This window comes from Aminobacter sp. DSM 101952, assembly GCF_001424795.1.
In the GTDB taxonomy this organism is placed as follows: domain Bacteria; phylum Pseudomonadota; class Alphaproteobacteria; order Rhizobiales; family Rhizobiaceae; genus Aminobacter; species Aminobacter aganoensis.
Genome location: NZ_LMCL01000033.1, coordinates 108,742 through 164,483 on the forward strand (window position 1 = coordinate 108,742; position 55,742 = coordinate 164,483).

Annotated in this window: 56 protein-coding genes and 1 other RNA gene (2 of these 57 only partly in view); 33 read left to right on the top strand and 24 right to left on the bottom strand. The window is 64.9% G+C overall.

All coding sequences use genetic code 11. The features are described 5' to 3' along the window. Positions 1-1,265: the 3' portion of a DNA recombination protein RmuC gene (locus ASC75_RS22315; RefSeq protein WP_055981027.1), read on the top strand. 1 nt of this gene lie to the left of the window's left edge; the window shows 1,265 of its 1,266 coding nt (coding positions 2-1,266); only part of the start codon is in view: it crosses the left edge, with 2 bases visible at positions 1-2; it ends in the stop codon at positions 1,263-1,265. A gap of 6 nt (positions 1,266-1,271) precedes the next feature. Here the strand turns inward: ASC75_RS22315 and ASC75_RS22320 are convergent, their stop codons facing one another. Together ASC75_RS22320 and ASC75_RS22325 are read right to left on the bottom strand one after the other, a co-directional pair. Then, positions 1,272-1,676: a GFA family protein gene (locus ASC75_RS22320; RefSeq protein WP_055980648.1), complete on the bottom strand. Its 405-nt coding sequence runs from the start codon at positions 1,674-1,676 to the stop codon at positions 1,272-1,274. A 39-nt stretch (positions 1,677-1,715) separates the two neighbouring features. Then, entirely contained in the window at positions 1,716-2,684 is a 969-nt protein-coding gene (locus ASC75_RS22325) for a cation diffusion facilitator family transporter (protein WP_055980652.1), read from the bottom strand. A gap of 156 nt (positions 2,685-2,840) precedes the next feature. Here ASC75_RS22325 and ASC75_RS26900 point away from each other — a divergent pair, with 156 nt between their 5' ends. Together ASC75_RS26900 and sugE are read left to right on the top strand one after the other, a co-directional pair. Then, entirely contained in the window at positions 2,841-2,966 is a 126-nt protein-coding gene (locus ASC75_RS26900; protein WP_018426265.1) for a hypothetical protein, read from the top strand. A gap of 158 nt (positions 2,967-3,124) precedes the next feature. Further along, positions 3,125-3,439, top strand: a complete 315-nt coding sequence (gene sugE / locus ASC75_RS22330; protein WP_055981029.1) for a quaternary ammonium compound efflux SMR transporter SugE — start codon at positions 3,125-3,127, stop codon at positions 3,437-3,439. Positions 3,440-3,635: 196 nt separating this feature from the next. On the opposite strand, the gene ASC75_RS22335 is transcribed toward sugE, so the two are convergent. Then, a complete protein-coding gene (locus tag ASC75_RS22335) occupies positions 3,636-4,064 on the bottom strand; it encodes a DUF6481 family protein (RefSeq protein ID WP_055980656.1) in 429 nt (142 codons plus the stop codon). A gap of 218 nt (positions 4,065-4,282) precedes the next feature. Between ASC75_RS22335 and ASC75_RS22340 the strand changes: the two genes are divergently transcribed. Both ASC75_RS22340 and ASC75_RS22345 read left to right on the top strand, forming a co-directional pair. Beyond that, complete coding sequence (locus ASC75_RS22340; protein ID WP_055980658.1) at positions 4,283-5,335, top strand: LLM class flavin-dependent oxidoreductase; 1,053 nt, start codon at positions 4,283-4,285, stop codon at positions 5,333-5,335. 95 nt (positions 5,336-5,430) lie between these two features. Continuing rightward, positions 5,431-6,432 (top strand): LLM class flavin-dependent oxidoreductase, encoded by a 1,002-nt coding sequence (locus ASC75_RS22345; RefSeq protein WP_055980661.1) that lies wholly within the window; start codon positions 5,431-5,433, stop codon positions 6,430-6,432. 183 nt (positions 6,433-6,615) lie between these two features. On the opposite strand, the gene ASC75_RS22350 is transcribed toward ASC75_RS22345, so the two are convergent. The 3 genes from ASC75_RS22350 to ASC75_RS22360 all read right to left on the bottom strand — a co-directional run bounded on the left by ASC75_RS22350 (position 6,616) and on the right by ASC75_RS22360 (position 9,509). Further along, positions 6,616-7,887 carry a lytic murein transglycosylase gene (locus tag ASC75_RS22350; protein ID WP_055980664.1) on the bottom strand — a complete coding sequence of 424 codons (1,272 nt, stop codon included), beginning with the start codon at positions 7,885-7,887 and terminating at the stop codon, positions 6,616-6,618. Positions 7,888-8,079: 192 nt separating this feature from the next. Further along, entirely contained in the window at positions 8,080-8,685 is a 606-nt protein-coding gene (recR, locus tag ASC75_RS22355) for a recombination mediator RecR (RefSeq protein WP_055980667.1), read from the bottom strand. Positions 8,686-8,792: 107 nt separating this feature from the next. Next, positions 8,793-9,509 (bottom strand): cell wall hydrolase, encoded by a 717-nt coding sequence (locus ASC75_RS22360; protein ID WP_055980674.1) that lies wholly within the window; start codon positions 9,507-9,509, stop codon positions 8,793-8,795. A gap of 181 nt (positions 9,510-9,690) precedes the next feature. Between ASC75_RS22360 and ASC75_RS22365 the strand changes: the two genes are divergently transcribed. Further along, positions 9,691-10,731 (top strand): zinc-dependent alcohol dehydrogenase family protein, encoded by a 1,041-nt coding sequence (locus tag ASC75_RS22365; protein ID WP_055980677.1) that lies wholly within the window; start codon positions 9,691-9,693, stop codon positions 10,729-10,731. 187 nt (positions 10,732-10,918) lie between these two features. Here the strand turns inward: ASC75_RS22365 and ASC75_RS22370 are convergent, their stop codons facing one another. The 3 genes from ASC75_RS22370 to ffs form a co-directional block, all read right to left on the bottom strand. Next, positions 10,919-11,242: a YbaB/EbfC family nucleoid-associated protein gene (locus ASC75_RS22370; protein ID WP_055980680.1), complete on the bottom strand. Its 324-nt coding sequence runs from the start codon at positions 11,240-11,242 to the stop codon at positions 10,919-10,921. A gap of 18 nt (positions 11,243-11,260) precedes the next feature. Beyond that, on the bottom strand, positions 11,261-13,084 hold the full coding sequence (locus tag ASC75_RS22375; RefSeq protein ID WP_055980683.1) for a DNA polymerase III subunit gamma/tau: 1,824 nt from the start codon (positions 13,082-13,084) through the stop codon (positions 11,261-11,263). A 123-nt stretch (positions 13,085-13,207) separates the two neighbouring features. Then, positions 13,208-13,304, bottom strand: an RNA gene (gene ffs, locus ASC75_RS25730) — signal recognition particle sRNA small type. 252 nt (positions 13,305-13,556) lie between these two features. Here ffs and ASC75_RS22380 point away from each other — a divergent pair. The 4 genes from ASC75_RS22380 (at position 13,557) to ASC75_RS25735 (ending at position 16,341) form a co-directional block, all read left to right on the top strand. Next, the gene (locus ASC75_RS22380; protein ID WP_244487919.1) at positions 13,557-13,910 is read left to right on the top strand and encodes an HIT family protein; all 354 of its coding nucleotides are present in this window, start codon (positions 13,557-13,559) and stop codon (positions 13,908-13,910) included. 34 nt (positions 13,911-13,944) lie between these two features. Further along, positions 13,945-14,886: an NAD(+) diphosphatase gene (nudC, locus tag ASC75_RS22385; RefSeq protein WP_055980690.1), complete on the top strand. Its 942-nt coding sequence runs from the start codon at positions 13,945-13,947 to the stop codon at positions 14,884-14,886. A gap of 87 nt (positions 14,887-14,973) precedes the next feature. Continuing rightward, positions 14,974-15,831 carry a helix-turn-helix domain-containing GNAT family N-acetyltransferase gene (locus tag ASC75_RS22390; protein WP_244487913.1) on the top strand — a complete coding sequence of 286 codons (858 nt, stop codon included), beginning with the start codon at positions 14,974-14,976 and terminating at the stop codon, positions 15,829-15,831. A gap of 72 nt (positions 15,832-15,903) precedes the next feature. Next, a complete protein-coding gene (locus tag ASC75_RS25735; protein ID WP_082496712.1) occupies positions 15,904-16,341 on the top strand; it encodes an acetyltransferase in 438 nt (145 codons plus the stop codon). 55 nt (positions 16,342-16,396) lie between these two features. Here ASC75_RS25735 and ASC75_RS22400 read toward each other — a convergent pair whose 3' ends face one another. Next, the gene (locus ASC75_RS22400) at positions 16,397-17,266 is read right to left on the bottom strand and encodes a prephenate dehydratase (protein WP_055980698.1); all 870 of its coding nucleotides are present in this window, start codon (positions 17,264-17,266) and stop codon (positions 16,397-16,399) included. Between the two features lie 17 nt (positions 17,267-17,283). Continuing rightward, positions 17,284-18,012, bottom strand: coding sequence for a 3-deoxy-manno-octulosonate cytidylyltransferase (locus tag ASC75_RS22405; protein WP_055980701.1), 729 nt, complete (start codon positions 18,010-18,012; stop codon positions 17,284-17,286). Between the two features lie 201 nt (positions 18,013-18,213). Between ASC75_RS22405 and ASC75_RS22410 the strand changes: the two genes are divergently transcribed. The 7 genes from ASC75_RS22410 (at position 18,214) to ASC75_RS22440 (ending at position 27,732) form a co-directional block, all read left to right on the top strand. After that, positions 18,214-18,948, top strand: a complete 735-nt coding sequence (locus ASC75_RS22410) for a cytochrome c family protein (protein WP_055980704.1) — start codon at positions 18,214-18,216, stop codon at positions 18,946-18,948. A gap of 153 nt (positions 18,949-19,101) precedes the next feature. Next, a complete protein-coding gene (locus ASC75_RS22415) occupies positions 19,102-20,985 on the top strand; it encodes an extracellular solute-binding protein (protein WP_055980708.1) in 1,884 nt (627 codons plus the stop codon). Continuing rightward, complete coding sequence (locus ASC75_RS22420; RefSeq protein WP_055980711.1) at positions 20,982-22,853, top strand: extracellular solute-binding protein; 1,872 nt, start codon at positions 20,982-20,984, stop codon at positions 22,851-22,853. The genes ASC75_RS22415 and ASC75_RS22420 overlap by 4 nt, the downstream gene beginning before the upstream one ends. 45 nt (positions 22,854-22,898) lie before the next feature. Then, the gene (locus tag ASC75_RS22425; RefSeq protein ID WP_055980714.1) at positions 22,899-24,002 is read left to right on the top strand and encodes a microcin C ABC transporter permease YejB; all 1,104 of its coding nucleotides are present in this window, start codon (positions 22,899-22,901) and stop codon (positions 24,000-24,002) included. Further along, complete coding sequence (locus ASC75_RS22430; protein WP_055980717.1) at positions 24,002-25,144, top strand: ABC transporter permease; 1,143 nt, start codon at positions 24,002-24,004, stop codon at positions 25,142-25,144. Before ASC75_RS22425 ends, ASC75_RS22430 begins: the two co-directional genes overlap by 1 nt. After that, the gene (locus ASC75_RS22435) at positions 25,141-26,772 is read left to right on the top strand and encodes an ABC transporter ATP-binding protein (protein WP_055980720.1); all 1,632 of its coding nucleotides are present in this window, start codon (positions 25,141-25,143) and stop codon (positions 26,770-26,772) included. Before ASC75_RS22430 ends, ASC75_RS22435 begins: the two co-directional genes overlap by 4 nt. Positions 26,773-26,787: 15 nt before the next feature. Continuing rightward, positions 26,788-27,732, top strand: coding sequence for a glyoxylate/hydroxypyruvate reductase A (locus ASC75_RS22440; RefSeq protein WP_055980723.1), 945 nt, complete (start codon positions 26,788-26,790; stop codon positions 27,730-27,732). 13 nt (positions 27,733-27,745) lie between these two features. Here ASC75_RS22440 and ASC75_RS22445 read toward each other — a convergent pair whose 3' ends face one another. The 3 genes from ASC75_RS22445 to ASC75_RS22455 form a co-directional block, all read right to left on the bottom strand. Further along, on the bottom strand, positions 27,746-28,606 hold the full coding sequence (locus ASC75_RS22445; protein ID WP_055980727.1) for an NlpC/P60 family protein: 861 nt from the start codon (positions 28,604-28,606) through the stop codon (positions 27,746-27,748). Then, positions 28,603-28,953, bottom strand: a complete 351-nt coding sequence (locus tag ASC75_RS22450; protein ID WP_055981032.1) for a MarR family transcriptional regulator — start codon at positions 28,951-28,953, stop codon at positions 28,603-28,605. Before ASC75_RS22450 ends, ASC75_RS22445 begins: the two co-directional genes overlap by 4 nt. Before the next feature lie 117 nt (positions 28,954-29,070). Continuing rightward, a complete protein-coding gene (locus tag ASC75_RS22455; protein ID WP_055980730.1) occupies positions 29,071-30,435 on the bottom strand; it encodes a leucyl aminopeptidase family protein in 1,365 nt (454 codons plus the stop codon). A gap of 134 nt (positions 30,436-30,569) precedes the next feature. Between ASC75_RS22455 and ASC75_RS22460 the strand changes: the two genes are divergently transcribed. Continuing rightward, the gene (locus ASC75_RS22460; protein ID WP_055980733.1) at positions 30,570-31,379 is read left to right on the top strand and encodes a tetratricopeptide repeat protein; all 810 of its coding nucleotides are present in this window, start codon (positions 30,570-30,572) and stop codon (positions 31,377-31,379) included. A 74-nt stretch (positions 31,380-31,453) separates the two neighbouring features. Here ASC75_RS22460 and ASC75_RS22465 read toward each other — a convergent pair whose 3' ends face one another. From ASC75_RS22465 to ASC75_RS22505, 9 genes are all read right to left on the bottom strand, one after another. Beyond that, complete coding sequence (locus ASC75_RS22465; RefSeq protein ID WP_055980740.1) at positions 31,454-32,470, bottom strand: type II secretion system F family protein; 1,017 nt, start codon at positions 32,468-32,470, stop codon at positions 31,454-31,456. Positions 32,471-32,477: 7 nt separating this feature from the next. Beyond that, on the bottom strand, positions 32,478-33,491 hold the full coding sequence (locus ASC75_RS22470; RefSeq protein WP_055980743.1) for a type II secretion system F family protein: 1,014 nt from the start codon (positions 33,489-33,491) through the stop codon (positions 32,478-32,480). A 43-nt stretch (positions 33,492-33,534) separates the two neighbouring features. Beyond that, positions 33,535-35,040: a CpaF family protein gene (locus tag ASC75_RS22475; RefSeq protein ID WP_055980745.1), complete on the bottom strand. Its 1,506-nt coding sequence runs from the start codon at positions 35,038-35,040 to the stop codon at positions 33,535-33,537. A gap of 29 nt (positions 35,041-35,069) precedes the next feature. Continuing rightward, a complete protein-coding gene (locus ASC75_RS22480; protein ID WP_055980748.1) occupies positions 35,070-36,353 on the bottom strand; it encodes a CpaE family protein in 1,284 nt (427 codons plus the stop codon). Between the two features lie 26 nt (positions 36,354-36,379). After that, positions 36,380-37,111, bottom strand: coding sequence for a CpaD family pilus assembly lipoprotein (locus ASC75_RS22485; RefSeq protein WP_055980751.1), 732 nt, complete (start codon positions 37,109-37,111; stop codon positions 36,380-36,382). Between the two features lie 14 nt (positions 37,112-37,125). After that, a complete protein-coding gene (locus ASC75_RS22490; protein ID WP_055980754.1) occupies positions 37,126-38,640 on the bottom strand; it encodes a type II and III secretion system protein family protein in 1,515 nt (504 codons plus the stop codon). After that, positions 38,637-39,452: a Flp pilus assembly protein CpaB gene (gene cpaB / locus ASC75_RS22495; protein WP_055980757.1), complete on the bottom strand. Its 816-nt coding sequence runs from the start codon at positions 39,450-39,452 to the stop codon at positions 38,637-38,639. Before cpaB ends, ASC75_RS22490 begins: the two co-directional genes overlap by 4 nt. Positions 39,453-39,578: 126 nt before the next feature. Further along, entirely contained in the window at positions 39,579-40,100 is a 522-nt protein-coding gene (locus ASC75_RS22500; RefSeq protein ID WP_055980760.1) for a prepilin peptidase, read from the bottom strand. A 157-nt stretch (positions 40,101-40,257) separates the two neighbouring features. Further along, on the bottom strand, positions 40,258-40,434 hold the full coding sequence (locus ASC75_RS22505) for a Flp family type IVb pilin (protein WP_055980763.1): 177 nt from the start codon (positions 40,432-40,434) through the stop codon (positions 40,258-40,260). Between the two features lie 401 nt (positions 40,435-40,835). On the opposite strand from ASC75_RS22505, the gene ASC75_RS22510 reads away from it, so the two are divergent. The 14 genes from ASC75_RS22510 to ASC75_RS22575 all read left to right on the top strand — a co-directional run bounded on the left by ASC75_RS22510 (position 40,836) and on the right by ASC75_RS22575 (position 53,860). Beyond that, positions 40,836-41,210 (top strand): pilus assembly protein N-terminal domain-containing protein, encoded by a 375-nt coding sequence (locus ASC75_RS22510; protein WP_156381361.1) that lies wholly within the window; start codon positions 40,836-40,838, stop codon positions 41,208-41,210. A 132-nt stretch (positions 41,211-41,342) separates the two neighbouring features. Then, positions 41,343-41,915, top strand: a complete 573-nt coding sequence (locus ASC75_RS22515; RefSeq protein WP_055980769.1) for a TadE/TadG family type IV pilus assembly protein — start codon at positions 41,343-41,345, stop codon at positions 41,913-41,915. Positions 41,916-42,028: 113 nt separating this feature from the next. Beyond that, on the top strand, positions 42,029-42,595 hold the full coding sequence (locus ASC75_RS22520; protein WP_244487914.1) for a TadE/TadG family type IV pilus assembly protein: 567 nt from the start codon (positions 42,029-42,031) through the stop codon (positions 42,593-42,595). A gap of 116 nt (positions 42,596-42,711) precedes the next feature. Beyond that, positions 42,712-43,950, top strand: a complete 1,239-nt coding sequence (locus ASC75_RS22525; RefSeq protein ID WP_055980775.1) for a phosphopentomutase — start codon at positions 42,712-42,714, stop codon at positions 43,948-43,950. Then, positions 43,943-44,833 carry a bifunctional DNA-formamidopyrimidine glycosylase/DNA-(apurinic or apyrimidinic site) lyase gene (gene mutM, locus ASC75_RS22530; RefSeq protein ID WP_055980778.1) on the top strand — a complete coding sequence of 297 codons (891 nt, stop codon included), beginning with the start codon at positions 43,943-43,945 and terminating at the stop codon, positions 44,831-44,833. Before ASC75_RS22525 ends, mutM begins: the two co-directional genes overlap by 8 nt. A 45-nt stretch (positions 44,834-44,878) precedes the next feature. Next, positions 44,879-45,652, top strand: coding sequence for an enoyl-CoA hydratase (locus ASC75_RS22535; RefSeq protein ID WP_055980781.1), 774 nt, complete (start codon positions 44,879-44,881; stop codon positions 45,650-45,652). Positions 45,653-45,785: 133 nt separating this feature from the next. Then, positions 45,786-46,052 (top strand): 30S ribosomal protein S20, encoded by a 267-nt coding sequence (gene rpsT / locus ASC75_RS22540; RefSeq protein ID WP_055980783.1) that lies wholly within the window; start codon positions 45,786-45,788, stop codon positions 46,050-46,052. An 830-nt stretch (positions 46,053-46,882) separates the two neighbouring features. Then, positions 46,883-48,415: a chromosomal replication initiator protein DnaA gene (gene dnaA / locus ASC75_RS22545; protein ID WP_055980786.1), complete on the top strand. Its 1,533-nt coding sequence runs from the start codon at positions 46,883-46,885 to the stop codon at positions 48,413-48,415. Between the two features lie 202 nt (positions 48,416-48,617). Beyond that, the gene (gene dnaN / locus ASC75_RS22550) at positions 48,618-49,736 is read left to right on the top strand and encodes a DNA polymerase III subunit beta (protein ID WP_055980788.1); all 1,119 of its coding nucleotides are present in this window, start codon (positions 48,618-48,620) and stop codon (positions 49,734-49,736) included. A 13-nt stretch (positions 49,737-49,749) separates the two neighbouring features. After that, entirely contained in the window at positions 49,750-50,925 is a 1,176-nt protein-coding gene (recF, locus tag ASC75_RS22555; protein ID WP_082496714.1) for a DNA replication/repair protein RecF, read from the top strand. Between the two features lie 31 nt (positions 50,926-50,956). Next, entirely contained in the window at positions 50,957-51,715 is a 759-nt protein-coding gene (locus ASC75_RS22560; RefSeq protein WP_055980793.1) for a molybdopterin-synthase adenylyltransferase MoeB, read from the top strand. 2 nt (positions 51,716-51,717) lie between these two features. Beyond that, positions 51,718-52,197, top strand: coding sequence for a GNAT family N-acetyltransferase (locus ASC75_RS22565; protein WP_055980796.1), 480 nt, complete (start codon positions 51,718-51,720; stop codon positions 52,195-52,197). Continuing rightward, on the top strand, positions 52,194-53,447 hold the full coding sequence (locus ASC75_RS22570; protein WP_082496715.1) for an aconitase X catalytic domain-containing protein: 1,254 nt from the start codon (positions 52,194-52,196) through the stop codon (positions 53,445-53,447). Before ASC75_RS22565 ends, ASC75_RS22570 begins: the two co-directional genes overlap by 4 nt. Further along, positions 53,444-53,860: a DUF126 domain-containing protein gene (locus ASC75_RS22575; RefSeq protein ID WP_055980799.1), complete on the top strand. Its 417-nt coding sequence runs from the start codon at positions 53,444-53,446 to the stop codon at positions 53,858-53,860. The genes ASC75_RS22570 and ASC75_RS22575 overlap by 4 nt, the downstream gene beginning before the upstream one ends. 205 nt (positions 53,861-54,065) lie before the next feature. Here the strand turns inward: ASC75_RS22575 and ASC75_RS22580 are convergent, their stop codons facing one another. Then, positions 54,066-55,067, bottom strand: a complete 1,002-nt coding sequence (locus ASC75_RS22580) for a D-glycerate dehydrogenase (RefSeq protein WP_055980803.1) — start codon at positions 55,065-55,067, stop codon at positions 54,066-54,068. Between the two features lie 159 nt (positions 55,068-55,226). Between ASC75_RS22580 and ASC75_RS22585 the strand changes: the two genes are divergently transcribed. Beyond that, on the top strand, positions 55,227-55,742 hold the 5' portion of the coding sequence (locus ASC75_RS22585; RefSeq protein WP_055980806.1) for an SH3 domain-containing protein. Its footprint extends 42 nt past the window's final position; the window shows 516 of its 558 coding nt (coding positions 1-516); its start codon is at positions 55,227-55,229; its stop codon lies beyond the right edge, outside the window.

Below are 55,742 nucleotides of genomic sequence, written 5' to 3' on the forward strand. Positions count from 1 at the left end.
TGAACGAGCTTTCCAGCATCTTGTCCGCCCCCATCGCCCAGCTTGGCGCGACCATCGTCACGCTCGGCCAGTTGCTCGGCTTTGCCGCGCTGCTGTTCGTGATCCTGCTCGCCATCCTCATGATCGCCCTGTGGCGCTCGGCCAAGGCGCGTGCGGTTGCCGCCGCCGAAGCCGCCGACCACGCCCGCGATGCCGAGGCGCGCATGGCCGGCATCCTGCAGGCCCAGGCCGAGATGCAGGGGCGGCTCGGCACCGTCGCCGACATTTTTGGCGCACGCCAGGCGGAACTCACCCAGTCGCTGGGACAGCGCCTCGATGCCATGACCGGGCGCATCGGCCAGACCATGGCCGAGCAGACCAAGTCGACGCATGACAGCCTTGCCAAGCTGCAGGAGCGGCTTGCCGTCATCGACACCGCCCAGGGCAACATCCAGTCGCTTGCCGGCCAGGTGGTGCAGCTTCAGGCGATCCTGTCGAACAAGCAGACCCGCGGCGCCTTCGGCCAGTCGCGGATGGAGGCGATCGTCGCCGACGGGCTGCCGCTCGGCGCCTACGAGTTCCAGGCGACGCTGTCGAACAACAACCGGCCCGACTGCCTCGTGAAAATGCCCAACGGCGCACCGTCGCTGGTGATCGACGCCAAATTTCCGCTCGAAGCCTGGAACGCCATCCGTGCGGCTGCCGATGTCGAGGCTGCGGCGGAGGCGCAGAAATATGCCGCCCAGGCCTTCCGGCGCGACCTCGAGGTGCACATCAAGGCGATTGCCGACAAATACCTGATCTCCGGCGAGACGCAGGACACGGCGTTCATGTTCGTGCCCTCGGAATCGATCTTCGCCGAGATCCACGAAAATTTCGAATCGCTGGTGCAGCGTGCCCACCGCGCCCGCGTGGTGATCGTCTCGCCGTCGCTGCTGATGCTGTCGATCCAGGTCATCCAGGCGATCCTCAAGGACGCGCGGATGCGCGAACAGGCGCACCTGATCCAGGGCGAGGTCATCCGCCTGATGGAGGATGTCGGCCGTCTCGACGAGCGCGTGCGCAAGCTGCAGACCCATTTCGGCCAGGCCAGCAAGGATATCGACGACATTCTGGTGTCGTCGTCCAAGGTCACCAAGCGCGGTGAAAAGATCGAGGCGCTGGAATTCGGCGCCTCGCATGCCGGCGAAACGGACGAGGCCGCGAAGCCTCAAGCAACCAACGCCCGCGCCGCCGACTCCAAGACCGGCCAGCTCAGGTTGCGGGTGGTCGAGGAAAGCGATTAGGCGCCGCTAGGACTGCTTCTCGACCGTTTCCATGCCGTCGAATGCGGGCAGCCAGTGCAGCGCCGAACGGTGCCAGACCTGCCTGCGTGGAACCAGTTCGTCGCGCTGGTTCGCAGTGCCCGTCCTCAGGCCGTAGACCTTGGGCCCGTCGCCGACCGAGGTGGCGAAGAGATGCGAACCGCAGTCGCCGCAGAAGCCCTGGGCCCGCTTGTTCCCGCTCTCGCCGGTCTTCACATAGATCCTGGGCGTGCCCGAAAACGCGATCTTGTCCTCGGCGACCGGCACGGTCACGCGAAAGGCGGTTCCGGTCAGCTTCTGGCAATCGGTGCAATGGCAGATCGCCGTCTTCTCCGGATCGACCTCGGCCGTGTAGGTGATGGCGCCGCAATGGCAGCCGCCTTCGATCTTCATTGAAATTCCTCCCTTTCCAGTACGCTCGACGCCGGCATCCTATTCCATATCCGGCGCCGCCAAATCCCCGGGCACAAGCCGTTCCCGCCGCTCGCGCCAGCGTTCGGACGTCTGCGGCTTGACGAAGACCACGCTGACCTCGGGAACCTCGGTCTTGAGCCTGGCCTCCAGCCGCTCGACGCAGGTTTCGATGTCGGCTGCCGATATGTGATCGACGAAATCGAGGCTGAGACCGGCGACGACCTGCTCGGGGCCCATATGCACGGTCAGCACGCCGTTGGCATTTTCGACCGCCGGATCGGCCTGGGCGATCTCGAGTATCTTCGCCTGCACGTCGGGCAAGGCAGGCTCCCCCATCAGCAGTCCCTTGCTCTCGACGGCCAGGAAGACAGCCGTGGCAGCGAGGATCAGGCTGATGCCGATCGAGGCCGCGCCGTCCATCCAGGGCTGCTCGAAATAGTGTGCCGCCGAAATGCCCACCAGCGCGATGACCAGGCCGAGCAGGGCCGCGCTATCCTCGAACAGCACGGTGTAGACGCTCGGATCCTTGCTGCGCCGCACGGCGCGAATATAGCCCATGTTGCCCTTGCTGCGCCGGAACTCCTTGAGCGCGACCAGCCAGGAGCCGCCTTCGAAGATCATGCACAGGCCAAGCACCACATAGTTGACGCGCGGGTTTTCGATCGGCTCGGGATCGAGCATGTGGATGACGCCTTCATAGAAGGCGACGCCGGCACCGAGCGCAAAGACCAGAAGCGCAACGATGAAGCTCCAGAAATAGAGTTCGCGGCCGTGACCGAACGGATGCAGGCGGTCGGGCGGCCGGGCGGCGCGTCGGAGCCCATAGAGCAGCAGCAGCCCGTTGCCGGTATCGACCAGCGAGTGCACGCCCTCGGACAGCATCGCCGAACTGCCGGTGAAGGCAGCGGCGACAAACTTGGTGACGGCGATCAGGAGGTTGCCGGCGATTGCCGCAAAGATCACAAATCTCGAGCCGGAATGTGCCACCGTCGATTCCTCGCGAGAGACAACTGTAGCGGGCGGCGGGCTGTGCTCAAGCCATTTCGTGGGCTGCGAAACAGGCGATGGGTGGCTCAACAGCCCTCTTGCAAGCGAGACGACTTCGCGTTTCACTTCGTGTCTCAGCAGCGGGAGATACGAATCATGGCCAAGGGTGCGATGAAAGCCGGAAAAGAAGCCCGGAAACCCAAGAAGGATGCCAAGAAGCCGGCGCCAGCGCCAGCATTCAAGGCCCCGCCGGTGCAAGCCACCAAGCTTAAGGACAAGTAGTCCTTGGTCTCGGCTTGATGCCAATCTCCAGCGCCCGGTCTCGGCCGGGCGTTTGGTTGACTGTTCCTCCGAAAACCCCAATCTGTTCTGGCGCAGGAACGATCTTGCGCCTTTCCGAAAAACCGGCCGGGACGACCCGCCATCCAATGGAGCGTTCCATGGCTTGGACTTATCTGTTTTTTGCTGGACTGTTCGAGATCGGCTGGGCCATCGGCCTGAAATACACGGATGGCTTCTCGAAGCCGATGCCGACCGTCCTCACCATTGTTTCGATGATCATCAGCCTTGGCCTGCTCGGCCTGGCGCTGAAGACGCTGCCCGTCGGCACGGCCTATGCCATCTGGACCGGCATCGGTACGGTCGGGACGGCGATGCTCGGCATCTGGCTGCTGGGCGAGCCGGCGACCGCACTTCGCCTCGCCTGCATCGGCCTGATCGTGTCCGGCATCGTCGGCCTCAAGCTGGTCGCCTGATCGAGCGGTCGTCTACTGGCCTGCCCCACCGGCGGGCCACTGAAGCCTCGATGGCGCGCCTGACGTGCAGGCATGCCAAAGCGGCCCGCGCCCGGGGCTTGGCAAAACCCCGATCGCGAACCGCCAGCAATGAGAATGTGCGCAATCGAACCTTGCTAACGGGCCGTTGCGTCTTTCAGGCGAACGTGTCCTGCAATCAGCCGAAGTTGGCCGAAGGCGGCATGCGCTTGCCGCGCGCCTTGCGCGCTGCGTAACGCGCGTCACGCTTGGCCTTGCGTTCGGCCTCGTCGGACAGCACGCGGCTGATACGGTCGGCCTCTTCGGCCTCGCGTGCCTTTGCCTCGGCCTGTGCCGCTTCTTCGGCAGCCAGACGTTCGGCTTCGGCCTTGGCTTCGCGCTCGGCCTTTTCAATGGCTTCGCGAGCCAGGCGTTCCTGCCGCAGCTTTTCCTTTTCGGCTTCGCGAATGGCGCGCGCCTCTAGGATAGCCTTGCGTTCGGCCTGGCGTGCCAGAACCGCTGGATCGTCAGCTGCCGGGCGTGCCTTGTACTTTTCGAGGAGAGCTTTCTTTGCGTCATTGGCGGCGCTACGCCGTTCGAAGACGTCTTTTTCCCTGTAGATTGCCAATTTGATTTCCCTGGAGTCACTTCGCGCCGCTTACATACGCGCGCGAAGGCAGAGTTCAAGCGCCAAAAAGGCATGTCTCCCATGAATTCGCGTGATGTTGCGGATAGGAAACGCTCTTTGGCGCCAATCTCGATATGGATTGTTCACTAGTCCGCATCTGGCGGCTTCGTGGAGCGATGGCTACCTGTAGCACGAATGACAGCGACAGGACCAGCGATATGGAACTTGGCCTCTACACTTTTGCCGACGTCAGCCCGGAAGCAGGTCCGGGAGCCATCGGACCGCACCAGCGGCTGCGCAATCTCATCGAAGAAATCGAACTGGCCGACCAGGTCGGGCTCGACGTCTTCGGCCTCGGCGAGCATCACCGCCCCGACTATGCAGCCTCTGCGCCGGTCGTGGCACTTGCGGCTGCCGCCGAGCGCACCAAGCGCATCCGGCTGACCAGCGCGGTCACGGTGCTGTCGTCCGACGATCCGGTGCGCGTGTTCCAGCAGTTCGCCACGCTCGACCAGCTTTCCGGCGGCCGCGCCGAGATCATGGCCGGCCGCGGCTCGTTCATCGAATCGTTCCCGCTTTTCGGCTACAACCTCGAAGACTATGACGAGCTGTTCGCCGAGAAGCTCGACCTGCTGCTGGCGCTGCGCGACAGCGAGCGCGTCACCTGGACCGGCACGCAGCGCGCGCCGATCAACGACCGCGGCGTCTATCCCCGGCCCTACCAGGACAGGCTGCCGATCTGGATCGCCATCGGCGGGACGCCGCAGTCTGCGGCGCGCGCCGGCGTGCTCGGCCTGCCGCTGGCGCTTGCCATCATCGGCGGCGAGCCGGCACGGTTCGCACCGCTGTTCGACCTCTATCGCGAGGCGGCACGGCGCGGCGGCCAGGATCCGGCCAAGCTCGCCACCAGCATCAACGTCCACGGCTTCGTCGCCGAAACCACCGAACAGGCGGCCGACGACTTCTACCAGCCGCAAGCAGAGGTGATGAACCGCATCGGCCGCGAACGCGGCTGGGGTCCGACATCAAGGGCGCATTTCGATCAATCGCGTTCGCCGCAAGGCGCGCTGTTCGTCGGCAACCCCGAAGTGGTGGCCGAAAAGATCGTGGCACAGCACAAGCTGTTCAAGAACGACCGCTTCATGCTGCAGATGGCGATCGGCATCATGCCGCACGACAAGGTGATGAAGGCGATCGAGCTCTACGGCACCAAGGTAGCGCCGCTGGTGCGCAAGGAACTGGGCGTCTCGGCCGCCGGGACGCCAGCCTGAAACGGCTGGACCAAAATTTACCCTGAGCGGGAAGGTTTGTTTGCGAAGATAGCGGTTCCTATATCCGGCGGGTCCCACCCCGCCGGAGCTGCACCATGACCACCCTTTCCGTCCTCGACCTTTCGCCGGTCACCGAAGGCAGCACTGCCGCGCAATCGCTCCAGAATACGCTCGATCTCGCCCGCCATGCCGAGGCGCTCGGCTTCCACCGCTACTGGCTGGCCGAGCACCACAACATGGCCGGCATCGCCAGTGCCGCGACCTCGGTCGTCATCGCCCATGTCGCGGCCGGCACCAGCACCATCCGCGTCGGCGCCGGCGGCATCATGCTGCCCAATCACGCGCCGCTGGTGATCGCCGAGCAGTTCGGCACGCTTGCCGCCCTGCATCCCGGCCGGATCGACCTCGGCATCGGCCGCGCGCCCGGCACCGACATGCTGACCGCCCGCGCCCTGCGCCGCAATCTCGAGGCCGGCGTCGACAATTTTCCGCAGGATGTGGTCGAGCTGATGGGCTATTTCGAGCCAGCGACGCCGGAGCAGCGCATCCGCGCCGTGCCCGGCGAAGGCGAGCAGGTCGAGGTCTGGGTGCTCGGCTCCAGCCTCTACGGCGCGCAACTCGCCGCCATGCTCGGCCTGCCCTACGCGTTCGCCTCGCATTTCGCCCCGGCCGAGCTCGACCATGCAATCGAGATCTACCGCTCGCGCTTCCAGCCGTCGGAGCGCCTGGCCAAGCCCTATGTCATGGCCGGCATCAACATCGTTGCCGCCGACAGCGACGCCGAGGCAAAGCTGCTGTTCAGCTCGGTCCAGCAGGCCTTCGTCAACCTGCGCAGCGGCCGCCCCGGGCGCCTGCCCGCGCCGCTCGACGGCTACGAGCGCGACCTCGACCCGGTCGCCCGCCAGATGCTGTCGCAGACGCTTTCCTGCGCCGTCGTCGGTTCGCCTGACACCGTTCGTCGCGGCGTCGAGGCGTTCATCGCCCGCACCGGTGCCGACGAGCTGATGGTGACGGCCCAGGTGTTCGACCATCAGGCACGCAAGCGCTCATATGAGATTTTGGCGGAAGTCGGCGCCGGGCTGGCGAAGGCGGCGTAGCCGCCCCTTCCTTCCCCCTGTGTGGGAGAAGGTGGATCGGCGCGAAGCGCCGAGACGGATGAGAGGTGTTGGACGGATCACGAGGCTCCAAGAGCGAATTCGGGACGACCGCGCTCCGGCCAGCACCCCTCATCCGTCGCCTGTGACGACACCTTCTCCCACAAGGGGAGAAGGAAGAATGCGCTACCGCATCGCCTCGACGAGGCCCTTGTCGGGAAAACACGTCGCCGCACGGCCGTTCTTGGCCTGCCAGTCGCCGATCGAGCGGCGGGTCTTGAAGCCGGGCAGGCCGTCGGCGCCGCCGACGTCGTAGCCGAGCTTTTCCAAGCCCCGCTGCATGACGGCAACGTCGGAGCGGTAGAGCCCGTCGACCTTGCCCCAGGCACCAATGAAGCGCTTGTCGCCCGCGGCGATCCGGTCGGCGCCGTGACCGATGAACAGGGCGTAGACGTCGCTCTCGTTATATTCCTTGAGCACGTAGAAATTGGGCGTGACGATGAAGGCGGGTCCGTTACGCCCCGCCGGCATCATCAGGAAACCTTCGGCCCGCGCCTCGTTCTGGGGAAATGGCTTGCCACCGACGCGGGCGACGCCCATCGCCGCCCAGTCGGCGATCTTCCTGCCCTGGTCGGGGCCTTCCAGCGCGCAGGAGACGCTGTCGGGCACCGACACTTCGAAGCCCCAGTCGCGCCCCTTCACCCAGCCATAGTGGACGAGATAGTTGGCGATCGAGGCCAGTGTGTCGGGCGTCGAGTTCCAGATGTCGGCGCGGCCGTCGCCGTCGAAGTCGATGGCGTGCTGCAGGAACGACGTGGGCAGGAACTGCGGCTGGCCGAGCGCGCCGGCCCAGGACGAGCGCATCGCCTTGCGGCTGACCAGCCCGTGCTCGACCATTTCGAGACCGGCCAGAAGCTCCTTGCGGAACATCTCCTTGCGGGTCGCCAGGAATGCCTTGGTGCCCAGCACCTCGAAGGCATCGTAAGGCATCTTGGCGGCGCCGAACCCCGACTCGCGCCCCCAGATCGCCAGCACCACGCCGCGCGGCACGCCGAAACGCTTTTCGACGGCGGCGAGCGTCTGCGCGTTGGACCCGGCGCGGCTGCGCCCGCCTGCCGTGACCGCACCGAGGGTCTTCTCGGCGAAATAGTTGCCGGGCGAACCGAACTCGGCCTGGTGCTGCTTCTTCGGCGTCTTTTGCTTCTCACCGGGCAGCACGAGGTCGGGCAGCTTGAGATTGGGGGAGACGCCGGCGAAAGCCGCGTCGAAGGTCGCTTTGGAAATGCCCTTGGCCCTGGCTTCGGGCCACAGGTCCTTGGTGAGCCAAGACTGGAACTGGTCGTCGATTTTTGCGGCGGAGGCGGGAGCGGAGACGCCCACGGCGATCAGCACTGCGATCATGGCTGCCAGAACCGAAGGCTTGCGCTTCTTCGCACCCCCCTCTGGCCTGCCGGCCATCTCCCCCGCAGGGGGGGAGATCAGATGTCGCCACCGCTTCCGCCAATCACCGATGTCGCAGGATGAGAGCCGCGCCAAAAGCTGCTGATCTCCCCCCTTGCGGGGGAGATGGCCGGCAGGCCAGAGGGGGGTGGGACGGAACTGCGACGATTCAGAAAATTTGCTCATGCAGCTTCCTCGACCGCAATTACGTCAAAACACGGTCCGCGACTTCAACGCCGCCGACAGCGTGCCTTCGTCGAGATAGTCGAGCTCGCCGCCGACAGGCACGCCATGCGCCAGCCGCGTGATCTTGACGTCGAAGCCCGAGAGCTGGTCGGTCAGGTAATGTGCCGTGGTCTGGCCCTCGACGGTGGCGTTGACGGCGAGGATCACCTCGCTCACCCCGCCCTCGGCAATGCGGGTCACAAGCTGCCTGATGGTCAACTGGTCCGGGCCGACGCCATCGAGCGGCGACAGCGTGCCGCCGAGCACATGGAAGCGCGCGTTCATGGCCCCGGCCCGCTCCAGCGCCCAGAGGTCGGAGACGTCCTCGACGACGATGATGGTGGTGGGGTCGCGGCGCGGATCGGTGCAGATCATGCAGGGATCCGAGGTGTCGACATTGCCGCAGGTCGAGCAGACGCGGACCTTGTCGACCGCTTCGCCCATGGCAGCGGCCAGCGGCGCCAGCAACTGCTCCTTCTTCTTGATCAGGTGAAGGGCTGCGCGGCGGGCCGAACGCGGCCCAAGCCCCGGCACCTTGGCCAGCAGCTGAATCAGGCGTTCGATCTCGGGACCGGCGATTCGCTTCGACATGCGAGGGGTATAAAACGAGTAGCGAATAGTGAGTAGCGAATAGTGAAGAAGCAGGGCAGAGCCGCCGCCCAGACCCCACTACTCACTATTCGCTATTCCCTATTCGCTCATTCCATCGGCCTGTCCTGGCTGGCGATCAGCGCGCCGATCGCGTCGGCATCGTCCGGCGTCGCCTGGAACGACATCGCACTGGCCAGCGCCGCATCCGAACCGGCGGAAGCGACGGTTGTCGGCTTTTCGTCTTCGAGGCCCGGCAGCGCCTGCGGCTCGGCCGACGCGACCATGGTTTCGGCCTCGATCGCGGCAGGCACCGGCTTCCTGCGGCTGCGCTTCTCGTAGAAGGCGTTGCCACCGGCGACCGTTGTGTAATGCATGTTCTTGTAGGGGAATTTCAGCCCGGCCGTGTGGAAGAACATCACTTCGGGCTTCACCTTGGGGTGGCGTTCGCCCTTGAGCACCGCGTCGGCAGCCGCCTGCACGTCGGGCAAGGCCTTGGAATTCATCGGCCGTGACAGCACGCCGGGCGCGAACTGGCCCTTCTGGCCGACCACGCCGCACACGGTGTCGGCGTATTCGCCCGACTTGAGGCGGTTCATGACGACGCTGCCGACGGCAACGAGGCCGTCGCGGCTGGAGCGGTTGGATTCGAAGAACATCGCCCGTGCCAGGCATTCCTTGTCCTTCGCCGAATAGGCGTAGGAACCCGAGCGGACCGAACTCGTTGTGATGCCGTCAGCAAGCTTGCTGGTGGTGCATCCGGAAACGACGAACAGCGAGACGACGACGCCGACAAGGATCGGCATCTTCCATGTTTTGGCGATCAAAGCGCCTCTCTCCTGCTACCGCCACGTCCCCAGATTGCAGCAACAATGAGCCCGTTTCGGGCGAAATGATGGCCAAAGGCTGAAATGTGGCGATCGGCAGGGGTCGCCTCTGCAACGCCCGGTCGCTATAGGTCGGTGCCATGACGCCGCGCAACGGCCGAAAAGCAAGAGGAAGACGATCGTGAAAGCTGTCCTGTTCGAGCAATTCGGCCAGCCGCCAAAGGTCCAGAACGTTGCCGATCCGACGCCTTCGCCGGCTGGCGTGGTGATCAAGATCGAGGCGACCGGCCTGTGCCGCAGTGACTGGCATGGCTGGATGGGGCACGATGCCGACATCGTGCTGCCGCATGTGCCGGGCCATGAGCTTGCCGGCACCGTATCGGCGCTGGGCAAGCTGGTGACGCGGTGGAAGGTCGGCGACCGAGTCACGGTGCCGTTCGTCGGCGGCTGCGGCCGCTGCTTCGAGTGCACCTCGGGCAATCACCAGGTCTGCGAACACCAGTTCCAGCCCGGCTTCACCGCCTGGGGCTCGTTCGCCGAATACGTCGCCGTCGATTTCGCCGACACCAACCTGGTGCGGCTGCCGGAGACGCTGGACTTCGCCACCGCAGCCAGCCTCGGCTGCCGCTTCGTCACCTCGTTCCGGGCCGTCGTCGACCAGGGCCGGGTCAAGCCGGGCGAATGGGTCGCCGTGCATGGCTGCGGCGGCGTCGGCCTGTCGGCGATCATGATCGCGGCGGCCGCCGGGGCCAATGTGATCGCCATCGACCTCGCCGACGACAAGCTGGACTTCGCCAGGAAAGTCGGGGCCGTGGCGACGATCAATGCCTTGGGCAGCAAGGACGTCGTGGGTGCCGTCCAGGAGATCACCAGGGGCGGCGCGCATTTGTCGCTCGACGCGCTGGGCCATCCCGCCACCTGCTACAACTCCATCGCCAACCTCCGCCGGCGCGGCCGCCACGTCCAGGTCGGCCTGATGCTCGGCGACCACGCCGATCCGAAGATCCCGATGGGCAAGGTGATCGCCCACGAGCTCGAAATCCTCGGCAGCCATGGCATGCAGGCCTTCCGCTACGAGGCGATGATGCAGATGATCGAGGCCGGCAAACTCGCCCCGCAGATGCTCGTCGGCAAGCACCTCAGCCTCGACGAAGCCCCGGCAGCGCTGATGGCGATGGACCGGTTCGAGGGGCTGGGAATCAGCGTGGTGACGAGGTTCTAGGTGAGTAGCGAGTAGCGAGTAGCGAGTAGCGAGTAGCGAGTAGCGAGTAGCGAGTAGCGAGTAGCGAGTAGCGAGTAGCGAGTAGTAATAAAAGAAACGTCGCCTGATCCTCAAGCGCCGCCCACTATTCCCTACTCACTATTCCCTACTCACTACTCACTATTCGCTATTCGCTCTTCGCTCTTCCTCAGAACGGCAGCTTCATGCCGGGCGGGATCGGCAGGCCGGCCGTCAGCGCCTTGGTCTTTTCCTGCATCGCCGCCTCGACCTTGGCCTTGGCGTCGTTGTGGGCGGCGACGATCAGGTCCTCGAGGATCTCGCCCTCGCCTTCCTTCAGCAGCGACGGGTCGATCTTCAGCGCCTTCATCTCCGACTTGCCGGTCAGCGTGACATGCACCAGGCCGCCGCCGGACTGGCCGGTCATCTCGAGCAGGGCGATCTCTTCCTGCATGGCCTGCATCTTGGCCTGCATTTCCTTCGCCTTGCCCATCAGGCCGAGCAGATCCTTCATGGTCGTATTCCTTTCGTCTCAGAACGGGTCGTCATCGTCATTGTCCACGCCGGGATCGGGCGGCAACTCGGTGTCGGTATCCAGGTCGGGCGCGTCCGGCTGCGTCGGCAGGCGCACGTCGATGATCTTGGCGCCGGGAAAGCGCGACAGGATCGCGGCAACCGTCGGATCGGCCTTCGCGTCGGTCAGGGCGACCTCGCGCTTGTTGGCCTCGATCTCGGCCAGCGTCGGCCCGCCTTCTTCCTTCGACAGCGACACCAGCCAGTGGCGGCCTGTCCAGGTCTTCAGCTTGACAGTGAGGTCGTTGAGGAAGGTCCTCGGCGCGTCCGACGTCAGGCTGACTTCCATGTGGCCCGGCTCGATGCGGACCGGCCGCACCACGCGGCGGATCAGCACCTTGAAGGCCATCTCGCGGTTGGATTCGGCGAGGTTGGCGAGGTCCGTGATCGAGTTGACAGGCACCGCATCGGCCACCGGCTCGGGTGCCGGCGTCGGCGCGACAAAAGCCGCTGGCGCAGGCGCGGTCTCGACCAGACGCATGGCCTGGCCGCCACCATTGCTGACCGGCATGCGCGCCTGCGAAACGGCCGAGGCCGCAGGGCCGCCATTGCCGCCGCCCGCCGGCATTCCGCCGTTGCGCGGGCCGGGTGCCGGTTGCGACGGCGCATCGCCGAGCGATTTCAGGGCCTCGTCGAGGGTCGGCAGGTCGGCGGCGTGCGCCAGCCGGATCAACATCATCTCGGCGGCACTGACCGGCCGGTTGGACGACTGCACCTCGGGAATGCCCTTGAGCAGCATCTGCCATGCCCGCGACAATACCCGCACCGACAGGGCCTGGGCGAACTCCCCGCCCCTCTTGCGCTCGTCCTCGGACAGCGAGGCGTCGTCGGCCGCCGACGGCACGAAGCGCAGGCGGGTGACAAGATGGGTGAATTCGGCGAGATCGTTGAGCACCGCCACCGGGTCGGCGCCGGTGTCGTACTGGGCGCGCAATTCGCCAAGGGCAGCGGCGATGTCGCCCTTCATGACGTTTTCGAACAGGTCGACGACACGCGCCCGGTCGGCAAGGCCGAGCATGGCGCGCACCGCATCCGTTGTCACCTTGCCGCCGCCATGGGCGATGGCCTGGTCGAGGATCGACAACGAATCGCGCGCCGAGCCTTCGGCCGCGCGCGCGACCATGGCAAGCGCGTCGTCCTCGACCGATATGCCTTCCTGCTGGGCGATGTTGCGGAGATGACCGACCAGCTTGCCGGCATCGATGCGGCGCAGGTCGAAGCGCTGGCAGCGCGACAGCACCGTGATCGGGACTTTGCGGATTTCGGTGGTGGCGAAGATGAACTTCACATGCGGAGGCGGCTCTTCCAGCGTCTTCAGCAGGCCGTTGAAGGCCTGCGTCGAGAGCATGTGCACCTCGTCGATGATGTAGACCTTGTAGCGCGCCGAAACGGGCGCGTAGCGCACGCGGTCGATGATGTCGCGGATGTCGTCGATGCCGGTATGGGACGCAGCATCCATCTCGATGACGTCGACATGGCGGCCTTCCATGATCGACTGGCAATGCTCGCCGAGCACGGAGAGGTCGACCGAGGGGCGGTCGATGTCCGGCGTCTTGTAGTTGAGTGCACGGGCAAGGATGCGGGCGGTGGTGGTCTTGCCGACGCCGCGGACGCCGGTCAGCATCCAGGCCTGGGCGATGCGCCCGCTGGAGAAGGCGTTGGTCAGCGTCTGGACCATCGGCTCCTGGCCGACGAGGGCGGTGAAATCGGCAGGGCGGTATTTGCGCGCGAGAACGCGGTAGGCGCCGTCCCTGGTCTTTTCGGTCTGTCCGGCTTCGCTCATCCGCCCCGTTCGCTCGCCCGTTGGTAGTGGCGCCCCTGCCTCGGCCGCCAAAAGGCCGATTCCGCGAAACGAGTTTCGCCCGCACGGCGCAACGCCGTCAATGACGCGGAGAAGGGCGAAGAGGCGGGAGGCTGGAACAATGACCCGTTCCGGGCTCGTTAGGGCTGCTTCCTTCCGGACCTGACCCGGTTGGCGAGTGGATCGTCCACCACCAACCTCCCACTCCCCATATCGGCAATTGCCGAACCAATTGCAAGAGCCAAGCAGGCGCCGCCTGCAAACATGCCCATCAATGATGCCCGCGGCAGCCCGGCAGATTGATCGAAGCAGGGCGGCCCGAGCGCAATGATTCGCTTGCAGCGGCAGCAGGCAGGCTCTAGCTTTTGCATGAACAAGGAAAACGCCAATGATGTCGGGGCTCAAGGCCGGGTTTGCGCTGGATTCGCGTCTCGACACCGACAGCGAGCCCTTGATGTGGCTTGGATTGTGCGAATTGCGGGTCATGAACGACCAGCGCTGGCCCTGGCTCATCCTGGTGCCGCAGCGCTCCGGCATCGAGGAAATCCATGACCTGACCCCGCTCGACCAGGCCATGCTGACCTTCGAAAGCAACATGGTGGCCCACGCGCTCAAGCGCGCGACCGGCTGCGCCAAGATCAACAGCGGCGCGCTCGGCAATGTCGTTCGGCAATTGCATTTCCACGTCGTCGCCCGCTCCGAAGGCGACCCCGGCTGGCCCGGCCCGGTCTGGGGCCATGGCGTGCGCGAGCCCTACCGACGCGACGACCTCCACCGGTTTGCCGAGAGCATCAAGGCCGCCCTATAAGGGCTTCCCCCGACCCTGCGCCTGAGTCCATGCAATGCAATTCAGCCTGTCCAACGCGCCCGAGCGCGAAGCGAGCCAGTTCCTCGGTTTTGCCGGCAACGTCATCGACCGCCAGTCGGAAAAGCGCAGCGACGATTGCGCCCGGTTGGCGCTGGCCGAGCCCGGCGCCCGCCTGCTGCTGATCGGCGCGGGACGGCTGGTGCTCGATTTCGGCAACGGCGCAGCCACCCCCTATTTCACGCACGCCGCGGCCCAGGCCATCGGCATCCGACCTGACGCCGCGATCCTGCTCGGCCGGGCCGACGGCGTCGCCATGCTCGCTGTGCCTGTCGCCGTCGAGCCGGAAACCATGCCCGGGCACCTCAAGGCGATCGACTTCCGTTCAATCCTGACGCAGGGCCTGATCGACGCCGCCGGTCTCGGCGCCATGGCGCAAGGTGCGGCCCTGCTCGCCTGGCATGCCAGCCACCGCTTCTGCGGCCGCTGCGGCAGCCCCACCGAGATGCGCGCCGGCGGCTACAAGAGGTCGTGCCCGTCCTGCGGCGCGGAGCATTTTCCGCGCACCGACCCCGTCGCCATCATGCTGACGGTGTCGGGCGACAGGTGCCTGATGGGGCGCGGCCGGCATTTCGCGCCGGGCGTCTACTCAGCGCTCGCCGGTTTCATCGAGCCAGGCGAAACCATCGAGGCCGCGGTGCGGCGCGAAACGCTGGAAGAATCAGGCATCCGGCTCGGCCGCGTCGTCTACCATTCGAGCCAGCCCTGGCCGTTCCCCTATTCGCTGATGATCGGCTGCTACGGCGAGGCGCTGAACGAGGACATCGTCCCGGACACCGCCGAACTCGAGGATTGCCGCTGGTTTCCCCGCGCCGAGGTGCTGCAGATGCTCGCCAGCATGCATCCCGGCGAACTCAAGGTGCCGCCGGCACACGCCATCGCCCACCAGCTGATCCGCAACTGGGCGGACAGCGCTTGACGACAGCTGACTAAAATCTGCAAATCTTGTCTTTCAGCTATGCCTGACTATAGTCAGGTAATGGAAAAATCCCTGCAAATCACCCGGATGCGCAGCTTCAACCGGGCGGTGACCCGCCGCATCGGGGCCCTGGAAGACAGCTATCTCAGCCGCGGCCGCCCGCTCGGCGAAGCACGGCTCATCTTCGAGATCGGGCCCGATGGCGCCGGACTTGGCGCCCTCCGTTCCCGGCTCGGGCTGGATTCGGGCTATCTCAGCCGAATGCTGCGGTCGCTCGAAGCTCAGGGCCTCGTCTCCGTCGACAAGCTCGACGGCGACGCCCGCAACCGCCACGCGACCCTGACCGACAAGGGCCGCGCCGAGCACGCGGCCTACGATGCCTTGTCGGACGAATTGGCGGCTTCGGTTCTCAAGCCGCTTTCTTCCAGCGCGCAAGACCGCCTCGTCGCGGCCATGGCAGAGGTCGAGCACCTGCTTGCCGCCGCGTCCGTGACGGTCGGCGAGGGAGACGCCAGCAGCGCCGACGCGCAGCAATGCATGCGGCTGTATGTCGACGAGCTGGCCGCGCGCTTCGAGGAAGGTTTCGACACCAGCAAGGGAAACAGCGTGCGCGGGAGCGAGTTCGTCCGTCCGCACGGGGCATTCCTGATCGCCCGGCTCGATGGAAGCCCCGTCGGCTGCGGCGCGGTGCGCATGCTGGATGCCGCGACGGCGGAGATCAAGCGGATGTGGGTCTCGCCTGAGGCGCGCGGGCTCGGCGTTGCCAGCCGCATGCTCCACGAACTCGAGGCGATTGCACGCCAGCTCGGGGCGACAATGGTGTGTCTCGACACCAACCGTGCGCTCAAGGAAGCGCAATCGCTCTACAGGCGCGATGGCTACGAGGAAGTCGCGCCGTACAACGACAACCCTTTCGCCGACCACTGGTACTCCAAGCGCCTGTAGGCGGCAGAATCAACCGCAGCGGAAGCGACTCCGACGGAGCGCGCGGATCCCAAACCATCGTATTCGGAGCCCATGATCATGATCCGACGTTCCCGCCCCGGTGAGGGCGACCGCATCATCGAAATCTGGCGAGGCGCAGTTGACGCGACGCATGATTTTCTGACGCCTGAGGATCGCCTCGCCATTGACGATATGGTGCGTGGCTTCCTTCCCCAAGCCCCACTCTGGCTGGGGGTTGACGAAAATGACCACCCGCTGGCCTTCATGCTGATCGACGATGGACATATGGAGGCGCTGTTCGTCGATCCCGCTCATCGCGGAACCGGCATCGGTGCTGCGCTTGTGCGCCACGGCCTCACGCTTCATCCAAGAATGACAACGGATGTCAACGAACAGAATGATCAAGCTGTTCGCTTCTATGAACGAATGGGATTCAGGCAGACAGGCCGCTCGCCAATCGACGGACAGGGCAGGCCGTACCCACTCATCCATCTGGAATATTTCAGCTGATTGGCCGATCTCCGAAATCTCGTCAACCGAACTTTATGGGCTCAAGGCCCAGTCTTCAGTCGCCGCCGTTGGCCTGCGTGCCGCGGAACTCGTTGGCCTCGTAGACGCCGAGGATGCGCACCTCGCGGGTGAAGAAGCGCAGTTCCTCCAGCGCCAGCGCGACGAGACGGTCGTCGGGATGGCCCTCGATGTCGGAATAGAACTGGGTCGCGGTGAACTCGCCGCCGAGCTGGTAGCTTTCCAGCTTGGTCATGTTGACGCCGTTGGTGGCGAAGCCGCCCATCGCCTTGTAGAGGGCCGCCGGCACGTTGCGGACGCGGAAGACGAAGGTCGTCATCATCTTCGTCTCGGGATTGGTGCGCTCGGCCCAGCTCTTGCCCTTGGACAGGACGACGAAACGGGTGATGTTGTTTTCGGTGTCCTCGACATTCTCCTCGAGGATGTCGAGACCGTAGAGCGACGAGGCCAGCCGCGGCGCAAGGGCTGCCATGGTGCGGTCCTTGACCTCGGAAACGAGCTTGGCCGCACCGGCGGTGTCGCCGGCGACAACCGGCTTCCAGCTGTTCTTGCGGATGTATTTGCGGCATTGGCCGAGCGCGTGGATGTGGCTGTGCACGGTCTTGATCTCGGAGCGCTTGACGCCCGGCAGCACCATCAGCTGGAAATGGATCGGCAGGAAGTACTCGCCGACGATGTGCAGCTTCGATTCCGGCAGCAGGTGGTGGATGTCGGCGACCCGGCCGGCGATCGTGTTTTCGATCGGGATCATGGCGAGGTCCGCCTTGCCGGTCTCGACCGCGTTGAACGCGTCCTCGAAGGTCGGGCAGGGCAACGGGTCCATGGCAGGATAGACATTGCGGCAGGCAGTGTCGGAGTTGGCGCCCGGCTCGCCCTGGAAGGCAATCTTGTTGGTCGGTGTCGGCATGGTCGGCCTGTCTTTGTCTATTTCGAGAGAAGTTCGCGAGCGCGTTCGAGGTGTTCGGCGGTGTCGACGCCGAGCGGCACCGTGTCGACGATCTCGGCGTCGATGCGCATGCCGGCCTCCAGCGCCCGCAGCTGTTCAAGCCGCTCGCGCTTTTCCAGCGGCGACGGGCTGAGACTGACGAAACGCTCGAGCGCGGAGCGGCGGTAAACGTAGAGCCCGACGTGATGATAGAGCGGGCCGTCGCCCCACGGCGCGGTGGCGCGGGTAAAATAGAGCGCCCTCAGGCGCTGCGCCGACAGCGGCGAGCCGATGATCTTGGGGACGTTGGGATCGACCTTTTCCTCATGGCGGGTGATTTCCACGCCCAGGGTCGAAATGTCGACCGCCGCGTTCCCGAGCGGCCGCAGGGCCGCCTGGATGATCGCCGGGTCGATGGTCGGCAAATCGCCCTGGACGTTGACCACCGTCTCGACCTCGCCCTTGGGATCGAGCCTGGTCAGCGCTTCGAAGATGCGGTCCGAACCCGACTCATGATCCGATCGGGTCATCACCGCCTCGAAGCCGTGCGCCCTCACCGTTTCGGCGACAATATCCGTGTCGGTGGCCACCACGACGCGGCCCAGCCCGCTTTCCGAAGCACGGGCGGCGACATGCACGATCATCGGGCGGCCGGCGATATCGGCGAGCGGCTTGCCCGGCAGGCGCGTCGAGGCCATGCGGGCGGGGATCAGGACGAGAGTGGACATGGCTTGGCTGGGGCTGTCTCGAAATGGCGTGGAAAAGTGTCAAAAGGTCTCACTGGAAGCGCCCTTATAGGTGTTGCAACCGGCAAGCAAAAGACCTAGTTTCCGCGCGATTTCACCCGGCCGGCCGGGCGATAGACGATACCGACGAACGGCGACGGTCGCAGAGGATGGCGATCGGCCGGATAAGGGAGCCAGGGGCGTATGGACTCATTCGAAATCAACAAGGTGCTCGGCGGCCTGCTGGGCACTGCCTTTGTGGTGTTCTCCATCTCGCTCGTCTCGGACGCGATCTTCGCTGCGCCGGTTCCCGAGAAGCCGGGCTTTGCCATCGAGGCTGCCGAAGAAGGCGGCGCGGCTGCAGGCGGTGGCGCTGAAGCCCCGGCCGCAGTGCCTGTCGCCCAGCTGCTTGCCAGCGCCAATGCCGAAGCCGGCGCCGCCGTGTTCAAGAAGTGCACGGCCTGCCACTCGATCGAGAAGGGCGGCCCCAACAAGGTCGGCCCCGACCTCTGGGGCGTGGTCAACCGTCCGATCGCCTCGCATGAAGGCTTCGCCTATTCGGGCGCGATGAAGGAGTTCTCGCAGGGCAGCTCGGTCGTCTGGGACTTCGAGCACCTGAACCACTTCCTGGCGTCGCCGAAGGGCTACATCAAGGGCACCGCGATGGGCTTCGCCGGCATCAAGAAGGATGACGAGCGCGCCAACCTGCTGGCCTACCTGAACTCGCAGTCGGACAGCCCGGCACCGCTTCCCGCGGCAGACGCCGCTCCGGCCGCCGAGCCGGCAGCAGCACCGGCTGGCGAAGCTGCTCCTGCGGCTCCCGCCGAGGGCGCCGCCCCGGCAGCCCCTGCTGAAGGCGCCGCACCGGCTGCTCCCGCCGAGGGCGCTGCTCCTGCCGCACCGGCAGAAGGCGCTGCGCCGGCACCGGCCGCCCAGTAAACGATTTGTAATTTTCGCATCTTGAAAAAGCCGGGTTTCACCCGGCTTTTTTGTTGCCCGGCGCAAACATCCGGCGACAATCGTCTAACGTGTGGTTTCCATGCACGGCGAAACAACTAGAGTGTCGCGACGCACCGGGCGAAGGGGATTTTGATGACGGCTTGCCTGACCAGGATATTTGCAACCGCCGGCCTCGCCATTGTCGTGGCGTCGGGCATCCTGCTGCCGGCGAGCGCCCAGGAATGGCAAACCAGCTCGTCGCTGACCGGCCCTTCGAAATACGGCCAGGAGTTCAAGCGCTACGACTACGTCAATCCGGATGCGCCCAAGGGCGGCACGCTGAATTCGACCGTGGGCGGCACGTTCGACAGCTTCAATCCCTATATCGTACAGGGCGCCGCCGCTGCCGGCTTCACCTATTTCGGCGGCGGCCTGCTCTACGAAACGCTGATGGAGCAATCGCGCGACGAGCCCAGCACCAGCCATCCCCTGGTTGCCGATGCCTACAAGTACCCGGCCGATTATTCGTCGGCGACCTATCGCATCGACCCGCGCGCCAAGTGGCATGACGGCAAGCCGATCACGACCGACGACGTCGTCTGGTCGTTCAACGTGCTGAAGGCCAACAGCCCGCAATACAGCCAGTATTATGCCAATGTGAAGGAAGCCGTCGCAGTCTCGGATCGCGAGGTCGAATTCCGCTTCGACCAGAAGGGCAATCGCGAACTGCCCAAGATCATCGGCGACCTGGTGGTCCTGCCCAAGCACTGGTGGGAAGGCACCGACGCTTCCGGCAAGAAGCGCGACGTGACGCGGCCGACGCTCGAAATCCCGCTCGGCTCAGGCCCCTACAAGGTGGAAAGCTTCAAGCCGGGCACCGAAATCGTCTGGGCGCGCGTGCCGGACCATTGGGCGGCCACCGTCGGCGTCAATGTCGGGCGCAACAATTTCGACAAGCGCCGCTACACCTATTTCCTCGACGACAATGCCGACTGGCAGGCCTTCACCAAGGGCGGGTTCGAGGACGTCAAGCCCGAGAACAGCTCGCGCCGCTGGTCGACGCAGTACAATTTCCCGGCGTTCAAGGCCGGCGACGTCATCAAGCAGGAATTCAAGACCTCGTCGGGCGAACCGTTCCAAGGCTATGCGCTCAACCTGCGCCGTCCGCAGTTCCAGGATCGCCGTGTCAGAGAGGCGCTGACGCTGGCCTACAACTTCGAGTACATGAACCGCACCCTGTTCTTCGGGCTCAACACCCGCACCAACAGCTACTTCCAGGGCCAGGACCTCGCCTCGAGTGGCTTGCCGGCCGGCAAGGAGTTGGAGCTGCTGACGCCTTACAAGGACAAGCTGCCGCCCGAACTCTTCACCGAAGAATTCAAGCTGCCGGTCTACGACACGCCCCAGGCCGAGCGGCAGCATCTGCGCCAGGCGGTCGCGCTGTTCGCCGAGGCCGGCTGGCGCGCCAGCGGCGGCAAGCTGATGAACGAAAAGACCGGCGAGCAGTTCAAGATCGAGTTCCTCGGCAAGGACGCCACCGACGAGGTCATCGCGACGCCCTTCATCGACAGCCTGCGCAGGCTCGGCATCGACGCGACGCTGCGCATGGTCGACACCAGCCAGTACATCAACCGGATCAACAATTTCGACTTCGACGCCACGACGACGATGCTCAACCAGTCGTCCTCGCCCGGCAACGAGCAGCGCGACTTCTGGAGCTCCAAGGCAGCGGCCAAGCCCGGCTCGCGCAACATCATGGGCATCAGCGACCCGATCGTCGACGCGCTGGTCGAACGTGTCATCTTCGCCACCGACCGCGACGACCTTCTGGCCGCGACCCATGCGCTCGACCGCGTCCTATTGTGGAACTACTACGTCGTGCCGCAATACCACCGCGCCGTGCTGTGGCTGGCCTACTGGAACAAGTTCGGCATCCCCGAGAAGCAGCCCGGCTTAATCGGCGCCGACATCGATTCCTGGTGGATCGACAAGGACAAGGAGGCGGCACTCGCCGCCAAGTACAAGGGAGCAAATTGAGACCGCGCCCGACCCGTCGCGACGTCCTGGCGCTAGGTGCGGCTGCAGCCGTCGCACCTCTGATGCCGGGACGCGTCTTCGCGGCCAGCCCCACCAATGCCGGGCTGCACGGACTGTCGGCCTTCGGCGATCTGAAGTACGGGCCCGACTTCACGCATCTCGACTTCGTCAATGCCGATGCGCCCAAGGGCGGCACGTTCAACTTTTCGCCGTCCTACTGGGTCTTCAACCAGAACCCGCAGACCTTCAACACGCTGAACACCTTCGTCAGCCGAGGCGATTCTCCGCCGCGCATGGAACTCTGCTACGATTCGCTGATGACGCGGGCGATCGACGAGCCCGACGCCATCTACGGCCTGCTGGCAAAGTCGGTGACGATTTCCGACGATCGCAACAGCTTCGATTTCGCGCTCCGGCCCGAGGCGCGCTTCAACGACGGCACGCCGTTCACCGCCGAGGACGCGGTCTATGCCTTCAACCTGTTCAAGAAGGACGGCCATCCGAACCTGCTGCTGCCGCTCAGCCATCTCAAGGAAGCGAAGGCGGTCGACGCGCATACGCTGCGCCTGAGCTTCGACGGCAAGCAGTCGGAACTGACCATCCTCGACATCGCGACATACCCGATCCCGGCCAAGGCCTTCTTCGAGGCCAATCCGTTCGACGGCTCTGAGCTCAAGGCACCGCTGGGCTCCGGCCCCTACAAGGTCGGCCGCGTCTCGCCCGGACAGATCATCGAGTTCGAGCGCGTCGCCGACTATTGGGGCCGCGACCTGCCGGTCAATCGCGGCCTCTACAATTTCGACCGCATCCGCATCGAGTTCTACCAGGATCGGCAGGCCGCCTTCGAAGCCTTCAAGAAGGGCGCGATCCTCTACCGGCAGGAATACGTCTCCCGCGTCTGGGCGACCGGCTACGACTTCCCGGCACTGAAGGCCGGCAAGGTGGTCAAGCGCGAGTTTCCCAGCGAAAAGCGCCCATCGATGCAGGCGCTGGCGCTCAACCAGCGGCGCGAGCGGTTTCGGGACCCGCGCGTGCGGCGCGCGATCGCGCTGTGCTTCGACTTCGAATGGACCAACCGCAACCTGTTTTACGGCGCCTATGAGCGCTCGCAGTCGACCTTCGAGAAATCGACCTACAAGGCGGAAGGCCTGCCCTCACCGGCCGAACTGGCGCTGCTCGAACCATTCCGCGGCCGTATCCCCGAGGAGGCATTCGGCGAGGCGGTGCTGCAGCCGCCCTCCGACGGTTCGGGTCGCGACCGCAAGCTGCTCGGCCGGGCTTCGAAGCTGCTCTCCGAGGCCGGCTGGGCCCGCAAGGACGGCAGCCTGCGCAACGCCAAAGGCGAGCCGCTGACGCTCGAAATCCTCGTCGACGACGATTCCCTGGTCCGCGTCTTTTCACCCTGGGTCGAGAACATGAAGGCGATCGGCATCGCGGCATCGCTGCGCATGGTCGATTCGACCCAGCACCAGGCGCGGCAGACGACATTCGACTATGACGCCATCTCGGCCGCGGCGTCGTTTTCGGCGACGCCCAGCCGCGACGAGATCGACGGGTTGTTCCATTCGCGCTCGGCCAGCCTGCAGGGTTCGACCAACCTGCCCGGCACCGCCGATCCGGCCATCGACGCGCTGATCGACGCCGTGGGTGCGGCCAAGGATCGCGAAGCGCTGACAGTTGCCATGCGCGCACTCGACCGGGTCTTGCGCGCCCGGCAAGACTGGATTCCAAATTGGTTTTCGGCGAATCACCGCGCCGCCTTCTGGGACATGTTCGGCTACAAGGAGCCGAAGCCGGATTTCGGCTTCCCCGTCGAGGCGATGTGGTGGTTCGACAAGGACAAGGCTGCACGTATTGGCAAGACCTGACATCTTTTCGCTTGAAGCTATGCTCCGCCCGGGGAGCCACGCCTGATGGGCGCCTACGTCCTCCGCCGTATCCTTTTGATGATCCCGACGCTGTTCGGCATCATGGCGATCTCGTTCGCGGTCATCCAGTTCGCACCGGGCGGCCCGGTCGAGCAGGTCATCGCCAAGCTTACCGGCCAGGGCGGCGACGCCGGCGACCGCCTTTCGGGCGGCGGAGGCGACGTCGGCGGCAACAATTTCGACCCGGCCGGCGGTGAAGGCTCGTCCAAATACCGCGGCGCGCAAGGTCTCGATCCCGAATTCATCGCCAAGCTGGAGAAGCAGTTCGGCTTCGACAAGCCGCCACTCGAACGCTTCTTCATGATGCTGTGGAACTACATCCGCTTCGATTTCGGCGACAGCTATTTCCGCGACGTCTCGGTGCTCGATCTCATCCTCGAGAAGATGCCGGTGTCGATCTCGCTCGGCATCTGGATCACGCTCTTGTCCTACCTGATCTCGATCCCGCTCGGCATCCGCAAGGCGGTCAAGGACGGTTCGTCCTTCGACATCTGGACCAGCGGCATCATCATCATCGGCTACGCCATCCCGGCCTTCCTGTTCGCCATCCTGCTGATGGTGCTGTTTGCCGGCGGCTCGTTCTTCGACTGGTTCCCGTTGCGCGGCCTGACGTCGGAGAATTTCGACCAGTTGTCGCTGGGGGGCAAGGTGCTCGACTATCTCTGGCACCTGGCATTGCCGCTGACCGCGCTGGTGCTGTCGGCCTTCGCCACCACGACGCTTTTGACCAAGAACTCGTTCCTCGACGAGATCCGCAAGCAGTATGTCGTCACCGCCCGGGCCAAGGGCCTGTCGCAGCGCCAGGTGCTCTACGGCCACGTCTTCCGCAACGCCATGCTGATCGTCATCGCCGGCTTCCCCGGTGCCTTCATCTCTGCCTTCTTCACCGGGTCGCTGCTGATCGAGAACATCTTCTCGCTCGACGGGCTCGGCCTGCTCGGCTTCCGCTCGGTGCTCGACCGCGACTATCCCGTGGTCTTCGCCAACCTCTACATCTTCTCGCTGATGGGACTGTTCGTCAGCCTGATCTCCGACCTGACCTACACATGGATCGATCCGCGCATCGACTTCGAGCGGAGGGACGTCTGATGTCGGCGGTCGATACGGTTGCCGCACCGGTCAAGCGGCCATGGCTCTCCCCGATCAACAAGCGACGCTGGCAGAGCTTCAAGGCCAACCGCCGCGGCTACTGGTCGCTGTGGCTGTTCCTCGTCCTGTTCGTGCTCACGCTGTTTTCCGAACTGATCGCCAACGACAGGCCGCTGCTGATCCGCTTCAAGGGTGAATTCTATTCGCCGATCGTCAGCGACTATGGCGAAGAGACGTTCCTCGGCGACGAAGGCTTCCTGCCCGTCACCGACTACCGCATGTCGGTGGTGCAGGAGGCGGTGGCGGCCAATGGCTGGATGATCTGGCCGCCGGTGCGCTATTCCTACCGCACGACCAACAACGAGATTCCCGAGGCCGCACCCGCCAAGCCGTCGTGGATGTATCCCAAGGACGTCCGCTGCCAGCGCTATCCGCAAGGCGTCGACGATCCCAACTGCACCGTCGGCAACTGGAACTGGCTCGGCACCGACGACCAGGCCCGCGACGTGCTCGCCCGCGTCATCTACGGCTTCCGCATCTCGGTGCTGTTCGGCCTGATCCTGACCGCCGGCTCGGCGCTGATCGGCGTCTCGGCCGGCGCCATGCAGGGCTATTTCGGCGGCTGGACGGATCTCCTGTTCCAGCGCTTCATCGAAATCTGGTCGGCCATCCCCGTGCTCTACCTGCTCCTGATCGTTGCCGCCATCCTGCCACCCGGCTTCTTCATCCTGCTCGGGCTGATGCTGGTGTTCTCCTGGGTGGCGCTGGTGGGCGTGGTACGGGCCGAGTTCCTGCGCGCCCGCAACTTCGAATATGTCAACGCGGCGCGCGCACTCGGCGTGTCCAACCGCACCATCATCTTCCGGCACCTGCTGCCCAACGCCATGGTCGCGACGCTGACCTTCCTGCCGTTCATCCTCAACGGCTCGATCTCGACCCTGACCTCGCTCGACTTCCTCGGCTTCGGCCTGCCGCCGGGCTCGGCCTCGCTCGGCGAGTTGCTCAAGCAGGGCCAGCGCAACCTCAACGCGCCATGGCTCGGCCTCTCCGGCTTTGTCGTGATCTCGCTGATGCTGTCGCTGCTGATCTTCATCGGCGAGGCGACCCGCGACGCCTTCGACCCAAGGAAGACGTTCAAGTGAGCGCCGCCCCTCTCCTTTCCGTCCAGGACCTGTCCGTCGCCTTCAGCCAGGGCGGCATGACGACGACCGCCGTCGACCACATCTCCTTCGACATCGCCAAGGGCGAGACGGTGGCGCTGGTCGGCGAATCGGGCTCGGGCAAGTCGGTATCGGCGCTTTCGGTGCTCAAGCTCCTGCCCTACCCGCCGGCGAGCCACCCCTCGGGACGCATGATGTTCGGTGGCCAGGACCTGCTCGCCCTCGACGAAAACGCCCTGCGCAAGGTCCGCGGCAACAAGATCACCATGATCTTCCAGGAGCCGATGACCTCGCTCAACCCGCTGCACACCATCGAGCGGCAGATCGTCGAGGTGCTGTCGCTGCACCAGGGCATGGGCGACAAGCAGGCGCGCGCCCGGACGCTCGAACTGCTCGAGGAAGTCGGCATCCGCGAACCCGGCAAGCGGCTCGACGCCTATCCGCACCAGCTCTCGGGCGGCCAGCGCCAGCGCGTGATGATCGCCATGGCGCTCGCCAACGAGCCGGAATTGCTGATCGCCGACGAGCCGACGACGGCGCTCGACGTCACCGTGCAGGCGCAGATCCTCGAACTGCTCGCCAAGCTGAAGGCCCGCAAGGGCATGTCGATGCTGTTCATCACCCATGACCTCGGCATCGTGCGTCGCATCGCCGACCGGGTCTGCGTCATGACCAAGGGCCAGATCGTCGAGACCGGGCCGACCAAGGAAATCTTCGCCAACCCGCAGCACAGCTACACGCGCCACCTGCTGGCCGCCGAGCCCAAGGGCAGGCCGCCGGTGGCCGACGCGGCGGCGAAAACGGTGATGTCCGGCTCCGACGTCAAGGTCTGGTTCCCGATCAAGCAGGGCTTCTTCCGCAAGACGGTCGACCATGTGAAGGCGGTCGACGGCATCGACGTTGCCGTCCGCGCCGGCCAGACCGTCGGCGTGGTCGGCGAATCGGGCTCAGGCAAGACGACGCTGGGACTGGCGCTGACGCGCATGATCTCGTCCCAAGGCAAGATCGACTTCGACGGCCGCGAGATCGACAAGTTCAGCTTCAACGCGATGCGGCCGCTCCGGCGCGAGATGCAGATCGTGTTCCAGGATCCGTTCGGCTCGCTCAGCCCGCGCATGTCGATTGCCGACATCATCGAGGAGGGGCTGAAGATCCACGAGCCCGGCCTCAAGGTGGCCGAGCGCGACCGCAAGGTCGTCGACGTGCTGCGCGAGGTCGGCCTCGACCCCGAAACCCGCTTCCGCTATCCGCATGAATTCTCCGGCGGCCAGCGCCAGCGCATCGCCATCGCGCGCGCCATGGTGCTCAAGCCGCGCTTCGTCATGCTCGACGAGCCGACCTCGGCGCTCGACATGAGCGTGCAGGCGCAGGTGGTCGACCTGTTGCGAAGCCTGCAGGCCAAGCACGACCTCGCCTATCTGTTCATCAGCCACGACCTCAAGGTCGTGCGTGCGCTGGCCAACGACGTCATCGTGATGCGCAACGGCAAGGTTGTCGAAGCCGGGCCGTCCGAGCAGATTTTCGAGCGTCCACAAACGGACTACACTCGGGCGCTGATATCGGCGGCGTTCAAGATCGAGACCGCGCCCACCGGCGTGGTCAGCGAATAGCATCAAGGGCATAGCATGGCGGGCAAGGGCAAGGTTCTTCTTTCGATCACCGGATTCAACCCGCAGCGCTGGTATGAATTGCTGTCGGCGGAGCGCGAGGTGGTGCTCGAACCGGAAGGTGCCGCCGACCCGTCGATCGACTATGCCGTGGTGTGGAAACAGAAGCCGGGCCTGCTGGCCAAACTGCCGAACCTGAAGGCCATCTTTTCGATCGGCGCCGGCGTCGATCACCTGTTTGCCGATCCCAACCTGCCTGCGGCCCCAATCGTCCGCGTCGTGGACGAAAACCTGACCCAGCACATGGTCGAGTATGTGTTGTGGCGGGTGTTCGACCATCACCGCCAGGGCCAGCTCTACCGGGCCCAGCAGACGAAGAAGGCCTGGCACGAGCCGCCGCAGCGGCCCGCCGCCGACATCTCGGTCGGCATCATGGGCCTGGGCAATCTCGGCCGCGCGGCGGCCGAAGCGCTCAAGGCCGCCGGCTTCCGCGTCAATGGCTGGAGCCGCCGGCCGCAGGAAGTCGCGGGCGTGACCACATTCAGCGGCGATGCCGGGCTGGTGCCGTTCCTCAACGCCACCGACATCCTGGTGGTCCTGCTGCCGTTGACCGAAGCGACAAAGGGCATCATCAGCTACGGCCTGCTCAAGGAGTTGCGCCGGCGCAACGGCCTCGGCGGCGCGGTGCTGATCAATGCCGGTCGCGGCAAGCTGCAGTGCGACGCCGACATCCTGCGCGCGCTCGACGACGGCACGCTGAAAGAAGCGAGCCTGGACGTGTTCGAGGTCGAACCGCTGCCCAAGACGAGCCCGATGTGGAACCACCCGAAGGTGTTCGTCACGCCGCATGCGGCCGCGACGTCCGACCCGACGCACCTGGTGCCGCCGATGCTCAGACAGATGGACGCTTTCGAGCGCGGCGAGCCGCTGGAGAACATCGTCGACCGCACGACTGGCTACTAGGAGCCAGAAGCCCTCAAGGCCGGCGGAACCCGGTCGGCCCGCCATAGAGGTAGCCGATACGGTCGATGGCATCGCGCAGGCCTTCGCGCGCCACCGTCATGGTGTGGCCATTGGCGTGGATCATGTTCACCGCATCGGTCATGATCGCGACGTGGCCTTTCCAGAACACGAGATCGCCGCGCCGCAACTGCGAAAAATCCGCACCCGCATCGACCGGACTGCCGAGCGAGGCTTCCTGCATGTCCGAATCGCGCAGGACGTCGCGGCCGGCCATGCGCATCGAAAGCTGGACCAGCCCCGAGCAGTCGATGCCGAAGGCGCTGAAGCCGCCCCAGAGATAGGGCGTGTCGACCAGCCGTTCCGCCACCGAAACGAAATCGTCGGCCCTAGTTGCCAGCGGCGCGAGGTGCTGGGCGACCAGCGCCTCGCCCGAGGCAAGCAGGGCATATGTCGTGCCACGCGTTTCGGCATTTCCGGTCACCGCAACCCGCGAACCGAGCGACAATGCGGCGCCGCGCGGAAGCTTCATGTCAGGGCCTGGATAGAGGAAGGTGCGTATCGCCCTGACGACATGAGTCGGCGCCGGGCCGCGCGGCGCAAGGTCGCCCGAGGCGACATAGCCGACATAGCCGTCGCGCTCGGCCTGGACCCAGGCGAAGCCGTCGGCCTCCTCGAAGACAATCACGTCGTCGCCGTGAAGCAATTGCGTGTTGAGCCCGGCATCCGGCCGGGGCGCCTTGCGCATGTCGGCGACGGGTGCGGAGACACGCGCCGGACGGCCGGCGACGTAGCGCTCGGCCGCCACTTCGCCCTCAAGGCGGGCGTCGGCAAGGTCGGGACGGAAAGCGTGAAGGCGGCTGTCGCGGGCGGTCAAATCGGAAGCTCCATGGCTTTGGCGATGATAGCATCGCCCAATCTCTCGACATAGAGCGCGCCTTCGACGGTGCGCCTGATCAGCACGTTGCGCTTGTCGCTCGGGTCGCGGTGCCGCGACACCAGCTTGAGCGCACCCATGGTATCGAGCGCGCGGGTGATGACCGGCTTGCTGACGCCGAGGCGGGCCGCCAGCCCGCGCACCGTGTGCGGCGGCGGGTCGAGATAGATGGTGAGCAGGATCGCCATCTGGCGCAGCGTCAGGTCGGGCGCGTTGTCACGCACCTCGGACAAGGCAAACAGCTGCAGCAGTTTCAACGACTGGCTCGGGCGCAATGCGATCGGCATGCCGCCAGCATCCACTGGATTTGTTTCGGTTCCGTTTCATTCAATGCAGAATTTAGGGCGAAGGCAAGGCGGGCCTGTCGTGGCCCGCCCTCACGTTTGCGAGCGGCGAAGTGCCGGTCAGCCGAAGCGTGCCGAGATTACCTTTTCGAGGGCGCGGATCGCCTGGGCTTCGCCGCCGGCCGGGCCGTGCGGGCGGTCCGTCGGGTTCCAGGCGAAGATGTCGAAATGCGCCCAGGCGGTGGTCTTTTCGACAAAGCGCTTGAGGAACAGGGCTGCCGTGATCGAGCCGGCAAAACCGTCCGACGTGACGTTGTTCATGTCGGCGATCTTCGAAGACAGTTTTGCGTCGTACGGCCTCCAGAGCGGCATGCGCCAGATCGGGTCCTCGACCGCGCCGGATGCGGCTGCGAGCTCGGCCGCCAGGGCATCGTCGTCGGTGTAGAAGGGTGGCAGGTCCGGACCGAGGGCGACGCGTGCGGCCCCCGTCAGCGTCGCCATGTCGACCAGCATTTCCGGCTGCTCCTCGTCGGCGAGGGCAAGCGCGTCGGCGAGCACCAGCCGGCCCTCGGCGTCGGTGTTGCCGATCTCGACCGTGATGCCCTTGCGGCTCTGCAGCACGTCGCCGGGGCGGAAGGCGTTGGCTGAAATCGAATTCTCCACCGCGGGGATGAGCACGCGCAGCCTGACGTTCAGCCGTGCCGCCATGATCATCGAGGCGAGGCCGAGCACGTTGGCGGCACCGCCCATGTCCTTCTTCATCAGCAGCATGCTCGAGGCAGGCTTGATGTCGAGGCCGCCGGTGTCGAAGCAGACGCCCTTGCCGACAAGCGTGACCTTGGGGGCATCGTGCGCGCCCCAGGTCAGGTCGATCAGCCGCGGGGCTTCATGCGAGGCGCGGCCGACGGCGTGGATCATCGGGAAACTGTGTTCGAGCAGGTCGTCGCCCATCGTCACGCGGACCTCGGCGCCATGTGCGCCAGCGAGGTTACGAGCCACTGCCTCAAGCGCTGCGGGGCCCATGTCGTTGGTCGGCGTGTTGACGAGATCGCGGACAAGGAACACCGCGTCGACCAAGCGGTTCAGGCGGGCTGCATCCGCGCCCGCAGGCACAGCGAGCCCAAGCTCCCTGCCCGGCTTCTTGCCGTAGCGGGTGAAGCTGTAGCCACCGAGCGCGACAGCAAGGGCCGCCAGTTCGGGATGCGCCGGCGCAGTGGCGAAATGCCATTCGCCTTCGGGCAGGTTGCGGGCAAGAACGCCGTAGCCAAGCCCGTTCTCCTGCTGGCCCGTGCCGAACAGCGCACCGGCCAGCCGGCCATCGGCGCCGGGAATGGCAAGAACCTTGCCGGCCTCGCCGGCGAAGCCGTTGGCACTGGCCCAGGCGACGATTTCGGGGGCAAAACCGGCATTCCCCAGGCCATCCTTGGCAACCAGGTGGATCGGCAGCGCATCGCTGGACTTGGCGTCGAGCAGTTCGACCGGCATTTCGGCTCCTTCAGTGTCGGAAGGCTCGGTGCATCAGGGCACTCTTAACCATCCGTTAGGGTTAACAGATTATTTCTCCAAAGCGGGGAAATGGCCGCGAAACGGCCACGCGGACGAATGGAGACCTGCCTCCGATGTTGACCAATCGCTCGATGAACGCAACGGGAAAAAGCCTTGCCAGAGCGGCTTTCGTGGCGCTGCTGATGGCCGGCGTCGCCGGTTGCGGCACCAGCAAGATGACCACCGGTTCGATCGGTCGCGGCAAATCGGTCGACACCATGTCGACCGGCGCGATCGCCGGCTCCACCGACCAGATCGGACGCACCTATGCCAGCGATCCGAACAACAAGCCGGTGGCGATGCAGTATGCCTCGGCGCTGCAGATGAAGGGTCAGACGGACCAGTCGCTGGCGGTGATGCGCAAGCTCGCGATCGGCTACCCCAAGGACCGGGACGTGCTCGCCGCTTACGGCAAGGCGCTGGCCGCCTCGGGCGAGTTGCAGCCGGCGCTCGACGCCGTGCGCCGCGCCCAGACCCCGGAATATCCCGACTGGAAGCTGGTCTCGGCCGAAGCCGCGATCCTCGACCAGCTCGGCCAGACACAGGACGCGCGCAGCCTCTATCGCAAGGCGCTCGACCTCAAGCCGAACGAACCGACCGTGCTTTCCAATCTCGGCATGTCCTACGTGCTCGAAGGCGACCTGAAGTCGGCTGAGACCTATCTGCGCTCGGCTGCTTCGCAGCAGGGCGCCGACAGCCGCGTGCGCCAGAACCTTGCGCTCGCCGTCGGCCTCCAGGGGCGGTTCGGCGAAGCCGAGCAGATCGCGAAACAGGAGCTTTCGCCCGAGCAGGCGCAGGCCAATGTCACCTATCTCCGCAACATGCTTGCCCAGCAGAACGCCTGGAACCAGATCAAGGCCGAGGACAAGCCGACCACCAACTGACCGCATGGCGCGGACACGAAAAAGGCCGCGTCGTCCGACGCGGCCTTTTTCGTTTTGTCCGGGCTAACCGGAGCCTATTCGCTGCTCGACTGCTGCTTGTCGCCAAAGAGGCCACGTTCGCTGATCTGGATGCCGGCAGGGCCGAGGATGATGGCAAACAGCACCGGCAGGAAGAACAGGATCATCGGCACCGTCAGCTTGGGCGGAAGTGCGGCGGCCTTCTTCTCGGCGGCATTCATGCGCATGTCGCGGCTTTCGGCCGCCAGCACGCGCAGGGCGTGCGCGACAGGGGTGCCGTAGCGCTCTGCCTGGATCAGGGCCTGGGTCACCGACTTGACGGAATCGAGGCCCGTGCGGGCGGCAAGGTTCTCATAAGCCTGGCGACGCTCGGTCAGGTAGGACAGCTCGGCGTTGGTGAGCACGAACTCTTCGGCGAGGTCGACGGATTGCGACCCGATCTCATCGGCGACCTTGCGTAGCGCCGCTTCCACCGACATGCCCGATTCGACGCAGATCAGCATCAGGTCGAGCGCGTCCGGCCATGCCTGCTGGATCGACTGCTTGCGCTTGGTGGCGCGGTTGGAAACATAGAGCACCGGCAGGTAGAAGCCGACATAGGCCGCCACGATGCAGATGAAAATCTTGACGAAGACCGGCTTTTCCGCGGCTCCGCCCATTACGAAGACATAGACGGCGGCCAGCACCAAGCCGACGAAGGGCAGCACCAGGCGAAAGAACAGGAAGCGGGTCAACGGATTCTGGCCGCGGAAGCCGGCAACCTTCAGCTTGTTGAGCGTGCCTTCGTCGACGAGCGCGCGGCGCAGGTCGAGGCGCTCGACAATGTTGCGCATACCGGCATGCTGCTGCTCGCGTAGCGCGCCGCGGCGGCGATCGCTTTCGGCGGCCAGACGGACACGCTGCTTGGCACGCAACTCGTCACGTTCCAGCGCAACAGCCTTCATGCGCGCCTTCAGCGGATTGCCGATCAGCGACGGCATGGCCGTGAAGACCGTGGCGAAGACGGCGATGCCGACCAGCAGGGCGATGAGGAAGGACGGGTCGGTGAGCGACTTGACGACTTGATCGGTCATTTGTGCACTAGACCTCGAAATTCATCATCTTGCGCATGACGAAGATGCCGATCGACATCCAGATGCCGGAGATGCCCAGGATCAGATTGCCGGTGTTCGTGGTGAACAGCGGCATGATGTAGTTCGGGCTCGAGAGGTAGACGAGGAAGGCGACGATGATCGGCAGGGCGCCGATGATGGCCGCCGAGGCCTTGGCTTCCATCGACAGCGCCTGAACCTTGGCTTTCATCTTCTTGCGGTCACGCAGCACGCGCGACAGGTTGCCCAGCGCCTCGGACAGGTTGCCGCCGGCCTGGCTCTGGATCTGGATGACGATGCCGAAGAACCCGGCTTCGGGACACGGCATGGTCTCGGTCATGCGCAGGGCCGCGTCGGGGATGGCGATGCCAAGTTGCTGGGCCTCGACGATGCGGCGAAACTCGCCCCGTACCGGCTCCGGCGATTCCGACGCGATCAAGCGAATGCCGTCGTTGAGCGGCAGGCCAGATTTCACCGCGCGCACGATGATGTCGAGCGCATTGGGAAACTCTTCGAGGAACTGCTTGACCCGGCGGCTGCGCCGGAAGGCGACAAACCAGCGTGGCAGCCCGACCGTGCCGGCGAGAAGCGCACCGGGCAGCAGGATCAGCGGGGCGCCGGCCATGTAGACGAGAAGGGTCGTCACGATGCCGCAAACCACGGAATAGACGTAGAAGCGCTCGATCGTCACCAGCATGCCGGCCTGCTTGATCTGAACCTTCAGCGGCGGCTTCTTGATGTTGCGGTCCTTGGCCTTCTGCTTGTCGTCCAGTTCCTTGAGCGTGTCCTGGACAGACTTCCGGCGCTTGGCGACTTCGGCAGTCCGATCGCGCGAAGCCTTGACCAGCGAGCGGTCCATTTCGGTCTGCCGCACGGTCGAAAGGCGGCGCTCGGTGTTGCTCTCGCTTTCCATGCGCTTGAACAGGAAAGCGTAGGCCACCAGGCCGGCGCTCAGACCGGCAAGGACGACAAAGACCAGCATTGAGGCATCAAGCCCGAACATGGCGCCCTAATTCCTCCCTGCTCGCATCGTTGTCGGCGTCATCTCAGTCAGCACTCTTTTCCATGCTCTCGAGAGCATTGGCCAACCGGACATCCTCCCCGAAGTAGCGTGCCCGGTCCCAGAAATGCGGCCGGCCAATGCCTGTAGAAACGTGCTGGCCAAGAAGCCTGCCGTTCTGGTCCTCGCCCTTGATGTTGTAGAGTACCAGGTCCTGGGTGATGATGACGTCGCCTTCCATGCCGATCACCTCGGTGATGTGGGTGATGCGGCGCGAGCCATCGCGCAGGCGGGCGGCCTGGATGATGACGTCGACTGAACCGACGATGATCTCGCGCACCGTCTTCTGCGGCAGCGAATAGCCGCCCATGGCGATCATGGACTCGATACGGTTGAGGCACTCGCGCGGGCTGTTGGAGTGGATGGTGCCCATCGAGCCGTCGTGGCCGGTGTTCATCGCCTGCAACAGGTCGAACACCTCCGGTCCGCGCACTTCGCCGACGATGATCCGCTCAGGGCGCATGCGCAGGCAGTTCTTGACGAGGTCGCGCATGGTGACCTCGCCCTCGCCTTCCAGGTTGGCGGGGCGGGTTTCGAGGCGGACCACATGCGGCTGCTGCAGCTGCAGTTCCGCCGAGTCCTCGCAGGTGATGATGCGCTCGTCGCGGTCGATATAGTTGGTCAGGCAGTTGAGCAGGGTCGTCTTGCCCGAACCGGTACCGCCTGAAATGACGATGTTGCAGCGGACGCGGCCGATGATCTTCAGCACGTCGGCGCCATGCTGGGAAATGGCGCCGAACTTGACGAGCTGGTCGAGGGTCAGCTTGTCCTTCTTGAACTTTCGAATGGTGAGCGCAGTGCCGTCGATCGACAGCGGCGGCGCGATGACGTTGACGCGGGAGCCGTCGGGCAGGCGCGCATCGCAGATCGGCGAGGATTCATCGACGCGGCGACCGACCTGGCTGACGATACGCTGGCAGATGTTGAGCAGTTGCTGGTTGTCGCGGAAGCGGATGCCGGTCTGCTCGACCTTGCCGTTGACTTCGATGTAGACGTTCCTGGCGCCATTCACCATGATGTCGGCGATGTCGTCGCGTGCGAGCAAGGGCTCCAGCGGACCGTAGCCGAGAACGTCGTTGCAGATATCCTCGAGCAGCTCTTCCTGCTCGGCGATCGACATCGCAAAGTTCTTGATCGCGATGATGTCGTTGACGATATCGCGAATTTCCTCACGCGCGCTGTCGGGATCGAGCTTGGCCAGCTGCGACAGGTCGATTGTATCGATCAGCGCCGAAAAGACCTGGCTCTTGGTATCGTAGTAGCTTTCGCTGCGTTCGCGCTGCGGCTTGCGCGGTTCGGCGGCGAATGGCGCCGTCGGCTGGACCGTGCGCCGCTGCGTCGCGGCCGGTTCCGCGGGCGCGGCAGCCGGCGCAGGTGGGCGCGGCGCAACCAGCGTGTCACCGGTGTTTGCGACCGGCGCCTGTATCGGTGCGTTCGGGCGGAATCCCGGCGTTGAGCGGTTGCCGTCGTCGCTGCCTCTTCTGCCAAACATGGTCGACTATCGCCTCCGCCGCGCGGGTATCACTTCTTGCGTGCCTTGAGCTTGGCCAGGATTCCACCAAGACCCGACTGCTTCTTGGCCTTGGCTTCCGACCTTCCGGTCAGCACGTGCGCAATCTCGTTCATCGTCTGGACGATCGGGTTCTTGGCATCCATCTCGCCCAGCATGCGGCCATTGTTTGCGGCATTGCCGAACAGCAGCGCGTCGAAGGGAATGACGGACATCGGGGTGATGCCGAGCGGTTCGGCGAAATCGCTTGCGGCGATTTCCGGACGCTTGGGCAGGCCTGCCTGGTTGAGGATCAGCCTCGGCGGCGGATCGTTGGGCCGCAGCCGCTTGAGCATGTCGACCAGGTTCTTGGTGTTGCGCAGATTGGCGAGCTCGGGCGTCGCAGTGATGACCACTTCGTCGGCACGGGCAAGCGTGTTCTTGCTCCATCCGCTCCAGATGTGGGGGACGTCGAGCACCAGCAGCGGCGTGCTGCGCTGGGCCGTGTCGATGATCTGAGAAAATGCCTCGGCGTCGAAATCATAGACGCGCTCGAGCGTCGAGGGCGCGGCCAACAGGGACAGGTGTTCGGCACATTGCGCCAACAGACGGTCCAGATAGACCTCGTCGACGCGCTCGGGCGCAAACACGGCTTCGGCAATACCTTGGGCAGGGTCCTGGTCGAAGTTGATGTTGGCGGTACCGAAAGCCAGGTCGAGGTCGGCAACGACCACTTCCGACTTGAACAGGTTCGACATGCTCCAGGCGACGTTGTGGGCGATGGTCGAGGAGCCGACGCCACCCTTGGCGCCGACGAAGGCAATCGAGCGCCCCATCGGCTCCGCCTCGGGATCGACGAAGATCGAGGAGATCACGCTGACGATGTCGGCGGTCGACACAGGCGCCACGACGTATTCGGAGATGCCCGAGCGGATCAATTCGCGGTAGAGCGCAATATCATTGTAGTGCCCGATGACCACGACCTTGGAGCTCGGGTCGCAATATTCCGACAGCGCGTGCAACGATTCGAGGAGAGTCTTCGGTTCGCCGCGCGATTCGAGGATGATCAGGTTGGGCGTCGGCGCGCCGCGATAGACTTCGACGGCAGTCTCGACCCCGCCCATATGGACCTGGAGATGGGCCTTGGCCATGCGCCGGTCGGCGCCCGCCCGTTCGATCGGGCCGGCGACGCTGTCGCTCTCGCAGAAGGCCTGGATGGAGATGCGCGGCACGGGCCGCAGCGCCTGCATCAATGCCATGTCCTGATGCGGCTGCTCCGCGTTCTCAGGCTGGGAATCGTAGGCGAGATTGCTCATTGTCTCGTTCTTCCCATAGCTCGCGATCAATAGTTCACTTCGGAGTTCTTATTGAACTCCGTGGTAATGCCGCGCTTGCGGTAGAGATCGATCACTTCGCCGCGATTTTCGGCGTCGATCTCCGTCTGCTTGCGCGGTCCAAGCAAGTCGGCGGGGTTGGCAACCTGTGCGGCGAGGTTGTTCTGATAGGAACAGCCGAAATTTGCGTAATGCTTGTTCTCGGTCGTGTTGAGCACGTCTTCGGGCCAGCGGCCGCAACGGTCGGTCTGCGCCCGCATGGCGGTGTAGGTCACGCGCACCGGCGACGCGGCATCGGCATAGGCCGCCTGGTAGCGGGCGATGTCGATGCGGTTCGACGGAACGCCATTCCTGGTAGCCACGCGCGCCAGAGCCCGTGCGGCCTCGTTCGCCGCGACGTCGTTCGAAGCCCCCGCGGGGACCATGATCGTCAGCGCCGGCTTGGAGCGGCTGTCGTAATCGCTGAGGAAGCCGACGAATGTCGCCTCCTGGCCCTTGGAGATGCCGCGGTCACTGTTGCCGACGGCGATGTCGAGGGTCTGGTTCTTCTCGGCAATGACGATCGGGTGATTGGTGCGGTAATCATCCGGGATCGAGCCGACGGTGACGCTGTCGCGGTTGGTCGCGCAACCGGCGACAAGGGCGACGGCGGCGGCCGCCAGAAGCGGACGGAAGAGGCGCGACGTTTCCAGCCGGGTCCGGCTGGTCGTGCACGTGGCGTGGTGTATTGCCTGAGACATGCCCCTATCCCCGCTCATTTGTAGATGAAGCCGACGACGCCGTGATAGCGGCCCATGGGCTTGTCGGTTTTCATTGTGCCGTAGACGCGATTGACGCGGCCGAGGAACATGCCGGCGCCGTCGCTGGCGGCGTTGAAATTGTCGTCTGGCTTGGCGAGTTCGTTACGCGCCACCGGACGGGCAAGATACGGCGTGACGATGATCACGAGTTCGGACTCGTTGCGGACGAAATCGCGGCTGCGGAACAGGGTGCCAAGCACCGGGATCTTGGACAGCCCGGGCAATCCGTTGACCGCCTGACGCACGTCGTCGCGGACGAGGCCGGCAATCATCATGGATCCGCCGGAAGGCAGCTCCACCGTGGTGTCGGCCAGGCGCTTGCGGATCGATAGCGCCGTCATGCCGGGCGAATTGAACGTTGCCCCGCGGGATCCGCCTCCCGAGAGCGAGACCGACGCTTCGGTGGTCGGCTCGGAGACCTGGGTCCTGATCTTAAGACTTATGCGCCCGGGGGACAGCACCACCGGCTGGAATTCGAGGCCGATGCCGTATTCGATCTTTTCGATTTCGTACGTCCGGCCGCCGGAGCTGTTTCCTTCCTGGTTGGTGACCAGGTTGAACTCGCCGCCGACCTTGAACGTCGCCTTCTCGCCCGAGACAGCGGTGAGGGTCGGCTCGGCAAGCGTCTTCATCACGCCGGCCTGCTCCATGGCATTGACATACGCATCGAGAAGCGAGGTGCCGATGGACACCTGCGAGGCGCCGAGCGGCTTGCCAAGACCTGGGATGCTGTCGCTGATGGCACCCCAGCTGATGCCGTTGGCATCGCCCGAGCCAATCATGTTGACGCCGAGCTGCTTCATAACCGTGCGGCTGACCTCGGCGACGGTGACCTTGAGCATCACCTGGTCGTCGCCGACGATCTGGAGCAGGTTGACGATCTTGCTCTTCTGTCGCGTCGAGTCTGGATTGTCGATGTCGACGCCGCCATTTTCCGAGCCGCCGCTGGCGGTCTGCGAATATTGCCCGGTCGTCGCCTCACCGCCGGTGACGAAGATGGTCGCCAGATCGACGGCCCGCTTGGCATCGAGCGGCGTGTCGACGGTGCCCGTCAGCACGACGTTGTCGTTGATCAGTTCGACCTTGATCTGCGAATTCGGGATGAAGCGCTTGATGTAGTCCTCAAGTCCCGCAACGTCGCGCTCGATGGCGAGATCGAGGCTGGCGATCTGTTCGCCATTGGGCCCGAAGACGAAGATATTGGTCTGGCCGACCGACTTGCCGAACAGATAGATGCGGCGCGCCGTGCGTGTCACGGCATCGGCGACCGCCGGATTGGCGACCAGGATGTCGTAGGCGTCGGACGGCAGGTCGATGACCACCGACTTGTTAAGACCGAGCTTGACGCGCTGGCTGGAATTTTCCGCGCCGACCCTCGCCTTGGCGGCAAGGACGGGCGATTGCCAGACCACAACGGAGCTCAGCGCCAACGTTGCAGCAGTGACAAGAAGTCTGGCGGAGGACCTCATTTCCTTGCTCCCGATTCGGAAATCTCACCTGACTTGATGAGGCGCACCGTGCCGCGCTTGCCACTGCCCGAGACCAGGTAGTCGGCCTCGGCGAGGTTCCTTTCCTGGGCGTCGGCGACCGAGCGCAGTGCAAGGGTGAGGCGGTCCGCCATCTGCTGGGCGACGGTGATGATCTCGGCCTGCTGGGCGGTGAGTTCCAGCGTCGCGGTTTCGCCGACCTTGACCTTCTTGCCTTCCTCATCCTCCTGGATGGTCTGGTCGATGGCCAGCACCCGGATGTTCTTGAGGATGGTCTCGGTGATGAAACCGCTTCCCGACTTCGCGGCATCGCTGCGGCGGGTCATGATCACGTCGACGTAGTCATTCGGCAGAATGAAGCCGCCGGCGGATGTGTCGGCGGAGATCGCGGTCGCGACGGCACGACTGCCTGCCGGCAGGACCGCCGACATGAAGCTCTGGCCTTCGCCGATCAGCTTCGACTTGCGTAGCGGCTCGCCGCCATACATGGCGAGGCGGGCGACCGAATTCTTGAATTTTTCCAGCGCCTCGGGTTCGGCGCTGCGGGTGATGAAATTGGGATTGACCGCATCGCTCGGCCAAGGCTGCCAGCTGATGTTGCCTTCCACGACGCCGCCCATCGGCACGTCGCCGGTGAGCACCAGCACGTCGGTAAGCGCGAGCTGCGGCTGTTGCGGGCCGGATTCGACGATGACCTCCGGCGGAGGCGGAGCAGACATGTTCTTGGCGACAAAACCAGCGCCACCCGCGGCGGCGACCGCTACGCCCAGTATCATCAGTCGCGATGCAGCCATTGTCCGAACCTCGCCCCGGCAAACCCATCAAGCCAAGTCGGACTTTGCATAGACAATCGTCAAATTATGGTTAACGCGATCCTTATATACATGATTAACGATCCCTTACGCCCGCAGGCGAGGCGATCATTGGGCCGCCAGCCGCTCCAGCGCCCAAACCATTAGGGGCGAACTCGGATAAGTGAGCAGGCCGCCTGCACCCAGTGCAATGCCATAGGGCACGCCGCCAGCATCCTTGGAAAAATTCCTGAGGAACATGTTCTGGCTGGTGATGTGTGCGAGTGCGGAACTGCGGAAGGCCAGGATCGCGAGCGTCAGCATTCCGCCGAACACAGCAGAAACGAGAAGATATTGCATCAGCGGCATGCCGAGACCCATCCAGACGGCGGACGCCGCGATGAGCTTGGCGTCGCCGCCGCCCATGCCGCCAAGCGCGAACATCGCGAAGGTGACGGTGAGCAGCAATGCGCCGGCAGCCAGATGCATGCCGATGTCGACCCAGGCCATCCCAGTCAGCGGCGCAACGACTAGGAAGACACCCAGCAGCAGCAACGGCACGCGGTTGGCGATGGTCATCGACATGGTGTCGGAGACAGCCGAGTAGACCATGCAGAACGGAAAAACGACAAAGATCAGCGCTTCGAGCATCGTCAAACATCCGCATTCACTGTGTTGAACCAGCCTAGCTCGCGGGCATTAAGCCTGGATGAAGACGATTCAAATATTTGTTCCTACCGCCCGACGAGAAAAGGCTGCCCGAAGACAGCCTTTTCGATCGCATTGCCGGCAAGTAATGCAGTAGTCGTTAGTTGCCAGCGTTCGAGATCTCGGTCGAGATGGTCGTGAACTTCGAGTTGAGTGCGCTGCCGACCATGCCGGCGCCGGCAATGATGGCAACTGCGATGAGGGCGGCGATCAGACCGTATTCGATGGCGGTCGCGCCGGATTCGTCCTTCACAAAACGTGCGATGAGATTGGACATTGGAGAGCTCCTTACTCCGTTTGTTACAGCACTTCCGTCAACATTTCTTTGTCGTCGATCGGATGACTGCAACCTAGCGGGGAGCTCTTTCAAACGGCTTAAGAAACAGCCTTACCGAAACCTTTAGCCGGCCATTGGCGCCGCGTGGTTAACCGCAGGCTAAACGACGCAGGAGGTTTGTCGGCGCCTTGAAGCCGTGACCTACAGACGTTTCCAGTCTCCTCGCTTCATCATGGAGAGGAGCATTTCGCGTATCGGTTGCCGGCTGGCAGGCTGCTTAACTGTTGGTTCACCAAAAGCGTTCATCTTCCATTGATCAGTCGATACTGCCAGCGATCGAGGGGCGAGCGATGACGAGGCCGAAAGCTTTCTTTCCGGGAGCATGCGCAATTGCATTGGCGATGGCTGCCGCCCTGCCCGCCCAAGCGGGTTCCGGTATCGAAGTGACGATGAACCAGGCCAAGATCGTGCGGCTCGCCCGCCCGGCCGATACAATCGTGGTCGGCAACTCGTCGATCGCCGACGCCTCGGTCCAGGACGCCTCAACCCTGGTGCTGACCGGCAAGGGTTTTGGCGTGACCAACCTCGTGGTGCTCGATGCCAATGGCACGCCCATCGTCGACGAACAGGTGACAGTCATCCGTCACGACGCCTCTTCCGTCCGGATCTACCGCCGCTCCGAGATACAGACGCTCTCTTGCACACCTTATTGCGAGAGCTCCTACAAGAGCGACGCCGAGCGGATGTCCGAAAGCGAAATGAACGCTTCCCAGTAAGACGCCGGGATTGGCGACCCGGCCAAGGGTTAGCGCTCGGTAAAGATATTCCCTGCTATTTTCCCCGTCATCAAAACGGGACCTCAACGGCTTTGCACTATTGTCCGTCCGAAATGAGAAGGCGGTCGGGACATGAGCGACACGGCTACTGCAGTGCATGACGAGACGAAGGCGCGCCGGCGAGGATTGTTCGCCGGTTTCCTGCGTGACCGCAGCGGCAGCACGGCGATCGAGTTCGTCATGCTGGTAATCCCGTTCTCGCTGCTGGTTTTTGCCATCCTCGAGAGCTGCCTCTCATTCGCCGGCCAGCAAGTGCTGGCGAATGCAGCCGACGACGTCGCCCGCCAGTTGCGCACGGGACAGGTCAGGGCCGCAGAAGTCTCGAAAACCTCGCTGGAGAAGATGATCTGCGACCGGCTCGAGGTCTTCGTCGCCAAGGGTTGCCCCAATCTGATCGTCGACCTGAGGAGCTTTCCGACCTTCGAGAAGGCAGCCGAGGTGAAGCTGAAGTTCGTCAACAAGGAAATCGACACGTCGGGATTTGCCGTCACGCCGGGACCTGCCATGACCAAGAACATGCTGCGCGTCTTCTACAAATGGCCCGTCGTCACCGACTTCATGAAGGCTTCGATGTCGAACCTGGAGGGCGGCTACACGCTGCAGTTTGCATCCGTGGTCTGGCAGAACGAGCCGTTCAACGATTGATAGAAACCGACGGCCAGGATTGGGCCGGCACGAGTGTGAAAAGACTTGGGATGTCGGCGTGGCCGGGGGCACTATCGATGCTTAAGAAGTTGCGATCATGCGCATATGCCTTGATGTCGGACCGGCGCGGCATCGCTGCGGTCGAATTCGCCTTCGTCGTCCCTCTCCTGCTGTCGCTGTATTTCGTGACAATGGAGGTCTCCCAGGCGATCGAGACGAACAAGAAGGTCAGCCGAGCCGGCTCGATGGTCGCCGATCTCATCACCCAGCAGCAAACGATCAAGGCTGCCGAAGTGGACGCGGTGATGAAGATCGCCGAGTCGATCCTGCAACCCTACAATCGCAGCACCGGAAAGATCTTCATCACGGCAATCCAGGTCACCGACGAGGCGTCGCCCAGGGTGCTGGTCGTGTGGTCGCGCAAATACATCAAGGGCTCGGCGACGCCGGACCTCGCCAAGGACACGGTGACGACAGTGCCTGACGCCCTCAGGACCAAGGGGGCTTTCCTGATCCGGGTCGTCAGCGAACTCGACTACAAGCCGATGATCACCTGGGCCGCCGAAGACAAGCCCGTGCTCGGCCTCGCAGCCGCCATCGATCCCGTCACCATGGACGAAGTCTACTATCTGCGGCCGCGCATGAGCCAGGCGATCCCCTGTGACGACTGCCAGACCTGAACCCTGGAACTGCTGCAGGATTTGCATGCGTCAGTTGCCATCTGCGGGATAATTGCCAACGTCTGCGACTGACCCTATGTCTGTGCGGCAAGCTGGCAACCGAGAGCCCCTCATAGATGGCGCGTGCATTCCTGTTCGTCCTGGATTCCTTCGGCATCGGCGGCGCTGCAGATGCCGCGCAATTCGGCGATGTCGGGTCCGATACCTTCGGCCACATAGCGGCGGCCTGCGCCGAGGGCCGAGGCGACCGCGACGGACTGCGCTCCGGCCCGCTCCACCTGCCGAACATGACGGCCCTCGGGCTTGGCCGCGCCGCAAGGCTGGCAACCGGCCTGGAGTTCGAAACCGGGGCCAGACTGCGTGACGGCGCCTTCCACGGTACGGCACAGGAAATCTCCAGCGGCAAGGACACGCCGTCCGGCCATTGGGAAATCGCCGGCGTTCCCGTCACCTTCGACTGGGGCTATTTTCCGCAGACAGTTCCCGCCTTCCCGGCGTCGCTGACCGAGGCGATCATCCGCGACGGCAAGGTTTCAGGCATTCTCGGCGACTGCCACGCCTCGGGCATCGAGATCATCGAGCGGTTCGGCGAAGAGCACGTCCTGACCGGCAAGCCGATCTGCTACACCTCGGTCGACTCGGTCCTGCAGATCGCCGCGCATGAAGAGCACTTCGGGCTCGAGCGGCTCTATGACCTGTGCAAGACCGTCCGTCGGCTCGTCGACCCGCTGAACATCGGCCGCGTCATCGCCCGCCCCTTCGTCGGCGAAAGCAAGGAAACGTTCGAGCGCACGCCGAACCGCAAGGACTATGCCACGCCGCCGCCCGAGGCGACGCTGCTCGACAGGCTCACCGAGCGCGGCAGCAAGGTCATCGCCATCGGCAAGATCGGCGACATCTTCGCCCATCGCGGCATCTCCGAGGTGCGCAAGGGCGTCGGCAACATGGCGATGCTCGACAAGGCGCTGGGCGCCATGGACGACGCCGGCGACGGCGACCTGGTCTTCGCCAACTTCGTCGACTTCGACACCGAATTCGGCCATCGCCGCGACGTGGCTGGCTATGCCGCGGCGCTCGAGGCCTTCGACAGGCGCATTCCCGAGGCCCTTTCGCGGCTGAAGCCGGGCGACCTGCTGATCCTGACCGCCGACCATGGCAACGACCCGACCTGGCGCGGCACCGACCACACGCGCGAGCGCATTCCGGTGATCGGCATCGCGCCCGGCCTTCCGGGCGGCGACACCGGGCTGCGGCCGACATTCGCCGACATCGGCGAAACGGTGGCCCAACATCTCGGCCTGCCACGCGGGCGCCACGGCACCTCCTTCCTCGAAACGATCGCCACCCATGCCTGAATTGCCCGAAGTCGAAACCGTCCGGCGCGGATTGCAGCCGGTGCTCGAAGGCGCGCGCATCGAACGCGTCGAAACGCGCCGGCCGAACCTGCGCTACCCCTTCCCCGACCGCTTCGGCGAGCGCCTTGCCGGCAAGAGGATCACCGCGCTCGGCCGCCGCGCCAAGTATCTGCTCGCCGATGTCGAGGATGCGCCGCTGCTGATCTGCCATCTCGGCATGTCCGGCTCGTTCCGTATCGAAACCGACGAGGACGCGACGGCGCCGGGCCAGTTCCATCACGAACGATCGAAGTCGGAAGCGCACGATCACGTCGTCTTCCACGTCGCAGACCAAAAAGGCGCCCCGGCCCGCGTCGTCTTCAACGATCCCCGGCGTTTCGGCTTCATGCTGTTTGCCGAGCGCAACGGCACCGAGCATCCGATGCTGTCCGGCCTCGGCGTCGAGCCGACCGGCAACACGCTCGACGGCACGTTGCTGGGCGGCCTGTTCGAAGGCAAGAAGACGCCGCTCAAGGCTGCGCTGCTCGACCAGCGCCTGATTGCCGGTCTTGGCAACATCTATGTCTCCGAGGCGCTCTGGCGCGCCGGCCTGTCGCCGCTGCGCGCGGCCGGCACCATCGCCGGCAAGGGCAAGGTGGCGCGCGAACGTGCCGCGCTGCTCGCCACCTCCGTGCGCGAGGTGATTGCCGATGCGATCGCGGCGGGCGGCTCCTCGCTGCGGGACTATGTCCACACCGACGGCTCGCTGGGATACTTCCAGCACTCGTTCTCGGTCTATGACCGCGAGGGGGAACCCTGCCCGCACACCGGCTGTGCCGGCCATGTCGAGCGGATAGTGCAGAGCGGGCGGTCAACCTTCTATTGCCGCCAGTGCCAGCGCTAAGCTAGACCAAGTCTCAATGCTGCTGCGAGACAGGGAGAGCGCAAGATGGCCTATGAGACGATCATCGTGGAAACGCGAGGCAAGGTCGGGCTGATCACGCTCAACCGTCCGAAGGCGCTCAATGCGCTGAACACGCAGGTGCTTGGCGAATTGCTCGCCGCCACCGCTGCCTTCGAGGCCGACCATGGCATCGGCGCCATCGTCATCACCGGTTCGGAAAAGGCGTTCGCCGCCGGTGCCGACATCAAGGAGATGCAGGCCAAGACCTATGTCGAGGCCTATCTCGAGGATTTCTTTTCCGGCTGGGAAGCCTTCACCCGCAACCGCAAGCCGATGATCGCGGCCGTCGCGGGCTACGCCCTGGGCGGCGGCTGCGAACTCGCCATGATGTGCGACTTCATCATCGCCGCCGACAGCGCCAAATTCGGCCAGCCCGAGATCACGCTCGGCGTCATCCCCGGCATGGGCGGCTCGCAGCGACTCACCCGTTTCGTCGGAAAGGCCAAGGCCATGGACATGTGCCTGACCGGCCGGATGATGGATGCGGCCGAAGCCGAGCGCTCGGGTCTGGCGTCGCGCGTGGTGCCGGCAGCCGACCTCATGGAAGAGGCGATGAAGGCAGCGGCCAAGATCGCCGATTTCTCGTTGCCGGCGGTCATGATGTGCAAGGAAGCCGTCAATCGCTCCTATGAGGTGACGCTTTCGGAAGGATTGCGCTTCGAGCGCCGCCTGTTCCATTCGATGTTCTCGCTCGAAGATCAGAAGGAAGGCATGGCGGCCTTTGCAGAGAAGAGAACCGCGAATTTCCGCAACCGCTGACCGGAATCGCGTTGACGTTGGGAGTAAGCTGAACTATAAGCCGCACCAACCGAGGCGCCCCTAGGGACGCCCGAATGATTTTTGCGCTTTGCGGGAAGCTGCTCGCGCCCACCATAGATCAAAGAGAGGCACCATGGCCAATACCTCCTCGGCCAAGAAGGCTACCCGCAAGATTGCCGCCCGTACCGCGGTCAACAAGAATCGCCGCTCGCGCGTCCGGACCTACATCCGCCAGGTCGAAGAGGCGCTGGCCTCGGGCGACAAGGCAAAGGCAGAAGCCGCCTTCAACGCCGCCCAGCCGGAATTGATGCGCGCCGCCAGCAAGGGCGTGGTCCACAAGAACACCGCCTCGCGCAAGGTTTCGCGTCTGGCCCAGCGGCTCAAGGCGCTTTCCGCCTAAGCCCTGCAAGCAATTGGATTTCTGATCAACCCGGCCTCATCAGCCGGGTTTTTCTTTTGTCCGAAAATGGCCGAAAAAGCAGCCCGCAACGACCTCGTGAGCATACCCTGGGGCACCAAGATCTTTGCCGGCATATGCGGCTATTCTTATAAGTACAACTGCAGCAAGCGGCCTCTGCCGCAGACTCACCCTGGCAGAAATTCCCCTGTAAATTCATAAGCTTGTGCGCGGTCATCCACAGGTTGTTCACGTCGCCCACGGGGCTTGGGGGACAAGTTGGTGTCAAGCGGATTCTTTTATAATTTTTTCCAGCAGGGCCCGGTTTTTTTCGATCCCCGGAAAAGGGTTTGAATCACAAAGGCTTTGGCCGTCCGAGGGGGACAAACGGGCTTTGAATCCGGACGGGCGCTAAGCAGATTCATTAAAAACGCGTTAGACTCGGCCTTGCCCTGTCCACAGCGATTTTTGTAAGGTCTTTTCATCGAAGGGACGGGCACCAAGCCCTCTGCCAAGCCACAAAATCGGCGGCGTTCTCGGCGTGGATGGAATCCGCGATCGGGGGAGGCGTGCTCACTTCGAGATATACTTGGGGCGTGTGGGGATACACGGCATGGTGACTTTGCAATGCACCGGCGATTTCGCCGGGTGGCTACGCATTTGCCTGGTGCTGCTGCCCCCGCAGCACCGGCCTTCCGAAAGCGCCTGACAGCGCCGATGAAGGCAACACGGGGCCTCGCCGGAAACGGCAGCATCCCGAATGAACATACCGGTGGAGATGCGAGCGGCGCATCCCCATACGGCAACGAGGACCGAAGGTTAGGGATTGCGACATGCAAAGCGGCATCGAAAGGGAAGCAAATGCGGGCTTTCTTTTTACCGGCGAACTGATCGAGGGGAACGAAGTGGCAGCAACCAGCGCCGCAGAGAAGAATTTTGACCGGGTCAAGACGCAGCTCCAGGTTCGCCTGGGCAGCGAAGTATTCTCGAGCTGGTTCGGCCGCATGAAGCTTGCGGAAACCTCGAAGGGCGTCGTGCGCCTTTCGGTGCCGACGGCATTCCTGCGTTCCTGGATCAACAGCCACTATCTGGACCTGATTTCCGAGCTGTGGCGGCAGGAAGAACCCGAACTGCTGAAGCTCGAAATCATCATCCGCACGGCCACACGCCAGGTACGTCCCGGGGTGGAGACCGAAGCCACGGCACTGCGCAAGCCGGTGCGCCAGGCTCAGACGGCCCTGGCCACCAGCACGGTGGCAGCCGGACGCACCGAGCGCCCCGCCCCTGCCCGCAACGGCACGGCGGACGCGGAGTTCAAGCAGAGCGTTCTCGGCTCGCCGCTCGATCCGCGCTACACGTTCCAGTCCTTCGTCGAAGGCCCCTCCAATCGCGTGGCGCTGGCAGCGGCGCGCGCGGTGGCGGAATCGAACTCGCGCTTCAACCCGCTGTTCCTTCATGCCACGGTCGGCCTCGGCAAGACGCACCTGCTCCAGGCAATCGCCGCCGAGTCGCTGCGCCAGAACCCGAAGTCGCGCGTCGTCTACCTGACGGCCGAATACTTCATGTGGCGTTTTGCGACCGCGATCCGCGACAACAACGCGCTGACGCTCAAGGAGCAGCTGCGCGACATCGACCTTCTGATCATCGACGACATGCAGTTCCTGCAGGGCAAGTCGATCCAGCACGAGTTCTGCCACCTCATCAACATGCTGCTCGACTCGGCCAAGCAGGTCGTGGTCGCCGCCGACCGTCCGCCGGCGGAGCTGGAATCGCTCGAGCCGCGCGTGCGTTCGCGCCTCAATGGCGGCGTGGCGCTCGAAATGTCGGCGCCTGACTTCGGCATGCGCCTTGGCATGCTCAAGCTGCGCTTTGCCGGCGCCAAGAACGAGGACCCGAACCTCGCCATCGACGAGGAAATTCTCGCCCATGTCGCCCGCACCGTCACCGGCAGCGGCCGCGAGCTGGAAGGCGCGTTCAACCAGCTGATCTTCCGCCAGTCGTTCGAACCGCAGCTGTCGATCGAGCGGATCGACGAGATCCTCGGCCATATCTACCGCTCGGGCGAGCCCAAGCGCGTGCGCATCGAAGACATCCAGCGCATCGTCGCGCGCCACTACAACGTGTCGAAGACGGAGCTCCTGTCGAACCGCCGCACCCGCACCATCGTCAAGCCGCGTCAGATCGCCATGTATCTGTCGAAGGTCATGACGCCGCGCTCGCTGCCCGAGATCGGCCGGCGTTTCGGCGGCCGCGACCACACCACGGTGCTGCACGCCGTGCGCAAGATCGAGGACCTTTCCGGCGGCGACAACACGCTGGCGCAGGAACTCGAACTGCTGCGCAGGCTGATCAACGACCAGGCCTGACGGCCGGATGGCGGCGGCGACCGATCGACGCCCGCCACTTATCCCCAGAACGCCCGCGCAACCGCCCTGGAATGGCTGCGCGGGCTTGCCTTTCCGCACTTTTTACTGTCAGACTCGGCACCATTCCGATCGTGTTGCGGGCTTTCCCGGGCGCATTCGAGCCCGTGAGCCCGCACCTTCAAATAAGCGAGCCTGTTTCGTCATGCGTGTTATCCTGGAACGCTCCAACCTGTTGAAGTCGCTGAACCACGTGCATCGCGTGGTGGAACGGCGAAACACGATCCCGATTCTCTCCAACGTGCTGCTGCAGGCCGATGGCGCGAGCATCGAGCTCAAGGCAACCGACCTCGACCTCGAGGTTTCGGAAGCTACGCCGGCAAATGTCGAGCAGGGCGGCGCGACCACCGTTCCCGCCCACCTGCTCTACGACATCGTGCGCAAGCTGCCCGACGGCGCCGAAGTGATGTTGAGGACCGACGACGACGGCAACGCCATGTCGGTGGTGTCGGGCCGTTCGAGCTTCCGGCTGCAGTGCCTGCCGCAGTCCGACTTCCCCGAGCTTTCGGCCGGCACCTTCTCGCATATCTTCCGGCTCGACGCCCAGGCGCTCAAGGGCCTGATCGACAAGACGCAGTTTGCCATCTCCACCGAGGAGACGCGCTACTACCTCAACGGCATCTACCTGCACACGCATGAAAGCGGCGGCAAGCTGATGCTGCGCGCGGTCGCCACCGACGGCCACCGCCTGGCCCGCGCCGAGGTCGAGGCCCCGGCCGGCTCGGAAGGCATGCCGGGCATCATCATTCCGCGCAAGACGGTCAGCGAGCTGCAGAAGCTGATCGACACGCCCGACGTGGCGGTGACGACCGAGCTTTCCGACACCAAGATCCGCCTGACCATCGGCGGCGTGATTCTGACCTCGAAGCTGATCGACGGCACCTTCCCCGACTACCAGCGCGTCATTCCGAGCGGCAACGACAAGAAGCTGGTCATCGACCGCCAGAGCTTTGCCGCGGCCGTCGACCGCGTCTCGACGATCTCGTCCGAGCGCGGCCGCGCCGTGAAGCTGTCGATCGCCGACGGGCTGGTGACGCTTGCCGTCAACAACCCCGATTCGGGCAGCGCCACCGAAGAGCTCGCCGCCGACTATTCGGCCGACCCGATCGAGATCGGCTTCAACGCCAAGTACCTGCTCGACGTCGCCGCCCAGCTCTCGGGCAGCGAGGCGCGTTTCATGCTGGCCGATGCCGGCTCCCCCACGCTCATCCACGACACAGCCGACGAGAACGCTCTCTACGTGCTGATGCCGATGCGCGTGTAGCGCGCCCACGTCCGTGCAAGGCCAGGAACCGGGGGGCGAACGAAAACGCACCCCCTCGACGCATATCCGTAAGCTCATGCTTACGGATTTCCGCAATTACACCTCGCTAGCGCTCGACCTCAGGCCCGGCCCCGTTGTGTTCACTGGCGACAACGGCGCCGGCAAGACCAACCTGCTCGAAGCGATCTCGTTTCTGACGCCGGGACGCGGCTTGCGCCGCGCGCCCTACCCCGACGTGGCGCGCGAAGGCAGTGCCGGCGGCTTTGCCGTGCATGCAGGCATCGAAGGGCCGTTCGGCGACGTCGAGATCGGCACGGGCACCGCGCCGGAAGCCGCAGGCGAGGCTGGCCGGCGCGTGCGCATCAACGGCGCCAATGCCAGATCGGCCGACGACATGCTCGAATGGCTGCGCGTGGTCTGGCTGACGCCATCGATGGACGCGCTGTTCACCGGGCCGACCGGCGACCGCAGACGCTTCCTCGACCGGCTGGTGCTGGCGATCGACCCCGCCCACGGCCAGCGCGCGCTCGACTACGAAAAGGCGATGCGCGGCCGCAACCGGCTGCTGGCCGAAGACCGCCGCGACAACGCCTGGTTCGATGCGATCGAGATCCAGATGGCCGAGACCGGGGCCGCGATCGCCGCCGCCCGCGTCGAGATGGTGCGCCTGCTCACCGCCATGATCGGCCGCATGCCCGAGACCGGCCCCTTCCCGCAGGCGGAGCTGGCACTTTCCGGAACGCTGGAGCAAAGCATCGGCAACATGCCGGCAGTGGAACTGGAGGAGCGCTTCCGCCAGGCTCTCGCCAGCGGCCGCGAGCGCGACCGGGCGGCGGGGCGCACTCTGGAAGGTCCGCACCGCTCCGACCTCGTCGTGCGCCATCGGCCCAAGTCGATGCCGGCCGAACTGTGCTCGACCGGCGAGCAAAAGGCTTTGCTGGTCGGCATCGTCATTTCGCATGCGCGACTGACCGGCGAAATGGCAGGTGCTGCCCCCATCCTGCTGCTCGACGAGATCGCCGCCCATCTCGATGCCGGACGGCGCGCCGCACTGTTTGAAATCCTCGAGGACCTCAACTGCCAGGCCTTCATGACCGGCACCGAGCCGGCGCTGTTTTCCAGCCTCGCCGGCCGGGCGCAGTTCCTGACAGTCGACCACGGCAGCGTTCGCGTGACGGAAGGCGACTGACAAGCAGTACGCTCGGCGATATGGTTGCGGCATGAACCAGTCCGCCCCGCTTTCGCCCGAAGAACTCGAACGCTACGCCCGCCACATCGTGCTGCCGGAGATCGGCGGCCCGGGCCAGCAGAAGCTGAAGCGTGCCCGCGTGCTGGTGATCGGCGCCGGCGGACTCGGCGCGCCGGTGCTCGAATATCTCGCCGCCGCCGGCGTCGGCACGCTCGGCATCGTCGACGACGACCATGTCTCGCTGTCCAACCTGCAGCGCCAGGTGATCCACGACACACAATCGGTCGGCGCCTCCAAGGCCGAAAGCGCCAAGGCGGCGATCCTGCGCATCAACCCGCATGTGACGGTCGAACTGCACGAGATGCGGCTGACGCCCGACAATGCCGCCGGGCTGATCGCCGGCTACGACATGGTGATCGACGGCTCCGACAATTTCGAGACACGTTATGCCGTCGCCGATGCCGCTGCCGAAGTGAAACGGCCGCTCGTACACGCTGCGGTCGGGCGATTCGACGGCTCGATCACCGTGCTGAAGCCGTTCGAAAGTAATGCCGAAGGGCGCAAGAACCCGTCCTACCGCGACCTGTTCCCCGAGCCGCCGCCGGCCGGGCTGGTGCCCTCCTGCGCTGTGGCCGGCGTGCTCGGCGCTCTGACGGGGGTCATCGGCACGCTGCAGGCTATGGAGGCGCTCAAGCTGATCACCGGCATCGGCGAGCCGCTGGTCGGCCGTCTGCTGCTCTACGATGCGCTCGGCGCCCGGTTCGACACGGTGCGCTACAAGGCGCCCTGACGATGGCCGAGCTGACCGTCACCCGCCTGCCCGAGGGCTTTTCGGCCTGGGACGAGCTTTTCGAGCTGATCATGCGCTCCTTCGCCTACATGGACGGCGTCATCGACCCGCCGTCCTCGGCGCATCGGCTGACGCCGGCCAGTCTGCGCGACAAGGCCAGGGTTGAAACCTGCTTCGTCGCCACGCTGGACGGACGGCTCGCCGGCTGCATCTTCGCCGCCGAGCGCACCGACGCCTTCTATGTCGGCAAGCTGGCCGTCGACGACGGTGCGCGCGGCACGGGCATCGGCCGGGCGCTGATGCAGGCGGCCGAACGCCACGCCATCGCGCAAGCCAAGCCCACGCTCGAACTGCAGACCCGGATCGAGCTCGAGGCCAATCACGCCACCTTCGAGCGGATGGGGTTCGTCGAAGTCAAGCGTACCGCGCATGACGGCTACGACCGGGCGACCTCGATCACCTACCGGAAGGCGCTCGCTTGAGCCTCGAACTCACCGCCGACGAGCGACGGATCGCCGGCGGCGCGGACGGGGCCGCGATGGCGATGCGCATCGTCGCCGAAAGTGCCGCCCTGCTCGGCGCGCCCAGGCTGATCCCGGTTGCATCCGCCCATATCGACGGTGCGCTCTATCACGGCGATTCGGGCACGCTGTTCGCCGAGAGGCTGGTCGATGGCGGGGCACGGGTGGCGGTGCGCGCGACGCTAAATGTCGGCGCGCTCGACCTCATGGGCTGCTCGCGCGTCAGGCTCGAAGAACCGCAACGTTCGATGGCGCGGCGGATGATGGACGCCTACCGCAAGCTCGGCTGCGAGCAGAGCTGGACCTGCGCGCCCTATCAGGCCGGGCATCGCCCGGCATTCGGCAGCGACGTCGCCTGGGGCGAATCGAATGCCGTGGTGTTCTGCAATTCGGTGCTCGGCGCGCGCACCAACCGCTACGGCGACTTCCTCGACATCGCCTGCGCCATATCCGGCCGGGCGCCCAACTATGGCCTACACCGGCCCGAGAACAGACGGGCCACCCTGGTGTTCGACGTTTCCGCCCTGCCCCCGGCCTTCATGGCGTCCGAGATCGCCTGGCCGGTGCTCGGCAGCCTGTATGGCCGCGAGGTCGGCGGCGCCATCGGCGTGGTCTCGGGCGTCGCGCGCGATCCCGGCGAAGACGCGCTCAAGGCGTTCGGCGCGGCAGCCGCATCGTCCGGCGCCGTCGGCCTGTTTCATATCGCTGGCGTGACACCCGAGGCGCCCGATGCCGAGACGGCGCTGGGCGGCATCGCGCCCGACGCCACGATTCGCGTCACGCCGGACATGGTGTCCGCGGCGCAGGCGCGATTGTCGACCGCGCAAGGTGCGGACCGCATCGACGCCGTTGCCATCGGCAGCCCGCACCTGTCGCTTGCCGAGTTCGACGCGCTCGAGCGGCTGATGGCCGACCGCAAGCTGGCCGTACCGATCCACGCCTGCACCGGCCGGCATGTGCTGGCCGCGCTCGACCGCGACGGCAGGCGCAAGGTGCTGGAAGCCCTGGGCGTGGTGATCGTCGCGGACACCTGCGTGGTGGTGACGCCGATCCTGCCCGACCGGTCGGGTGGCGTGCTGATGACCAATTCGGGAAAATTCGCCCATTATGCGCCCGGCAACACCGGCTATGCCGTGCTCTATGGCTCGCTCGCCGATTGCGTCGAAAGCGCCGTCGCCGGCAAGCCGCTGTTTGCGGGGACCGGGCGATGAGTTCGGTGCGGGCCGAAATCCTGGTTCCCGGCCAGGCTGGCGAAGGCCCGGCATTGATCCTGTCGGCGCCGATCAGCTTCTGGGGCGGGGTCGATCCGAAATCCGGCCGCATCGCCGACGTGCGCCACCCCGAATGTGGCCAAGGCATTGCCGGCACGATGCTGTTCCTGCCCGGCACCATCGGCTCGTCTTCGGCGTCGGCGGTGCTGATGGAACTGGTCCACGCCGGCCATGCGCCGGCGGCGCTGGTGCTGCACGAGCCCGACGCCATCCTGCTGCTCGGGCTGATCGTGGCGCGCGAGATGGGCTGGCAGACCCCGGTGGCGGTGAGACTGCCGCGCGATGCTTTCGGCAGCTTTAGAGGCAAGTCGGTGAGGGTTGGCGCGGACGGCGAGGTCAGCTTTTCCGGCTAGCTCGACGCTGCCCCTAACCCTGACCCTCTCCCCGTGAAAGACGGGGAGAGGGGGCGTTGGCGTTGCGGCAAGCATCCTTCTCCCCGCTCTTACGGGGAGAAGGTCCGGCGGGGATGAGGGGCAGCGCGAACCTATGAGGCGAAGCTCAGTCCTGGACAGCAAGCCCCGGCCCGGCGGGCCGGCAGCGCAAGCCTGGGACGGAGGCTCAGGTCCTCAGCGGCAGCACGCGGTCGGGCGGGCGGTGGCCGTCGACATGCGCGCGGATGTTGATGATGACCTTCTCGCCCATGTCTATGCGGCCTTCGATGGTGGCCGAGCCCATGTGCGGCAACAGCACCACCTTGCCCTTGGCGGCGAGCTTGAGCAGCTTGTGGTTGACCGCCGGCTCATGCTCGAAGACGTCGAGGGCCGCGCCGGCCAGCTTGCCGTCCTGCAGCATCTTGACCAGCGCATCCTCGTCGATGATGTCGCCACGGGCGATGTTGACGAGGTAGGCGTGCGGCTGCATCAGCGCCAGCCGCCGGCCCGACAGCAGATGGAAGGTCGCCGGCGTCGAGGGACAGTTGATCGAGATGATGTCCATGCGGGCGAGCATCTGGTCGAGGCTTTCCCAGTAGGTCGCCTCCAATTCGTCTTCCACCGACTGCAGCACGCGGTGGCGGTTGTGGTAGTGGATCGACAGGCCAAAGGCCTTGGCGCGGCGAGCAACGGCGGTGCCGATGCGGCCCATGCCGACGATGCCGAGCCGCTTGCCGCCGATGCGGCGGCCAAGCATCCATGTCGGCGACCAGCCGGCCCATTTCTTCTCACTGGTGAGAACGCTGGCGCCCTCGGTCAGACGGCGCGGCACGGCGAGCATCAGCGCCATGGCCATGTCGGCCGTGTCTTCGGTCAGCACGTTTGGCGTGTTGGTGACGGTGATGCCGCGCTTTGCGGCCGCGGTGACGTCGATCTTGTCGACGCCGTTGCCGAAATTGGCGATCAGCTTGAGGTTCGGCCCGGCCTGCTCGATCAGGGCCGCATCGATGGTGTCGGTGACCGTCGGCACCAGCACGTCGGCCTCCTTGACCGCCGCCACCAGCTCCGGCTGGGTCATCGGCCGGTCGTCGACATTCAGGCGCGCGTCGAACAATTCGCGCATCCGCGTCTCGACCTGGTCGGGCAGCTTGCGCGTAATGACGACGAGAGGCTTTTTTCGACCGGCCATTCTATCCTCGACGAAGATCTCGTTGAGACCTCTTTAACCAAGACCGGCGAAACTGGGAACCGATCACTGAGCGGTAATCTGTGTAACAAGCAGTGCCGCCGAAGACAAAGAAAAAGGGTGCCCGCGCAAAGGGCCCGAATTCAAACAGAGGTTACGGTAGTGTCTGGTTTCGCGTCGCTCCGCCTGGCCGTCAGCGCAGCCCTGATCGGCATTGCTTTCGTTTCACCGAATGCCGCCCTGGTGGGGCCCGCCGTGGCGGCCCAGGACGTCAGGCTCGGGCCGAGCGGACTGCCGCTGCCGCGATTCGTCAGCCTGAAATCCGGCAAGGTCAATTCGCGCATCGGCCCCGGCGTCAACTACCCGGTCGACTGGCTCTATCTCAAGCCGGGCCTGCCGATGGAGATCATCCAGGAATATGACAACTGGCGCCGCGTGCGCGACTCGGAGGGTGCCGAGGGCTGGATCAACCAGTCGCTGCTGTCGGGCCACCGCACGGCGATGACGGCACCATGGCAGCGCGGCAAGCCGGCGCAGCTCAACCTTCTCGCCAAGCCCGAGCAGGGTGCGCGCACCGTGGCCGTCATCGACCCGGGCGTGATCGGCTCGATCAAGCAGTGCAACGGCCAATGGTGCGAAATGAGCTTTGCCGGGACCAGCGGATGGCTCAACCAGTCG

Bases quoted from the DNA above. Each gene is read 5' to 3' on its own strand.
- cpaB (WP_055980757.1), bottom strand. From the start codon at position 39,452: ATGGCTGCATCGCGACTGATGATACTGGGCGTAGCGGTCGCCGCCGCG.
- ASC75_RS22430 (WP_055980717.1), top strand. From the start codon at position 24,002: ATGTCGGCGGTCGATACGGTTGCCGCACCGGTCAAGCGGCCATGGCTC.
- ASC75_RS22515 (WP_055980769.1), top strand. From the start codon at position 41,343: ATGAGCGACACGGCTACTGCAGTGCATGACGAGACGAAGGCGCGCCGG.
- ASC75_RS22350 (WP_055980664.1), bottom strand. From the start codon at position 7,887: ATGGCCGGCAGGCCAGAGGGGGGTGCGAAGAAGCGCAAGCCTTCGGTT.
- rpsT (WP_055980783.1), top strand. From the start codon at position 45,786: ATGGCCAATACCTCCTCGGCCAAGAAGGCTACCCGCAAGATTGCCGCC.
- ASC75_RS22320 (WP_055980648.1), bottom strand. From the start codon at position 1,676: ATGAAGATCGAAGGCGGCTGCCATTGCGGCGCCATCACCTACACGGCC.
- ASC75_RS22440 (WP_055980723.1), top strand. From the start codon at position 26,788: ATGGCGGGCAAGGGCAAGGTTCTTCTTTCGATCACCGGATTCAACCCG.
- ASC75_RS22390 (WP_244487913.1), top strand. From the start codon at position 14,974: ATGCGCAGCTTCAACCGGGCGGTGACCCGCCGCATCGGGGCCCTGGAA.
- ASC75_RS22375 (WP_055980683.1), bottom strand. From the start codon at position 13,084: ATGAGCGAAGCCGGACAGACCGAAAAGACCAGGGACGGCGCCTACCGC.
- ASC75_RS22525 (WP_055980775.1), top strand. From the start codon at position 42,712: ATGGCGCGTGCATTCCTGTTCGTCCTGGATTCCTTCGGCATCGGCGGC.
- ASC75_RS22565 (WP_055980796.1), top strand. From the start codon at position 51,718: ATGGCCGAGCTGACCGTCACCCGCCTGCCCGAGGGCTTTTCGGCCTGG.
- ASC75_RS22405 (WP_055980701.1), bottom strand. From the start codon at position 18,012: ATGTCCACTCTCGTCCTGATCCCCGCCCGCATGGCCTCGACGCGCCTG.
- ASC75_RS22370 (WP_055980680.1), bottom strand. From the start codon at position 11,242: ATGAAGGATCTGCTCGGCCTGATGGGCAAGGCGAAGGAAATGCAGGCC.
- ASC75_RS22520 (WP_244487914.1), top strand. From the start codon at position 42,029: ATGTCGGACCGGCGCGGCATCGCTGCGGTCGAATTCGCCTTCGTCGTC.
- ASC75_RS22425 (WP_055980714.1), top strand. From the start codon at position 22,899: ATGGGCGCCTACGTCCTCCGCCGTATCCTTTTGATGATCCCGACGCTG.
- ASC75_RS22455 (WP_055980730.1), bottom strand. From the start codon at position 30,435: ATGCCGGTCGAACTGCTCGACGCCAAGTCCAGCGATGCGCTGCCGATC.
- ASC75_RS22465 (WP_055980740.1), bottom strand. From the start codon at position 32,470: ATGACCGATCAAGTCGTCAAGTCGCTCACCGACCCGTCCTTCCTCATC.
- ASC75_RS26900 (WP_018426265.1), top strand. From the start codon at position 2,841: ATGGCCAAGGGTGCGATGAAAGCCGGAAAAGAAGCCCGGAAACCCAAG.
- ASC75_RS22410 (WP_055980704.1), top strand. From the start codon at position 18,214: ATGGACTCATTCGAAATCAACAAGGTGCTCGGCGGCCTGCTGGGCACT.
- ASC75_RS22450 (WP_055981032.1), bottom strand. From the start codon at position 28,953: ATGCCGATCGCATTGCGCCCGAGCCAGTCGTTGAAACTGCTGCAGCTG.
- ASC75_RS22575 (WP_055980799.1), top strand. From the start codon at position 53,444: ATGAGTTCGGTGCGGGCCGAAATCCTGGTTCCCGGCCAGGCTGGCGAA.
- ASC75_RS22480 (WP_055980748.1), bottom strand. From the start codon at position 36,353: ATGAGCAATCTCGCCTACGATTCCCAGCCTGAGAACGCGGAGCAGCCG.
- ASC75_RS22535 (WP_055980781.1), top strand. From the start codon at position 44,879: ATGGCCTATGAGACGATCATCGTGGAAACGCGAGGCAAGGTCGGGCTG.
- ASC75_RS22560 (WP_055980793.1), top strand. From the start codon at position 50,957: ATGAACCAGTCCGCCCCGCTTTCGCCCGAAGAACTCGAACGCTACGCC.
- ASC75_RS22470 (WP_055980743.1), bottom strand. From the start codon at position 33,491: ATGTTCGGGCTTGATGCCTCAATGCTGGTCTTTGTCGTCCTTGCCGGT.
- ASC75_RS22490 (WP_055980754.1), bottom strand. From the start codon at position 38,640: ATGAGGTCCTCCGCCAGACTTCTTGTCACTGCTGCAACGTTGGCGCTG.
- ASC75_RS22380 (WP_244487919.1), top strand. From the start codon at position 13,557: ATGTGGCTTGGATTGTGCGAATTGCGGGTCATGAACGACCAGCGCTGG.
- ASC75_RS22415 (WP_055980708.1), top strand. From the start codon at position 19,102: ATGACGGCTTGCCTGACCAGGATATTTGCAACCGCCGGCCTCGCCATT.
- ASC75_RS22400 (WP_055980698.1), bottom strand. From the start codon at position 17,266: ATGCCGACACCGACCAACAAGATTGCCTTCCAGGGCGAGCCGGGCGCC.
- ASC75_RS22580 (WP_055980803.1), bottom strand. From the start codon at position 55,067: ATGGCCGGTCGAAAAAAGCCTCTCGTCGTCATTACGCGCAAGCTGCCC.
- ASC75_RS22475 (WP_055980745.1), bottom strand. From the start codon at position 35,040: ATGTTTGGCAGAAGAGGCAGCGACGACGGCAACCGCTCAACGCCGGGA.
- ASC75_RS25735 (WP_082496712.1), top strand. From the start codon at position 15,904: ATGATCATGATCCGACGTTCCCGCCCCGGTGAGGGCGACCGCATCATC.
- recR (WP_055980667.1), bottom strand. From the start codon at position 8,685: ATGTCGAAGCGAATCGCCGGTCCCGAGATCGAACGCCTGATTCAGCTG.
- ASC75_RS22505 (WP_055980763.1), bottom strand. From the start codon at position 40,434: ATGTCCAATCTCATCGCACGTTTTGTGAAGGACGAATCCGGCGCGACC.
- ASC75_RS22460 (WP_055980733.1), top strand. From the start codon at position 30,570: ATGTTGACCAATCGCTCGATGAACGCAACGGGAAAAAGCCTTGCCAGA.
- dnaN (WP_055980788.1), top strand. From the start codon at position 48,618: ATGCGTGTTATCCTGGAACGCTCCAACCTGTTGAAGTCGCTGAACCAC.
- dnaA (WP_055980786.1), top strand. From the start codon at position 46,883: ATGCAAAGCGGCATCGAAAGGGAAGCAAATGCGGGCTTTCTTTTTACC.
- sugE (WP_055981029.1), top strand. From the start codon at position 3,125: ATGGCTTGGACTTATCTGTTTTTTGCTGGACTGTTCGAGATCGGCTGG.
- nudC (WP_055980690.1), top strand. From the start codon at position 13,945: ATGCAATTCAGCCTGTCCAACGCGCCCGAGCGCGAAGCGAGCCAGTTC.
- ASC75_RS22485 (WP_055980751.1), bottom strand. From the start codon at position 37,111: ATGTCTCAGGCAATACACCACGCCACGTGCACGACCAGCCGGACCCGG.
- ASC75_RS22510 (WP_156381361.1), top strand. From the start codon at position 40,836: ATGGCTGCCGCCCTGCCCGCCCAAGCGGGTTCCGGTATCGAAGTGACG.
- ASC75_RS22345 (WP_055980661.1), top strand. From the start codon at position 5,431: ATGACCACCCTTTCCGTCCTCGACCTTTCGCCGGTCACCGAAGGCAGC.
- mutM (WP_055980778.1), top strand. From the start codon at position 43,943: ATGCCTGAATTGCCCGAAGTCGAAACCGTCCGGCGCGGATTGCAGCCG.
- ASC75_RS22500 (WP_055980760.1), bottom strand. From the start codon at position 40,100: ATGCTCGAAGCGCTGATCTTTGTCGTTTTTCCGTTCTGCATGGTCTAC.
- ASC75_RS22340 (WP_055980658.1), top strand. From the start codon at position 4,283: ATGGAACTTGGCCTCTACACTTTTGCCGACGTCAGCCCGGAAGCAGGT.